This is a genomic window from Bacillus sp. SSR7 (genome assembly GCF_055902415.1).
Genome location: NZ_JBVVXV010000012.1, coordinates 115,065 through 172,735, shown reverse-complemented (window position 1 = coordinate 172,735; position 57,671 = coordinate 115,065). Strand labels below are relative to the sequence as shown.

Below are 57,671 nucleotides of genomic sequence, written 5' to 3'. Positions count from 1 at the left end.
ACTTACTAAACTTAGAGAAAAGATGAGTGCATATTATCCTAAAATGATTTTTGGTCTAGTTTCATAAATTACTTGCAAATAAAATTCCCTTATCCTTCCAAAGTAAATGAAGAGAAGGTGATCTGTTTATATGCAGTTAATGGAATAACACTTGCCACTTTAATTTTCTTTTAATATAATTAATTTAGAATTTTTAAATATTCTAAATTTTATAAAGGTGGGGTTTGTGTGAATCTCGTTCAATCTTTGGCTGAAACGGCGAAAAAGAAGGGGGATAAACCGGCTTATATATTTATGGATCAGTCGGTCTCATATGACCAATTAAACAAAATGGTCACAAGGTTTTCTAGCAATTTAGCAGCAATGGGCATTGGAAAAGGGGACAATGTCGCATTAGTTGTTGGAAATTCACCACATTTTTTGGTCGGTTTATACGGAACAATGAAAGCTGGAGCAACTGTTATTCCAGTTAATCCAATTTATACAGCAGACGAAATGCATTACATTTTACAAAATGGAGATGTAAAAACAATCATCGTACTCGACGTCCTTCTACCTGTTATACAATCTCTTACAACAAGACTTCCTTCATTAGAAAACATCATCATATGTGAAACCTCATCAGATTTTAACCATACAGAAACCGAAAAAATGAAAACGTTTACCAGAATGATAGGGGCTGGAGATTTAACTTACGAAGGTCCTGAACTAGATGAAGAAGATGTAGCGGTTATTTTATACACTTCGGGCACAACTGGAAAACCGAAAGGTGCTATGTTAACTCATAAAAATTTATATAGTAATGCGAGTGATGTGGCATCGTATTTACAATATACGGCTGATGATCGCGTCGTTGCGGCACTGCCGATGTTCCACGTATTCTGTTTAACAGTGGCGGTAAATGCACCGATTGTGAACGGAGCAACGATTTTGATGTTACCGAAATTTAGTCCGAAAGAAGTATTCCGTATTTGTCGTACGTACGAACCGACGATTTTTGCTGGTGTACCGACAATGTACAATTATTTATATTTATTTGAAGAAGCAAGCGCAGAAGATGTGAAGACGCTTCGCCTTTGTATTTCAGGTGGTGCGTCAATGCCTGTTGCTCTTCTGCAAAACTTTGAAAAACGTTTTGACGTTATTGTTTCAGAAGGATACGGTTTATCAGAAGCATCACCAGTTACTTGTTTCAATCCGCTAGATCGTCCTCGTAAACCAGGATCGATTGGCACAAATATTTGGCATGTAGAAAATAAAATTGTAAATGAGCTTGGGGAAGAAGTACCTGTTGGTGCAGTCGGTGAATTAATTGTTCGCGGGCCGAACGTTATGAAAGGATATTATAACGCACCAGAAGACACAGCTGCGACGTTGAAAGACGGCTGGCTATATACAGGTGACTTGGCGAAAATGGATGAAGAAGGTTACTTCTATATCGTTGATCGTAAAAAAGATATCGTCCTAGTAGGCGGTTATAACGTATATCCTCGTGAAGTAGAAGAAGTATTATATACGCACGAATCAGTAGCGGAAGTTGTTGTAATCGGCGTTCCTGATGAAAACTTAGGAGAAGCAGTACGAGCTTACGTCGTTCTGAAACAGGCTAACGTAACAGAAGAGGAACTCATGCATTACTGTACGTTACATTTAGCAAAATATAAAGTACCAATGAGTATCGAGTTTTTAGCAGAATTGCCGAAGAATACGACAGGCAAGTTGCTGAGAAGAGCTTTGAGAGAGAAAGCGATACAAGTTTAAAAATAGAGGCAACCATCTTTATGAAGATGGTTGCCTTTCTATTTTTTAGCATTGGTTAAGCTAGGGTGCCATATATTTAAACCGTAATATGACTAATAAGGAGGAGATATACGTGGAGCAGAAGGAATTACGTTTGCGACGAGTACAATATCTTATTTGTGACATTATGGATGAAATGAACGCGGAAAGTGAGAAGAAAAACTTAGAAATACTGCAGCAAGTCATTGATCATCTTTCAGGAGCGATAGGTGATTTAGTGGATCCATCAAGCTCGTACTCTATCGATTATTTAGAACGGAAAGTTCATACGGCGCATTATTTACTTTTTAAAAATGAGCGGAAAGCGTACTTATGTAGGAAATAATAGTATTATTTTTGTTTGACATTGATAATCATTATCAATGTGATAGTTATGTTGGGTATATTCATATAAAGGGAGATGTCATATTGATAATGATTAAGAAAAAACATGTAAATGCATTTGTTATAGCAGCAACGTTAGTAGTTCCATTTAGCGGTATTATGGCACCAATCGCGAAAGCTGAAGCAGCGGTTGAAATGAAAGCAAATAGTAAACTAGCAGATGGCACGTATGACGTTATTTTAAAGACTTATAAAGATCAAACGAATGATACATCTGTTGCGTCTACATATTTAAAAAATGCAAAAGTAACCATTCAAGGTGATAAAAAAATCGTTACGTTAACAGTTCAAGATAGTAGCTATTTCCAGTATCTTAGAGTAGAAGATAAGAATAAAGTAGGGACATTCCATGATGTAAAAGTAATTTCCGAAGATAAAGCGAATAACGGTACGAAAGTTGTTCAATTTGAAATTGATGAGTTTTCGAAAAAACATAATATGCAAATGCATATATTAATTCCAGCAATTAAATATGATCATAAATATCAAGTACAGTTTGAAATTGATGCGAGTGCAATTGAACAGAAGCCTAAATTCTCTGACGTACCAGCATGGGCACAAGAATCAGTTCAATATTTAGTAGATAAAGAAGCAGTACACGGTAAGCCAGACGGTACATTTGCACCAGCTGAAAATATCGATCGTAGTTCCGCTGCAAAAATGTTAGCAACTGTTTTACGGTTAGAAATTAAGAAAGATGCAAAGCCATCATTCCTTGATGCACAAAATCACTGGGCAACGCCGTATATCGCTGCTGTTGAAAAAGCAGGTATTGTAAAAGGTGATGAGAGGGGTAACTTTAATCCGAGCGGGTTAATTAACCGTGCATCAATGGCTTCTATGCTAGTAAATGCATATAAATTAGAAAGAAATGAAAATATAAAACTACCGAAAGAATTTGCTGACTTAAACAATCATTGGGGTGCGAAGTATGCCAATATTTTAATCCAAGAAAACATTTCAATTGGAACAGATAATGGCTGGGCTCCAGATAAAGCGGTAAGCCGTGCGGAAGCAGCACAATTTATTGCGAAGACGGATAAGTTGAAGAAATAAAGTGAACGAAAAGTCAGTGAGGATTTTCCCTCACTGACTTTTCGTTATTAAAAAAAAATTCCAAGTTGACACATGCGAATTGCGGAATTAAAATGAAAAGAAATCGAATACATTAGAAGCTAATCAGATAAACTGAAGGCGCACAATGTTCACGTTTGTGAATATATTGTGTGCCTTTTTCTATTGTATAAACTAAGGGGGATTTAACGATGAAACAGTGGGGGAAGGCAGCGTTTATGAAAAGTACAGGTGTTTTATTATCAGCAGTTGTACTTTTATCAGGGTGTGGTTCAGCAACATCCACTAATAATTCTGAAGGAAGTGGAGATAAAAATACAGTTGAGCTTTTAAATGTTTCGTATGATCCAACTAGGGAGTTATATCAAGATTTCAATAAAGATTTTGCGAAGTACTGGAAAGAGAAGCATGGGCAAACAGTAAATGTAAAACAATCACACGGAGGATCTGGAAGTCAAGCGCGTTCTGTCATTGATGGCTTAGAAGCAGACGTTGTTACACTAGCACTTGCTTATGATATTGATGCAATTAGTAAGAAGAAACAACTAGCAGAAGATTGGCAGAAGCGACTTGCGGATAATTCCACTCCGTACACATCAACAATTGTATTTCTTGTACGAAAAGGAAACCCGAAAGGAATTAAAGATTGGGATGATTTAACGAAAAAAGGTGTGTCTGTCATTACGCCTAATCCGAAAACATCAGGCGGAGCACGTTGGAACTATTTAGGGGCATGGGGATATGCGTTGAAAAAATATAACAATAGTGAAGATAAAGCGAAAGAGTTTGTCGGTCAAATTTATAAAAACGTGGAAGTACTAGATTCAGGGGCACGCGGAGCAACGACAACTTTCGTTGAAAAAGGAATTGGTGACGTATTAATCGCGTGGGAAAATGAAGCATTACTATCACAAAAAGAGCTCGGAAAAGATAAATTTGAAATTGTAACACCTCCAATTAGTATACTAGCGGAACCACCAGTAGCTGTTGTGGATAAAGTAGTTGATAAAAAAGGAACGAGAAAAGTGGCAGAAGGATATCTTGAATATTTGTATTCAGAAAAGGGGCAAGAAGTTGCAGCGAAAAACTTCTATCGCCCTCGTAACGAAAAGGTAGCAGAAAAATACGCATCTCAATTTCCGAAGATTCAATTATTTACAGTAGATGAACTATTTGGTGGTTGGAAAAAAGCGCAGGAAAAACATTTTAATGATGGCGGTATATTCGATCAAATTTATAAAAAATAAGGGGGGATGAGGTGAAAGAAGATGAGGAAAAAACGTGTTTTACCGGGGTTTGGATTATCTCTTGGATTTACAATGCTATATATGAGTTTATTCGTACTTATACCACTTTCTATCGTATTTATTCAAACTTCACAGTTAGGTTGGAAGAAATTTGCTGAGGTTGTAACGAGCGAGCGTGTACTGCATTCTTATCAAGTGAGTTTAACGACTTCACTTGCAGCAGCAGTTGTAAATGCCATTTTTGGTTTGCTAATTGCTTGGGTACTCGTTCGTTATACATTTCCAGGGAAACGATTGTTAGATGGATTAATAGATTTACCATTCGCTCTTCCGACTGCTGTAGCTGGTATTACACTGACAACGCTATATGCCGAAAATGGCTGGGTGGGGAAAATATTTAGTTTGTTTCATATAAAAGTAGCTTTTACGCCGCTCGGAATTATTGTTGCACTTACGTTTATTGGGTTACCGTTTGTCGTTCGAATGGTGCAACCGGTACTTCAAAATATTGATAAAGAAGTAGAAGAGGCGGCTTCTAGTTTAGGGGCGTCACGCCTCCAAATATTTATAAAAATCATTTTGCCAGAAATATTCCCAGCCTTACTTGCTGGCTTTTCACTCGCATTCGCAAGGGCATTAGGAGAATACGGATCTGTCGTTTTTATCGCCGGGAATATGCCGATGAAAACAGAAATCGCACCGCTTATGATTATGACGAAACTAGAACAATATGATTACGCAGGTGCAACAGCTGTGGCGACCGTGATGCTTATTATTTCTCTCCTGTTCCTTCTTTTTATTAACATGATTCAAAGCTGGAGTAGAAGGCATGAATTAAAAAGTGAATAGGAGGAGAGAAAATGGAACCAACATTATTAGAAAAGAAAATAGTAAAAAGCGTGTCATCTAAAAAAGATTCAAAGCTTGTACCGAGTATATTAATTACGATTACAGTTTTATTTTTATCTCTCTTTCTATTGCTCCCGCTCGTAACAATTTTTTTGAAAGCTTTTGAAAAAGGATTTGATGTATATCTTGCTGCTATCACAGATCAAGAAGCATTTTCAGCAATTAGGTTAACGCTTCTCGTTGCGTTAATCGTTGTGCCACTTAATACAATATTTGGGATAGCGGCCGCGTGGCTTATTACAAAGTTTCAGTTTAAGGGGAAACAGGTATTATTATCTCTTATTGAACTGCCGTTTGCCGTGTCACCAGTTATCGCAGGATTAGTGTTCGTTTTACTCTTCACACCGAGGGGGGCTCTTGGTGAATGGTTACTCGAACATGGAGTGAAACTTATCTTCTCTGTACCTGGCATTATTATCGCAACAATCTTTGTAACTTTCCCGTTCGTTGCACGTGAATTAATTCCGATTATGCAGGCGCAAGGGAAAAGTGAAGAGGAGGCAGCTTTATCACTTGGCGCAAGTGGCTGGAAAATGTTTTGGCGCGTTACGCTTCCCAATATAAAATGGGGTCTTTTATACGGCATGATTCTATGTAATGCCCGTGCTATCGGTGAGTTTGGAGCCGTTTCTGTTGTATCAGGTCACGTGCGCGGCATTACGAATACGATGCCGCTTCATATTGAAATTTTGTACAATGAATATCAATTTTCAGCAGCGTTTGCAGTAGCGACGTTAATGTCATTAATCGCGGTGTTTACGCTCGTTATAAAAAACTGGATCGAATGGCGAATGGAAAAACGACAATAAGGGGGATTACGGTGAGTATTCAAATTCAAGGTGTATCAAAACAATATGGTACATTTCAAGCGTTGACAGACATTAATTTGGATATCCCAAAGGGTGAACTTGTCGCCTTATTAGGCCCGTCAGGTTCTGGAAAAACGACGTTATTACGAATTATTGCAGGATTAGAAGAAGCGGATGAAGGCTCTATTTCATTTGAAGGGGAAGATCTAACAGACATTCACGTAAAAAATCGGCAAGTCGGTTTCGTCTTCCAACACTATGCGCTTTTTAAACATATGAATGTATTTGAAAATGTCGCTTTCGGTTTAAAAGTAAGAAAGAAAAGCTTAAGACCTTCAGCAGAAGCGATAGAAGAAAAGGTAATAGAATTATTAAAGCTTGTAAAGATGGATGGCTTTGCTAAACGTTATCCAGCTCAATTATCTGGCGGACAACGACAGCGTATCGCACTCGCGCGGGCACTTGCAGTCGAACCGAAAATTTTATTACTTGATGAACCGTTCGGTGCACTTGATGCAAAGGTGAGAAAAGAATTACGAAGATGGCTCCGAAAATTACACGACGAATTTCAAATTACGAGCGTATTCGTAACGCATGACCAAGAAGAAGCGTTAGACGTTGCAGACCGCATCGTTGTAATGAATGAAGGGCGCATTGAACAAATGGGAACACCGGAAGAAGTATATGAAAATCCAGCAAGCCCGTTCGTGTACGACTTTTTAGGAAATGTAAATTTATTTCACGGCCGCGTCCATAAAGGTAAGCTAAATGTAGGATCCGTAGAACTAGAAGCACCAGAGCATAAACACGTTTCAAACGTAGACGGAGTAGCTTACGTAAGGCCCCATCACTTATCCATCTCCCGTACGAAACAAAGTGTAGATGCAATCCCTGCGAAAGTATCATACTCTCACGCAGTTGGACCTGTCGTATATGTAGAATTAAAACGAGATGGAACAGATGAGTACTTAGAAGCAGAAATAAGTAAAGAACAGTTCAAGCAGCTCAGTATTCAAGCGGGTGATGTTGTATACGTACAGCCGAAAGAAGTGAAGGTGTTTATTCCGGAGGATTTTGTTATTTAAATAAAAACCGAACCACCATCTAAATGGCGGTTCGGTTTTCTTTATCTATTTTTTCTCTACTAATTTTTTATTCTTCCAATCTAGTGTGAACGATTTATTAAATGTTTTTTGATCAACATCTTTTACGTTGTTTCCAACCCAGTTTGCAGTTCCAAATGTGTAGCCTGGACGAAGTTGGTAGTCGTCGGCGTGTTTCGTATAAGCGACTTGTAGGTTAGATTGGTCTGTATTTTTTTCAGAGATAACAACAGCAATCATACCCGGAGAGAAACCGCTATTTGTTAGCGCTGGAAGTTGATCCATCGGTATTAAATTACCTTTTGCATCAGATTCATATAGGTATGTGCGAGAGTACATGAACAGTTGATTTCCGTATAAAGAATGGTAGGAATCCCGTGTATAAATACCCCAGTTTTGATTGTTATATCCGTTAAAGAATACGTTCCATTTTACGTTTTTATTTGTTTGGTCAATTAAATTTGTTTTATAGCTTGTTTGTTTATAGCTTACAGAGTCGGACCAAGTTACTTGACCAGTTGCGCCAGCTTCAGCGCTAGGCCCATTTGGCGTTGCAGAAGCTTTAACAGAACCGCCAAGTTGATAAGATACACTAGAGGTTACAGTCGTTTCTTCTACAGCATTTGTAGGTGCTACGTTAAAGAAACGGGCGCTATTATCTTGAAGATTAAAGGCAATATCATATTGTGAAGGATAGCGTAATGTTGCACTAGCGCCAGGGATTGGGTAGTTATCAATAGGCGCACTACTTATAGTAGGATTTGCTTTTAGAAAACTACCAGTTGTATTAATAACGGCAATCTGTTTATCAGCGCTTGGATCATCGATAAAAGTTACCTTTAAAGACATTGTCATATTATCAGTTTGATCATTATTAAATGTATTATAGCTCGTATGTGTTTTTGCATTTTGCCCGATATCTGTTACAACTTGTGACGTCGTTTGAGCGTAAGCAGCAGGTGTTGAAAGTGCCAAAGCGCTACTAGCAAAAACAGCGGATAATGCTAAACATTTTAAATATGTTTTAGAACGTTTCATACAATCACTCCCTTTTATTTTTGTCGATATATGTCGTATTTCGTTTATATCGTAACATGAAAATAAAACGGAATGGATAGTTATGCATAATTGCATAGGTGAGTTTTGGATAGTGAAATTTTATGAATCCTTCTCAAGGGAATCGCCGCTGTATTGTTTATATATTCCTCCTCATCAACTCCCCAACTTGCGTCGCAACATACTCAACATCACTATCAATTTCGTCTAACACGTAAGATTCCAAAATGCCCATGACAGCCGTTCCTAAAAATTTTAAAATGATGTGTTTATCGATGTTTTTATTTATTGATGTGTTTGTGTTTAACTTTTTCTCTATTTCGCCCATGATGAAAATTAATAATTTTTTTTGAAATGATAATGTGCTGTTACTTTTAAATAACGCCGCGAAAAATGGTTTGTGTTCTTTGAAGTATTCAAACCATATGATCGTTCCTTCTATAAATCCTTTGTTTTGTTTCTCATAGCATATTTCTTTTAATTGGTCTAAATGATCGTCCACAATTTTATCTAATAAATTGTACTTATCTAGATAGTGTAAGTAAAAAGTTTTTCGCCCGATGTTTGCTTTTTCGGTAATGTTTTTTACTGTAATTTCGTCGAAACCATCTGTAATTAACATTTCTATAAATGCCGATTGAATGGCGTTTTGTGATTTTATAATTCTTCGATCGATTTTCTCCATATGGTGTTCCTCCGTTGTTGATACACATATTTCTGTATGTGTGTATTATGACCCAAATGCGTAAATGTGGTCATTGAAACAAGTGGTTGCTCGCTTTATTATAAATATACACGTGAGTAATAACTCTCACAAGTGTAAAATTAAAAATGAGATAAAGGTGGTTTTATATATGGCAGTTACGAAGAAAAATGTACGATTTTATGCAAGAGGTTTACAAGTTGCAGGTATTTTGAACATTCCCGAAGGTGCTGAGGAAAAGAAACAAAATGCAGCGATTGTTTGTGTGCATCCAGGTAGTAGCTGTAAAGATCAAACAGCAGGGTTGTATGCGGAAAAGTTAGCAGAACAAGGGTATGTAACGCTTGCGTTTGATGCATCGTATCAAGGTGAAAGTGAAGGTGCACCGAGATATATGGAAGAGCCAGCTGCGCGAGTTGAGGATATTCGCTCAGCAGTAGATTATGTAACTACCCTACCTTATATAGATGAAGAACGTATCGGTGTGTTAGGGGTTTGTGCAGGCGGTGGTTATGCGGTAAATGCTGCGATGACAGAACGCCGTATTAAAGCGGTTGGTACAGTTGTTGGTGCAAATATCGGTCGTTTAAATCGTGAGTCTAACCCGATTGGTGTGTTAGAGGCAATTGGTAAACAACGTACTGCTGAAGCGCGCGGAGCAGAAGAAATGATTACAAATTGGATTCCTAAAAATCAGGAAGAGTTAGCGGCAGCAGGTATGACGGATATAGATATTGTAGAAGCAGTTGAGTATTACACAACGCCGCGAGGTCAAAGTGTGAACTCTCCAAACAAATTAAACTTTACAAGTATGGGATCGGTAATTGGTTTTGATGCGTTCCATTTAGCAGATACGTTATTAACGCAGCCGCTGCAAATTATTGTCGGCAGCAAGCAAGGCGCATTCGGTTCTTATAAAGATGGTCATGAGCTTTATGAGAAAGCAGCATCAGAGAAAAAAGACTTACTTGTTGTGGAAGGTGCGAGTCACTACGATTTATATGATCAAACAGAACCAGTAAAAATTGCGGTTGAAAAATTAACAAGTTTCTATAACGAAAATCTGTAAAAGGAATGTTGTTTTGAATTGCACCTCTAATTGTTAGATTTGCGTCTAGCAATTAGGGGTTTTTATTGTGAAGATTGCAGTGCTTAATATTTACGTTTAGCGTGCATAACAAGATATAATAGAAGAAATACATAAGGAGGCACGCTGTGAAGAATCTTCGCTATTTCAATATATTTACTATGTTACTTGTATACACACTACTTATGTTTTACATTGGCTGGAACGGATGGGTTTGGCTTCATGCGGTATTTGGCTGGGAGTCTTGGGGATATTACGCTTTCGTTGTTGGCTTCATTTCATATGCGTACATTCTCGTGCAAGTGTTTAAGTTTCTGCCATTTCTACGAACTATAGGTTCGATTTGGTTTGCGGTCATACAATATGCGCTTATGTTGTTGCCACTTGCTGATATTATAGTTTTCCTTCTACAGTTTTCAGTGGAGAAAGAAGCGGCAATTATTTGGACAGGGGCGGCTGTATTAGCTACATTTATCTTTATCTTTGCGTACGGAGTATTCAACGCATACAGCCCGGTAGTAAGAAAATACGAGGTGCACATATCGAAAAAAGTAGAGGGACGTAAAAGTTTACGCATTGCGATGGCTTCTGATATGCATTTCGGTAAATTGTCTGGTGTTTCGCATTTAAAAAGACTTGTCCGTCATGTAAATGAAATGGAGCCTGATATTATTTTACTGCCAGGTGATATTATCGATGATCATCCAGGTGTGTTCATTCAAAAAAATATGGGATCAATTATGAAACAAATGAAAGCTCCACTAGGTGTATATGGTGTGTTAGGAAACCACGAATATTACGGGCGAGCAGTTCCAGAATTTTTACAAGAGATGGATAAGATCGATATTCGTATTTTGTTAGATGAAGTGATCACAATTGAAGATGACTTCTATCTTGTTGGAAGAAGAGATAAAACAGAGCGAGATCGCCAAAGTTTTGAAAATCTTATGAGTGCGGTAGATATATCCATGCCAGTTATCGCAATGGATCATCAACCATTTGAGTTGAAACAGGCAGCGGATGCTGGCGTAGATTTACTATTATCCGGTCACACGCACCGCGGACAAATGGCGCCAAATCATATTGTAACGAGAAGAATGTATGAACTAGACTGGGGATACGCACAAAAAGGTGCATTCCACGCAATTGTTTCTTCTGGTTTCGGATTTTGGGGACCGCCGCTTAGACTTGGAAGTAGATCTGAGGTTGTACAGGTGGAGGTTACGTTTGAATAAGTGTATGTAATAGAGAGCTAATGGCTCTCTATTCTTACAAATAAAAAAAGGCTCCGTATAAGGAGCACTCAATAAAAACAAATGAATTAAAACAAATAACAGACATGTATAATATACAACATTTCTAATTTAATATCAATATATTAGGATTTAAAAATTTATTGTTGTTGATTTTATAAAAGAGGTACGATTATAAGAGGCGGCTAAGATAGAGGGGGGATTATAAGTGATCATATCAGATATACTATACGGAGAATTTAAAGTGGATCCAGTAGTAGAAGAATTAATCTTAAGTAAGTCTGTGCAAAGACTAAAAGGTATTCATCAAACTGGCGCAAGTTATTTAGTGAACAAGGAATGGAATGTAACGCGCTTTGATCATTCAGTTGGTGTTATGTTGTTAGTTAAAAAGCTAGGTGGTTCAGTAGAAGAGCAAATTGCAGGTTTACTGCACGACGTATCGCATACTGCTTTTTCTCATGTGATTGATTACGTTTTTGATAATAGAAGTGAAAGTTATCATGAAGAGATATTTAGTTCTGTTGTGAAAAACTCAGAAATTCCAGCGATTCTTGCGAAGTATGGCTATAACTATGAAGAAATTTTGTTAGATGATTCGAAGTGGACGTTATTGGAAAGGTCAGCGCCCGAATTATGCGCAGATCGAGTGGATTATACGTTACGAGATATGTATACATATGGGTATATTTCTTTAGAAGAAGCTCACAGTTTTTTAGAAGATGTAATTGAAGTAAACGGAAAAATGGTCCTTCAAAACATCGAAATGGCAGAGTGGTTTACAGAAACGTATTACAAAGAAGTCATCGATTTCTTTATGCAACCAATGAATAGTTACGGAAATGATATGTTAGCAAAAACGCTAAAGTTAGCTCTACACAAAAAGGTTATTCATGCAGATGATTTTCTTCTTGAAGATGATGAGCTAATTTCGAAATTGCAGCAATGTAGTGATCCAGAAGTACATGCTTTATTAAGCAAAGTCCACCCGAATGTAATAGTAAAAGAAGATAGAAACGATTACGATTTGTATCAGAAAAATAAAGTCCGTCTCATTGATCCTCCATTACTTCATGAAGGGGAAGTTGTTCCAGCGTCTGTCGTATCAGAAAAAATAAGGCAGATGAGCGAAATTGCTTATGAAAAAGCGGTGAGAGGGATGTATGTGAAAGTGATTTCGGATTAACAGAAAGAAGGTATCATCACATAAGATGATACCTTCTTTCTATTCATCTAATATTTTCCACTCGTTTCCCCAATCCTTCATCGCGTCAAAAATAGGACGGAGTGTTTCACCTTTTTTTGTTAGTGAATATTCCACGTGAGGTGGCATAGTTGAATAGATTGTTCTCTTTATAATATTTTCTTGTTCAAGTTCTTTTAAGCGAAGAGATAGGGTGCGTGGGCTAATACCGTTTAGGCATCTTTCAAGCTCAGCAAAACGTTTAGGACTATAAAACAAATCTCTTAAAATTAAGAAGGTCCACTTTCCGCCTATTACAGACATTGTTTTTTCAATAGGGCATTTTAATAAAGTTTCTTTATTTGTATTTTCCATATAAACACTCCTTACTATATAAAAGTATAGGTACTATATAAAAAATCAGTACTTTTATAAATGAAGTACTTTATTTATTATAGTCCTAAAGGAATATATAGGTAAATTACTAATTTTTGAAAGGGGAGTAAGTAAGTGAGTGGGGTGGCTAGTAGAAATTTAGATGTTCAAACTAAAGAGAAATCAGGTATTATCATTTTAATCGCTTTAGCGATGGGGTTTATTATGGCAACATTAGACGTAACAGTAGTAAATGTTGCGGTAGTGAATATTCAAGAAACATTAGGACTGACATTGTATAGTTCGACATGGATTGTCGACGGATATATTTTATCTTTTGCGGCATTATTATTAGCTGGAGGGGCGTTGGCCAATCGATTTGGAGCAAAAAAAATATATATGATTGGTTTAATTATTTTTGTGTTCGCATCTCTTTTATGTACGGTTGCTACAACGGGGAACACTCTTGTTATAGGGCGGATAATTCAAGGTGTTGGAGCGGCTTTATTTATGCCAAGTTCACTTAGTTTATTAGTAGTATCATTTCCAGATGAAAAGAAGAGAGCTAAAATGTTTGGGATATGGTCCGCAATTGTCTCTATTGCTTCTGGTACGGGCCCTTTTATTGGTGGCCTTTTAGTAAATACATTTGGTTGGCGAAGCATTTTTATTATAAATCTTCCAATCGGGATGATTGGTATTTTAATGGCTTTTGTAATTATTCCAAATGTTTTACCGAAAAAGGAGAAGATAAATGTAGCGAATCATTTAATCGGTATAATTGCAATAACATTGTTGGCGTTTACTCTAATTGAAGGGCCAAGTTACGGATGGTCTTCGCCTCAAATTTTAGGAGGAGTAGTGGGGACGGTATTAACTACTATTCTCTTTGTTTATGCAGAACGAAAATCAAAAAACTCAGTTGTACCAAGAGTGTTGTTCCAAAACGAGACATTTATTTCGGCGAATATAGTTGGATTTCTAATAAACTTTGCGTTATTTGGCGGCATATTTATGTTTGGACTCTTTTTACAAAAAGCATATGTAGCAAGCCCATTTGTAGCAGGATTACAACTATTGCCGATGATGAGCGTATTTGTTATTGGGAATGTATTATTCGCAAAAATGGTGACTAAGTTTAGCTCAAAATCGTTATTATTCATAGCGTTATTTATAGCTAGTATAGGGTCTTTATTATTAATGCTTCTAGTAAATAATGTGAGTTATATAGGAATTGCAATCATTTATAGTGTTGTTAATCTTGGAATCGGTATAGCAGTACCTGCCATGACTACAATTGTAATGAAATCTGCTGGTCGTGAAAATGGGAATATGGCTGGAGCAACTTTAAATGTAAATCGTCAAATTGGTGCATTAGTCGGTATAGCAATTATGGGAATCATTTTAAATGAATCATCGAATTGGTACAAAGGGGCAAGCAATAGTTTTTTAGTTATTGGAATCGCCTATTTATGTGCAGTATTTTTAGTTTGGAAGTTTGTGGAGAGGGAATAAAAAGTAGAGCAGCCCCCCTAGATGCTCTACTTTTCCCACATTACTGATCAAGCCAATTCCAAACCTCAATATCTCCAAGAGTCGCATAACGAACGTGAGGCGAGTTTTGTAATTTTAATAACTCTTTCGACGGGCCTGTAATGACAATTCCATATACTTTTACGCCGTTATCTTTTACATACTCATAACGCTTATCTAAGTTCAGCTCTTTTTCAGGAGTCCAAGTAGTTTTGCTTACAGTTTTTTTATGCTCAGAAAGGATGCGCATCATTTCGATTACTTCATCTTCTTTTGTCTTCGGTCGTTCAGCTTCACTATCAGGGAGGTTTATATGTTCTGGAAATCCGATAACCTCTCCGCTATGCAAGATGAAATCTTCCTCATCTATTCTCTCTTGTCCTGTGTCTAAAGCGTACCATAGAGGAGTGGGCGGCATTTCTTGTGCTCCAAATACGCTATATAAAAGGGATTCTACTTCCTGCAACTTGTAAGGTTTGTCAAAAGATATCGCTACTTCAGCAACGGTTCCGTCATGTACTTTTGCAAGTGTATCCCAAACTTTTTTAGACGATTCTTTTAAGTGATCACCTTGTTTTATTTTTGGATGAACAAAATAAAGATTAGAGTAATTCAATTTGTTTGCCCAAGATTTATTTGTAACAGTTACAGACGATAAGAAGCTTTTCGTTGTTACTGTACCGAATTGAACTTCTTTTTTGCCGACAGTTTTAACTAAATTCATTTCATTTTCTGTACGGAAAAAGGGTTTGATTTTTGTACTGCCTCCAGCGGAACGACTATTTGGAATGGTTGCTTCTAGTGCGAGTGCTGGAATCTCATTTACTTCGGCTAACTTTTTCATATTATAGAAGTAAAGAGAAGACGAAAAATGACCGAAAAAATAGATTGCTATACAAACCGCAAGGACAAAACTAACGGTTTGCCAACGTTGTTTCCATTTTATTTTCCAAAACGGGACTGTAAGATTTAGTGGTGGTAGTTTTTTCTTTATTGGTTCATTCTTCAAAAGCAACTCATCTAAGTAAGCTTCACATTCTTCACATGTTTCAATATGATTTTCTAACAGTTCCTGTTCATCATGCGTGAGCGTTCCGTTTTCGTACTTCTTCCATAGTTTTTTAAATACTGCACAACCCATCTGTATCACTCCTTAATGCCTTTCATTTCTTTCCGTCCCCCGTGTAATTCAATTTTCACTTTCGCTAGTGAGAGACCGGTCATTTCTGCTATTTCCTTATACGAGAATCCGTAGTAATCTCGTAGTAGTAGGACATTTCGTCTTTCGAGCGGAAGAGAAGATAAACCTTCTAACCAACTAGCAATCTCATGTTTTACGAAATAAGAGTGCTCTGTGCTTGGCACGTTTGGTAAATGGAATTCTTCAATTGTCGTTGTTTTATATTTTTTCTCTTTTCGGTACCAATCGATAAAGGCGTTGTAGGCAATTGTAAATAACCAAGGCCTAATTTCTTCTCCTTTATAATAGTTAATATGGACGAGCATTCGGTAAAATGTTTCTTGCATAAGATCTTCAGCAAAATGGGAATCTCCGGTTAGGGAGAGAAGATAGCGAAATAAATCATGCATATGCTCTGAGTAAATTTCTTCTAATGATTGTTTGCGTTTCACTAATTTCCCTCCCTTCATACATAACAACGAAATACATATAAAAAAGTTACATTTGTTTTTAAAATTATAGTAAAAAACGTCAAGAATTGGATAAGATTCTCTTTTATCATAATACATATAAGGCGGGTGAACAGAGATGGAAAGCTATGAAACACAAATTCAAAGGTCAATTGATTATATTGAGGAAGATGTAATGGAAAAACAGACGCTGCGTAATTTAGCACGTATTGCAGGTTTTTCTGAATCGCATTTTCATCGTGTATTCCAGGCGTTAGTAGGTGATACAGTAATGGAGTACGTTCGAAAGAGGAGGTTAGCCCGGGCAGCTTATCAACTTTCTCATACGGATGAAAAAATTATTGATATCGCATTTGAGCATGGCTTTCAATCTCATGAAACGTTCACGAGAGCCTTTAAAAAATTATTTCAAATGACACCGAGTGAATATCGAAAGCAAGAAATAGAAACACCGATGTATTACAGCGTGAATGTAAAGCAAAGAAAATTAAATCCGTATTTAGGGGGCATACAAATGGAATATCGTATTGTAAATAAACCAGAATTTTTAGTGGCGGGTTATGAACTGAAGACGACGAGTAAAGAAGGGAAAAACCATCAAGACATTCCAGCATTTTGGCAAGAATATTTACAAAAAGATCTTGGAACGACAATTCCGAATCGTAAAGATACGAGCCAATGGGTAGAGCTTGGATTATGTACTGATTTTAATTTAGAAACGGGCGACTTCACTTATATTATCGGAATGGAAGTTACAGGCTTTGAAAATGTACCAAATGAAGTTGCGAAGCGTACTTTCCCAGCAGCAACATATGCAGTATTTACAACGCCGAAAGTTCCTCATGAAGAAATGGTATCGTCTATTCACCAAACGTGGAATGCAGTATTCTCAGAATGGTTCCCGCATTCAGGCTATGAACATTGCGGCGTTACAGAGTTTGAATTATACGATGAGCGTTGCCACGAAGATAAGAGTGAGTTCGCTCAAGTAGAGCTTTGGATACCGGTGAAGAAAAAATAATAGGATAAGGGCGAATCATTGGGAGATGATTCGCTATTTTATACAAGGGAGAAATGGGAAGATGTTCAAAAAATTAGAATGTGTATCTATACATACGAAGGATATAGGAAAATCCGTTTCTTTTTATAAAGAAATGGGAATGGAGCAAAACTGGATTATAGAGAGAGAACTAGAAGAAGGGGTTATTTGGACGTTAATAGGATTGAAGTTTCCAGATGAGAAAAGTTCGGAGTTAGTAATAAGCAATCATCCGGATATTCATTTTATAGAAGTCGAAGTATTAGTAGAAGATGTGCAACAAACGTATGAAAGTTTAAAAGATAATAAAGATGTGAAATGGATTCGTGAACCATTTCCAACAGAATCAGGACACATTGCGGTAATGGAAGCACCTGATGAGAATGTGTTTGTGTTAGTAGGGAAATAGCTGAGATATGGAGTGACCTTTCATAGTGAGTTATGGAAGGTTATTTTTACTTTGTATAGTAGTAGGTTATCGTTGTCGATTTTTGTCGGTAAGTCGATATATTCAGAAAATCGCCGATATATTCGTAAAATTGCATATGTAATTTCATATACCGCTAAAATAACTCATAAAGATGGTCTATATCATTTCATTTACCGCTGAACTCTCCCAGAATAGAAAAAAGAAAAGACGCCACATAGCGCCTTTTCTATGAACGAAACGGAAAAACAAGTATAATCGTCGTTCCTTTTCCAAGTTCGCTATCAATGGAAATCGTTCCGTTATGAGCATGAACGAGCTGCTTTGTAATAGCGAGGCCAAGTCCCGTTCCGATGTTGCTTTCTTCTGTATTTGTTCCCCTATAATATCGCTCAAAGAGAAGTTCTTTCGTTTTATCATCCATTCCTTTTCCGTTATCTGAAATAGAGAGTGTAAATGAATTTCCATTTTGCGAAAGTTTTACGATGACGTTTGTCGTTTCATTATTATGTTTTATGGCGTTTGCGAGTAAGTTTTCGATAATACGCTGGAACCATTTTTCTTCAATAAAATATTGAATTTTATTTGAGCTTGGTACAAATTCAATATTTTGATTTTGAAGTGTCGGATTATTAATGAATTGTAATAATACTTTTTGAACGAATTGATTCATTTCAATATTTACGTGTTGCGCAGGAAGACTGTTATTTTTTAATTGATACGTTAAGCTTAAATCATCAATTAATGTCGTCATATATTGAGATTTCTCTTTCATAACACTACCGAATTGTTGAATGTCACGATCAGTCCAGTTGTATTGCTGTGATTCTAGTAATAAAGCATAGCCATATATAGAGCTTAGTGGTGTTTTTAAATCATGTGTGAGACCGGTAATCCATTCCTCACGTGTTTGCTGCAGTACTTGCCTCATCGCATCATTTTTTTTGAGTGTAATAGAAAGGTGCTCTAGTGAACTTGTAACATCTCGAAACAAGCGGAATGACCATTTTTCTTTACCAGATCGCCTGAATCTGATAGGTTTCCCTTTTTTACTAACAGGTTCTTCGTACTTTCCACCAGCTATGTTTTTAAGCCAGCGCATCGCATGTAATAACGGTTTTCCAAATTTATTACCGTACCAAATAGAAAGAATAACTAAATAAACAAATACGATAAGAAGGATTAATCCGCATCCGATTAGAAACTTTTTAGTAAATACATCTTCTATTTCATCATCTGGGTAGTAGTGCTCATTTTTGGCAGTTACAACAAGGAGATGATTGCTATTTGTGTCATAAAAGCTAGACGTGTTTTCTTTATGATTCCACGGTTCTTTTTCACTAAGAGCGGCTTGTATAACAGAAAATGTTTTTTTCTTTCCATTTGGATAGGAGAATACTTCTTCGCCAACGCTATTAAAGATTTGAAGTGTTGCTTTTTCTTTAGAAAGTAAATGCTGTTCTTCTTCTGTTAATGTGAACGAATCCGTAGATACAGAAGGGTGCGTTTTCTGGATTGTTTTTAGTAATTCATTGCTTTTTAACATACTGCCGTAAATAACAAGCACATTCTTTTCTTCTAATTCAATTTCCCAATACGTAAATGTATAAGGGCTTTCTATGTGATTCTGTATATATGAGAATAAAGATGCCTTCGTATAAGATGTCGGTACGTCACTAGGTGTATTAAAGTGATAGAGAACTTTTCCGTTTTCCTCTACAACTTGAATCCAATCATTTTTCTCTTTCATTAAGTCTTTTACTTCAGTTTTTAACGAAATATCGCCATCTTCTGAAGAGATATATCTTGCAATCATAAAATTATCAGCATCTGGAATATTCGGTTCATATGAAGTACTCGTAACAAGAAAAATTAAATAAGTGAAAGCAGCTACTACAGCAATTAGTAATGTAACTAAAACAAATACGTGTTGCAGAATAAACTGGATAATGAGTCGTTTATTAAAATTCATATCGTCACCCTACTTTGTAATGAACTTATAGCCAAGTCCGCGAACGGTTTTTATATATTCTGGTTTACTTGGGTCTTGTTCAATTTTTTCACGTAGTTTTCGAATGTGAACCATAACGGTATTGTCATCGCCATTATAGGCTGGTGCTCCCCAAACTTTTTCGTATATTTCTTCCTTCGAAAATACATAGTTCGGATTCTCGCAAAAGAAGAGTAGTAGCTGAAATAGCTGGGCGGAACATTCGACAACATGTCCATTCACTGTCAGTTCTGCGGAATCGCGATCAATTGCAAATCTACCAAATGAACTAGAGTGTGCTTTTTGTTCATGTGTCATTACTTGCTTCATATGTCTTCGGAGTTGTGCTTTCATACGAGCTACTACTTCAAGTGGATTAAATGGCTTCGTAATATAATCATCTGCACCGTGTGCAAATCCAGATATTTTATCTAAATCAGATGCTTTAGCTGTGAGGAAGAAGATAGGGCAATCTGTTTTCTGTCGAATGATGGGACAAATATCAAAACCAGATTGTCCAGGAAGCATGACATCTAAAATAATTAAGTCGTAATCGTTTTGCTGAGTGAGAGATAAAGCTATTTCAGCTGATGTTGCAGTTGTAATATGAGAAAAACCTTCTTTTTCAAGAATGGTAGTTAGTAATTGTAAAATTGCTGTTTCATCATCAACGAGCAAAATATTTGCTTCATACATAAAAAATCCCTCCTAATTTCCTCGAATATCATATCATCTTTCGGTAACTTATGGAATTTTTAAGGAAATTTTAAGGTTTTCTTTCTCAAAAAATTAAGAATCAAATGATATGATAAAAATAACATAGGGGAGGAGATGAGTGTGAATCCGTTTCAAACGATGCGAGCCAGATATTTTTTAATTGTATTTGCACTATTAACTGTAGTTGCAAGAGCCAGTAATGAATTGATAGAAAATACATTTCATATGCAAAATTCTACTTTTATAAATATTCTTATATTCTATATTCTGCCGATTACGTGGATTTTTTTTGAGTATAAAAAACACCGTGTTGCATTTTCATTATTTATTAATAGAAATGAAACATTTAACCTGGTGCAAGTTTTATACATTACGATCATGTTATGCGTGTTTAGTTATGGATATCTTATTTTGTACATGTATAGCTTTGCGTGGATTACACCGACATTTATTATGAACGCATTACGTGAACCGATTATGGATAGCACTGGAGGATATGTTTATCAAGTTATTATGGTCGTATTCATCGCACCAATTATTGGGGAATTTGTTTTTCGCGGATTTTTACTGCAACGCTTCGCAGCAAAATGGGGAACGAGTATAGCGATCATTGTTGTAGCAATATTGTTTGCATTGTTACACGTTGATTTCCTAGGTGCAATTGTATTTAGCGTTGTACTATCAATCGTATATATTCGTACGAATAGTTTACTCATGCCAATCGCTATTCACATGTTAAACAATGCATTTGTAATCGGTGCTTCTTTTTTAATAAATAAAGAAGAGATAATGAGTTTTGCAGATTTCTCAAATTATACGACGTTCTTTCCAGGACTTATTATTTTTATAACAGGATTAAACTTAGTACTCATCTTTTTATTTGTTAACCGCAAATATTGGAGTAAAGAAATGCCCGCTATATATGTAGAGCAGGAAAAAAGCTTTTCAGACGTCGTGGGGAATAAGTAAGGTGAAGAAAACGTTTGAAAAAATATGAAAAGACATGATAGATTCTACGTCTATTACAGATATGTGTGATAAAAGCGTTTGTCATTGGCTGCAACCTGTAGTAGATACGATTGTGTTTCCGGAGTATTACTTATTTTCTAGTACTCATTTAAAAGGAAATATTATTTCTCTTCTTATTGTGTTAGGGGTTTTACTAATATTTGGTCTAATTGTAGAAGAAATGATGAAGCGCATCTTCAGAAAGAATGAAGAGAAGTATATGTGGGTTCATAAAGTATTCGAGAAAGTAATAGTGGCTTTCCTTTTGTTTTATAGTATGAAAGCAATCATTTACTTTATAGTCTTGAAACATCATTCATTCTAAATTTGAAAGGGATGTATAAAATTATATGAATGAAACAATATCATCAAATAAGTTTTTTTATTTGATTGTGCTTAGTATAGTGCTAATAACGACAGTCAACGTTATTCTTCGCTGGGAGGAAGCTTATTTCTTTATGTATTTAGCACTTCATTTGCTAGGGATTTTATGTATTAGTGGCGGCGTAGTTGCTGAAAAAAAGAGTGAAGAAAGCGTTAATTATATGTGTGTGACCGGTCTTATTTTACTTTTAGCCGTACAAGGTATTATGAAATATAGTTCTTTTTCTTTACAAGATTTTAGCTTATTAATGGATGTACTTCCTTAAGGAGGCACGTTATGTTATCTAAGAAGCAAATAGGATATGTACTAGTTTTAATTGGATTTTTTACGCTTATTGTAACGACTTTATTTTTTCAAGACTATGAATATATACGCTATATAAAAGGCGTTGGTTTAATATGTTGGGTGGTAAGTACGTTTCTTATCCCAGAGTATGAACCGAAGAAAGCGTCTAAAGGTAGGTAAAACTCTTCTATTTGTAGAAGAGTTTTTTATGTAAATAAAAGGCTCTCGAGCAATTCGCGTAATAAGCTTGTTCTAATTTAGCGTGTACGAACTTACAATAATAATAGACAGGCAGCATAGAGGAGGGAATAGCGTGAGGAAGGTTATCGGGTGGTCGCTTTTTTTGTACGTTGGGTTTGCGTTATTTATATATTGGTATTTATTTGGATGGAATCATGAACTGATTCCTGACATGTACAAAGGAACGAGTGCAGATCCAGAAACGTTTATGAATGCAAGAGAGCTTACGCTAAGCCAAGATTATTCGCGCGTGAAAAATTTACTATACTTTTTAGCGACGCCTCTTGAATGGATTATTTTATTATTTGTACTTGTGCTTGGTATTTCAAAAAAGTTTGAGAAATGGTCGAAGGAAACGACGAAAATAAGTGTCCTGCAAGTTGCGATTTATTTCTTTTATTTATCATTACTTACAACAGTTCTTGCCTTGCCGATGCAATGGATTAGCCGAAAAGTGTCCGTTGATTACGGTATTTCAACGCAAAGTACACAAAGCTGGATAAAAGATCACGTTATCGGTTTTTGGGAAAGTTATGCGACGATGTTAATTGTAGTTGCCGTTCTGTTATGGCTTATCCGTAAATTCCCGAAGAGATGGTGGTTAGCAGGCTGGGCGCTCTCTGTTCCATTTACAATCTTTTTAACATTTATACAGCCTGTCGTGATTGATCCACTGTATAACGATTTCTCGACGCTGAAAAATAAAGAATTAGAAACGAAAATTTTAGCGATGGCAGACAAAGCTGATATTCCAGCAAAACACGTATATGAAGTAAATATGTCGGAAAAAACGAATGCATTAAATGCCTACGTAACAGGAATAGGACTTAACTCGCGTATTGTAATGTGGGATACGACGCTTAAGCAATTAAAAGATAAAGAAATTTTATTTATAATGGCCCATGAAATGGGGCATTATGTTATGAAACATATATATTGGGGCGTTGCGAGTTATGTGTTGCTATCGTTTATAGGGATGTACCTCATTAGTCGTATTATCAATATGTGTATTCGAAAATGGGGGGATACGCTGCAAATTTCAAAAGCAGCATGTTTTTCAATTTTACCTTTATTTTTCTTAATTTCTTCTGTCCTCTCTTTTGTATCACAACCAGCAACAAACTATGTTTCTCGTATAGAAGAACGAGCAGCAGATCAATACGCTTTAGACATGACAAAGGACGGGAAATCTGGTGTAAAAACGTTTCAATATTTATCAAAAACGAGTTTAAGCCAAGTAAATCCTCCTGCGTTAGTGAAGTTTTTCTTATACACACATCCACCAATTTTTGAAAGAATTCATACGTTTGAGCAATATGAAAAGGAAAAGAAGCGGTAGTGTACTGCTTCTTTTTTTATGCGTTATTCGAGTTTTGGAAAATTATAGTGTATAATATATGGAATATTCAGTGAAATGTTTAGGAGGTTAATATTTTGTTTCATTCAAAATCAATGCCGGCTATAAAAATGATCCTTTCGATGTCTATTTTCGGATCAATTGGATTTTTCTCTGTTCAAACAGGTTTACCGTCTTTTGAATTAGTATTCGTTCGTTGTATTTGTGCGACTATATTTTTAGCATTATGTTGGCTCGTAACAGGACAATATAAAAGTGAGCAATGGAATAAAAAAGAAGTTATGCAAATATTAGCATGCGGTGTATTTCTCGTTTTTAATTGGGTATTTCTATTTAAAGCGTTTGAAGTTATGTCGATTACAATTGCGATTTCAGTTTATCATCTAGCACCCATTATCGTATTGATGATTGGTAGTATCGTATTTAAAGAGAGACTTACAATGTTTGCTGTTTTGTCCATTGTCATTTGTTTTATCGGTACAGTGTTAGTGGCTGGAGTAGATGGAAGTCTATCACTTGAAAAACTTATGTCATCTGGCATGGTATGGGCACTACTTGCGGCACTATTCTATGCTTTTACTACTTTACTAGGAAAAGGAATTCGGCATACGAGTGCATATGCGATGACATTTTTACAAACGTTTTTAGGTATATTTTTATTGCTGCCATTCGTAGATTTTGGCAAGTTTCAAGGGTTAACAGAGATGAATTGGATGATGATTACAGCGACAGGTCTTATACATACGGGATTTGTATATTACTTATTTTTTGACAGTTTAAGAGATTTATCGACGAGATTAATTTCTGTATTAGTGTTCTTAGATCCAGCGGTTGCAATACTATTAGATACAGTCTTTACCGGGTTTAGACCGACTAGTATGCAAATAGTAGGAATTGTTCTTATATTTGTAGGAATGGCATTTACTTTTCGAAAAACGAAGGATGAAAAAATAGTAGTAGAAGAAAAATTCTATTCTTAATTGTAAATAATTAGGTTGAAATGAATTTATAATTTTCAGATTTATTGTATAATATAATTTACAGGAAAATAAAGGAAAAGGTAGATGAGAGAGATGAAAAAGCTAGTAAAGATAGCGACATCGTTAACACTAATGGGAGGAATATTTGTAGGTGCAAATGGTGTGTCTGCAAATACAGGTATTATCCAAAAATCTAGCCCTAATATTATGATAGAATTTGATGATGTATCAACAGGCCATTGGGCATATGATGAAATTACGAATTTAGTATATCATCGCATTATGTATGGTTATGGAAATGGTAAGTTTGGGACAGAAGATAATATAACACGTGAACAGGCAGCGGCGGTGCTACATCGCGCACTTCATTTAAAGCGTAGTGTGTTTAATGAAAACCCATATGGAGATATTAATGTAAAATCAACAATGTTCCCTTACGAGATTTTACACTTAACAAAGATTGGTATTTTTAAAGGGGACGAAAATGGAAATTTCCGTCCGAAAGATACATTGACTCGTGCAGAATTAGCACAAATTTTAACGAAAGCATATGAGTTGAAAACAAAGAGTCCACATACATTTACAGATATACGAGAAAACCATTGGGCAAGAGATGCAATTAGCGCATTGCAGTCTAATAAAGTAGCGGTAGGAACGGGAAATGGCAAGTTCGAGCCTGAAATGCTCGTTACACGCGGACAATTTGCGAAGTTTTTACAACGAGCAATTGATAATTCTCCAGGGAAAATGGAATAGATAAAGAGAAAGCTCATAATGTGTAGAAGAGGTATCTTCCGCTTATTATGAGCTTTTATTAATAGAGAGGTTAATATTGTCGTATGTTGTAGTTAAGTCGATATAATTGCATTTTTTGTCTAGAAAATGAACTTTTAAAACGTGAAGGATTTCTTTTAAAAAAAGTAGAATATTTATATTATAGAAACACCTTTACATGAAGACAGGAAAGAAAATTAGTTTGCGCACAATTCGGTATAAAAATTGAAATTGAGAGCGAATTGGCTCTCCTTTAGTAGTGATTTTCACAATAATAGATTTTTTAAATGTAATATATTACATAAATGGTGCAAAGGCAACATATGTAATATTGGAAAGGATTTCAGTCTATTATTTTCCGTTTTTTCAAATGGAGGTAAAGGGGAGAGGGCAATGAAGAAGAACATGTTACGTATAATGGCAACGGTAACTATTATGGGTGGTTTGTTTGTAAGTACGAATGTTCCAAACGTAAAAGCAGAAGAATATCCAGAAATGATTGTGTTTGATGATGTTCCAGTAAACTACTGGGCATATGACGATATAATGGATGTAGTATACAATAAAGTAATGTTAGGGTATGGAAATGGTAAGTTTGGTGTAGGTGATAATGTAACAAGAGAACAAGTAGCAGCAGTGCTGTATCGTACATTGAATTTGAAAAAGGAAGGACCTTTAAAAAATCCATACAAAGATATTTCTGAGAGAGCAACAATGTTTTTAGATGAAATTTTAGTATTAACAGAGCATGGTATTTTTAAAGGTGATGAAAAAGGAAACTTTAGACCAACTGCACCAGTAACACGCGCAGAAATGGCACAAATTCTTACGAATGCATTTACATTTGAGGTGAAGAAGAACCATACATTTAAAGATGTACCAAATAATCATTGGGCAAAAAATGCGATTAGTGCACTACAGTCTAATCATGTCATAGTAGGAACAGGAAATGGGAAATTTGAACCGAATAAAGTTGTAACACGTGAGCAATATGCAACGTTTTTAAATAGAGCTGTTTTTTATTTTCCAGTAAAAGATGAAGATTATGAATGAAAGTTAAAATATAAGGATGTTTAAGTTATATCAATATAATATATATCGAGAAAAAAGCGCGGGAATTCCACGCTTTTTTCTTATTTAAAATTATTTGTAATTATATCGATTTTCTATTCATAATTTAGTTTTTCGAATTTAGTGGATAAGAAGAGATTGAATAAAGTAACTTTTTATTGTTTAAATATACGGTTTAGTAACTTTATTGTTAATAACGTGTAAATAAAAGTATGTGAAATATAGTTCATAAATTAGACAAAAATCACATGGAAATTATATTGTTACGCTTCCATTAATTCTTTATATTAGAAAAAAATATGTTTTTAGGGAGAGAATACTTTGAAGAAAAAGTTTTTAAAAGTAGCAACAGCTTTAACAATTATGGGTGGAGTGGCATTTAGTGCTGAAGGGACAACAGCAAAAGCTGAATTAGCTGCAAAGCCACAACAAGCAAGTCAGGCGATCTTTAAAGATGTACCAGCAGGACATTGGTCTTATGAAGCAATTCAAACTTTAGCAGAACACGAGATTATGCTTGGTTATGGAAATGGTGTATTCGGTTTTGGACATAACGTAACACGTGAACAAGTAGCCGCTTTAATTTATCGCACAATGGATTTCAGTGAAGTATTCGAGGAAGGCGATATTCTTGAAAATCCATATAAAGATATTAATGAAAGATCAACAATGTTCTTAGAAGAAATTTTAGTATTAACAGAATTAGGTATCTTTAATGGTGATGGAACTGGAAACTTTAGACCGAAAGATACATTGACACGTGCAGAAATGGCACAAGTGCTTACAGTAGCATATGAGTTAGAAGTAAAAGAAACAAAAGGATTTAAAGATGTACCAAAAGGACATTGGGCAGAAAATGCGATTAATGCAGTAGGTTCAAATGGTATTTCAGTAGGAGATGGCAAGGGTAACTTTGCTCCAAACATGAAAGTAACACGTGAACAATATGCACAATTCTTATTTAAAACAATTTTTGAATAAATAATAGAACAAGAAGCTGGTGTTGTATAACACTGGCTTCTTTTTTATGTGTAATGCCGGTGAAAGGATACAGTTTCGTAAAAAAAACGATTAAATTTTCAAAAAAACTTCCTTTTCTGAAGATTTGTTATATAATATAAAACATAAAATCAAATCTGTTATAAAACAGTTTAAGAAGGGGATGCTAATATGTCGACGCAAACTTCACGGGTTACATTGCCCGGAGAAATGTTGCCAGCGTACAACGAAATATTGACACCTGAGGCGCTTAGTTTTTTGAAGGAACTACATGGAAATTTCAATGAGCGCCGCATAGAACTTTTACAAAAGCGTGCGGAGAAACAAAAGAGAATTGATGCAGGGGAGTTTCCGAAGTTTTTAGAAGAAACGAAGCACATACGTGAAGCGGATTGGACAATTGCTAAATTGCCAAAAGATTTAGAGGATCGCCGCGTAGAGATTACTGGACCAGTAGATAGAAAGATGGTTATTAACGCTTTAAATTCAGGAGCACATCTTTTTATGGCAGATTTTGAAGATTCGAATTCACCAACTTGGGAAAATGCAATTGAAGGACAAATAAACTTACGAGATGCAGTAAAGGGAACGATTTCACATAAAAATGAAAACGGAAAAGAATATCGTTTAAATAGTAAAACAGCAGTATTAATTGTGCGCCCAAGAGGATGGCATTTAGAAGAAAAACATATGCAAGTTGACGGAAAGAATATGTCTGGTAGCTTAGTAGATTTTGGACTTTATTTTTTCCATAATGCGAAAGCTCTTTTAGCAAAAGGAAGCGGTCCATACTTTTACTTACCGAAAATGGAAAGCTATTTAGAAGCAAGGTTATGGAATGATGTTTTCGTATTTGCTCAAAAATATATCGGTATTCCAAACGGAACGATTAAAGCAACAGTATTATTGGAAACGATTCACGCTTCGTTTGAAATGGATGAAATTTTGTATGAGCTTAAAGATCATTCTGCTGGATTAAATTGCGGAAGATGGGATTATATTTTTAGTTTTTTAAAGGGTTTCCGTAATCATAATGAATTTTTACTTCCAGATAGAGCGCAAGTCACGATGACGGCGCCGTTTATGCGCGCGTATTCTTTGAAAGTCATTCAAACATGTCACCGTCGTAATGCACCAGCTATTGGAGGAATGGCAGCACAAATTCCAATTAAAAACAATCCAGAAGCAAATGAAGCAGCTTTTGAAAAAGTGCGTGCGGATAAGGAGCGCGAAGCTTTAGACGGTCATGACGGGACTTGGGTTGCCCACCCGGGACTTGTACCAGTCGCGATGGAAGTATTTAATCACATTATGAAAACGCCGAATCAAATTTTTAGAAAACGTGAAGAAATACATGTTACAGAAAAGGATTTATTAGAAGTACCAGTGGGAACGATTACAGAAGAGGGTCTTCGTCTGAATATTAGCGTAGGTATTCAATATATTGCATCTTGGTTAAGCGGCCGGGGAGCAGCACCAATTTATAACTTAATGGAAGATGCAGCAACAGCGGAAATTTCTAGGGCACAAGTATGGCAATGGATTCGCCATGAAGGTGGAAAATTAAATGATGGCCGTAATATTACACTTGAATTAATGGAAGAGCTAAAAGAGGAAGAGTTAGCAAAAATAGAAAGAGAGATTGGTAAAGAAGCCTTTAAGAAAGGGAGATTCCAAGAGGCGACAACGTTATTTACAAATCTCGTTCGGAATGATGAATTTGTACCATTTTTAACATTACCGGGTTATGAAATTTTATAAAAAGTGAAAAGGGGATGGAACAAATGAAAAACGAAAGAATCGAGAAATTACAAGAGAGCTGGGAACTAGATACGCGTTGGAAAGGGATCACACGTCCATATTCGGCAGAAGATGTAATTCGCCTGCGCGGATCAATTGATATTGAACATACGTTAGCACGTCGCGGTGCTGAAAAGCTTTGGGCGTCGCTTCATACGGAAGATTATATTAACGCACTTGGTGCATTAACAGGAAACCAAGCGATGCAGCAAGTAAAAGCTGGGTTAAAAGCGATTTATTTAAGTGGTTGGCAAGTAGCAGCAGATGCAAACCTTTCTGGACATATGTATCCAGACCAAAGTTTATATCCAGCAAATAGCGTACCTGCTGTAGTAAAACGAATTAATCAAACGCTTCAACGTGCGGATCAAATTCAGCATATGGAAGGAAGCGGTGATACAGATTATTTCGTACCAATTGTAGCAGATGCAGAAGCTGGATTTGGCGGACAATTAAACGTATTTGAACTGATGAAAGGTATGATTGAAGCGGGTGCATCAGGTGTGCACTTTGAAGATCAATTATCTTCAGAGAAAAAATGCGGTCATTTGGGCGGAAAAGTATTACTACCGACGCAAACAGCGGTGCGTAATTTAATTTCGGCACGCCTTGCGGCAGACGTAATGGGAGTACCGACAATTATCGTTGCAAGAACAGATGCGGATGCAGCAGATTTAATTACGAGCGATATCGATCCTGTTGATAAAGCGTTTATTACAGGAGAAAGAACACCAGAAGGATTTTACCGTACGAAAGCAGGTCTTGACCAGGCGATTGCACGTGGTTTAGCATACGCTCCTTACGCAGACCTCGTTTGGTGTGAAACATCTGAACCAAATTTAGAAGATGCAAAACGATTTGCGGACGCAATTCATAAAGAGCATCCAGGGAAATTGCTTGCATACAACTGTTCACCTTCATTTAACTGGAAACAAAAACTAGATGAGAAAACAATTGCGAGCTTCCAAAAAGAAATCGCATCTTACGGTTATAAGTTCCAGTTCGTAACACTTGCTGGATTCCACTCATTAAACTACGGCATGTTCGAATTAGCACGCGGCTATAAAGAGCGCGGCATGGCAGCGTACTCTGAACTACAACAAGCAGAATTCGCAGCAGAAAAACACGGCTACTCTGCAACTCGCCATCAACGAGAAGTAGGAACAGGTTACTTTGATGAAGTAGCACAGGTGATTACAGGTGGTACTTCATCAACGACAGCATTAAAAGGATCTACAGAAGAAGCACAATTTACGAAATAAAAGGAAGGGGCCCCTTTTTGAAGGATGCCCCTTATTATTTTTCGCACGATTCGAGAGTAAATGAAAATATATCGACGATTCGACAAAGAATATCGACTTACTGACAAAAAAAGACAATATGATCAAATCCACTCAGCTCTATGCTCACGAATAAACTTCATATCTTTCTCATAATGCTCTAAATGACCTTCATCAATCATTCTTTGGAAATTTACGTCGCCTTCGTTTGCTTTTCTTTTCATATATGTACATAATGCTTCTAATCGCAGTAACACCATACCTAAGTAATCTTCATCCATACTTTTACCGTAGGACTGGACGAATAATTTTATTCTTTTTTTCATACGGCCAGCATGTTGTGCCGATTCATAATGAACTGCCTCGCCTGATTCTGTATAATACGTTCTACTTAAAGGTACACAAGTATAGAGCGTATAAGCGATATCCCAAATTCTTGGTCCAGGAGCAGCAACATCGAAATCAATAACCCCTACTGGCTTCTCGTTATTAAATATAATGTTATATATAGCAAAATCATTGTGGCATAAAACCTCAATATTATTTGGGGTTTGGTCCATAGGTTTCCACTCATCTAATAACGCAAAGTCACTTACCGCATCATGATAAAGGCGAAGCATCTTTGCTATTTCTTTTAACACATCATTAGATCGCATATATTCTTTTAAAGGATAATTCCCAGCCTCTCCTTCAATAAAAGATAAAATCTCTCTATTTTTCTCATCTATACCTAAAAACTTTGGTGCGTAATGAAAACCTTTGTTTTCTAGATGCTGTAATAACTTATGAATTTTTGCACTGTCTGGTCTCAATTCTCGCCGAACAGTATTTTTAGAACGATATACGTTTGAGACGTTTCCCCCTGTAAGCTTTTCTTCGTTGGCGTAGTTTGACATATAATCCCCTCCATTATCAAGACTGTGTGATTATATTGTAACACCTTAGAACAAGGATGTAATCGCATTCAAATACTGTGTTTATTTTCGTTCGAATAAGATATTTATAATTGTATACGCGACTTAATTTGTCAGTTATTTTCAAAAAAGATTGTACATTTTATTTTAATGTGCTATGATAATGTCAGTTGAATAGTTAAATTAAGCAATCCATATATTATCAAGTGCTGAAAACGAACGAGAAAAAGTATGTGAGAACTAGTTTATGTTTCGTATTTGATAATGTGTGGATTCTTTTTTTAGATAGGAAAACTAAAAATTTAAAAAATGTATTTTCTTAGGAGGAAATAATTATGGCAGTAACAGGACAAGTAAAATGGTTTAACAACGAAAAAGGCTTCGGTTTCATCGAAGTTCCAGGCGAAAACGACGTATTCGTACATTTCTCTGCAATCGAAACTGACGGTTTCAAATCTCTAGAAGAAGGTCAAAAAGTTAGCTTCGAAATCGAAGATGGTAACCGTGGACCTCAAGCTAAAAACGTAATCAAACTATAATTTTATAGTTTATTATGGAAAAAAGGATGGCTGCTGCCATCCTTTTTTTGTTGTGGAGAAAGTCTTTCCATCTTAAAATTCGGCGGGAGACCAACTGCTTGTTAACGCTCAATTATTGAGGGCTGAATAAAGTTTTACTTTCTAAACGAGAAAGTAAAACTTTATTTGTTCTTAATTTTTTTTTGTAATTCATTTTTTATTGGTTGTTCTGTCTACATCTGAAATGGGTAAATCTGCGCCATATAGGCTTTGATTCATATCTTTTTTGTTAGCATTGTTGTTAGAATTTTGTTCGTCTTGAGATGATGTTTCTAACATTTGTTCTTGCTCCTTACTAGGGGTATTCAGAGCATCTGATGGGGCGCTATTAATCTGTTGGCTTAATAGACTTTTTTTCTCCATATTATACAGCTCCTTTTTGGAATTAAATAAAAAACTAATGTAATCATAAATAATCACTTACATATTTTGTGTTTTGAAATGGAATTATATACAAAACTTATATTGCAGATTTAACGAATTAAAAAGTTACTAGTGATGTATAAAGTGGAAGTTCTTAATGGAAATTAAAAACGGGTAACACGTACAAGTACTTTTAAAGAAGTGGATAATTTTTTTATCATTTTTTTAATATGTAATAATATTAAAAATAAAGGGGATATAGAGAAACTTGGAAGAAAATATGAAGAAAAGTAAAAGGCTTTCCGAAATGGAAAGCCTTTTACTTTTCTTTTTCAACCTTTTTCTTCTCTCGTTTTTTACATTCAGAGCATTTCGATTTACGAAAAGGCTTTGCAAAAAATAATAGAATGAAAAATAAAGCGAATATAATGCTAGCTGAGTTTTTCACGATCACAATGCTGCTATTTTTCATGTGAATCGTTGGTTGCATTTCTTTTTCTTCCATAGCGGACCTCCATATATTGGATTTTTATTTTAATTATAGCAAAGTTAATTGTCTTAATGATGCGAAATGAGGAAGTAGTTGTAAATATTTATAGGTAGTATAAATAGATTTTGTATAGATTTATTTTTATAAAAACGATATATTTTTATTTTGTAATTTAAAAGGTATTTGACAAATAATAAAGTATTGTAAAAAAGCGGAATCTGTAAGCCATTTCCTTTTCATAGATGCTAAAATTATACATGCAGCTGCTAATATAAATAGAAAAAAGGAGATAGTGGAATATGGAAAGTAAAGTAGAACGCTACGTCGAAAACTATGTTGTAAATAAAAATACAATGGCCTTACTTCCTGTAATTCTCAGTGAAAAGAAAATTGTTACGCGAGTTGTTGAAGTGCAAGACTCTTTTTTCGTATTTCAAAAACCTCTAGATATTATAGAAAGAAGTTGTCGTAAGCATGGTTCTAGTTTCTTAGGCAGAAAAGAAGGAACGAAAGAGTTAACTCATATTACACATAAAGCACCAATTGCGATTAGTCCGACCGATCAACTTTATTTTTTCCCTACCTATTCGTATTCTAGAAAAGAGTGCGCGTGGTTATCTCATTTTTATATTGAAAGCAATAAAGAATTAAAAGATGGAAACCTTATTATTAGATTTATAAATGGCTTTGCGGTGAAGTTAGAGATATCGAAAACTAGTTTTGAAAATCAACAAAATCGTACTGCGAAATTGCGAACGGAGTATGAAGATCGTAGGAAAAAACAAGGGAGCCCTTGTTTTAAAGAGATTGATCAAAGGGATGAATCAACATTAAGACCAGCTTATGAGAAAGTGTATTTTGTTAGAGAAGAGGATGTATGAGAGGAAAAGGATGGGGTGACTCATCCTTTTTGATTTCATTATATATCCAGTTTACGTTGTAAGATTTATAAACAAAACGAGAGAAATGTACAAACTTTTTGTTCTCTAAGGGCTTAAGATAATATAGAATTACAATATAATGGTAATTCTCCTGTGTACTTAATATAGTGTGAACATATATCATGTTACATTTGTGAAGTACATAATATTTTTTTCATACTGTATAAAAAGGAGATGGTATGTTGAAAAGGACTATGTTATTTTGGGCGCAATATATTCTTGTTTTGCCTATATTATTGCTTACCTTTATGTTTACTGGTTTTGTTGGTAGTCAGTTAATGATAGGGGCTGACAAACAACATTTTATTTTTACGCCTCAAAATGCTACAGAATATAATCAAATTAGTGAGATTGATAAATTACTATTTTCTTTTTCAATTCAACCAGTTGTCACCATAGTATTTCTTCTATCGATTGTGTACGTACTGACACTGCTTGTTTTTCAAATTATTGAATGCAAGAAGCAAAGAAAGATATTGCATAGTTTGCAATATATGATTCTTATATCAATTTTTATTTACTTATGGTTAGGGATAACACAATTTTCCGCAGTTAGTTTAACTTGGATAGATAATTGGAAAGATTATCTTATGTTTACTCCTGCAACTATAACGAATGAGCAAGATATATATATGGTTGATAAGTTTCTATACAAATTTCGAATGTTACCTATTCGGAGTACAGTATTAATACTATCTTTTATATATTTGTTAATACTTACTGTGATTGACAGTGTACGTTTGCTAAAAAGATTGCTTGTAAGAAATAGCCAATAGAAAAGGGGAATTGTTTGAAGGTAAAATAATTATCCGCTGCTACTTATTTTCATAAGAATAACCTTACTTGCAGTAGGGTTATTCTTATGAAAAAAGACTAATTATTACTTTCTGTATCTTCTTCTTTTTTATAATAACCATTGAGTGATAATCTGGGTACGTTGTCTAAATTAACTTCATATCCTGTCGAATATTGATAGATTATCATAGCATAATAATGAAGGAATTCTAATGAAAGGTATGGAAACTTAATAATTACATCTCCATATGTCGTATCTACCATTTCCTCTTTCATATAGGCAATGATACAGTAGAGGTAGTACTTAGAGTAAAGGGGTAAAGTGTAGAATGGATTTTCAGACAATCAAAGAGTATTTTTCACCAGAAAATATGGATCATATTGTTGAAAGCTATAAAGCGTTCGGACCACTTCTTGGTATTGGGCTACCGATGATAGAGGCGCTAATTCCAGCATTGCCACTTATCGTATTTGTACTGGCGAATGCTGTTGCATTTGGATTTTGGCTTGGTTTTCTTTATTCTTGGCTTGGATCAGTAATGGGTGCCTTACTTGTCTTTTTCATAATCCGCCATTTTGGTCGAAGTCGTTTCTTTTCTTTTGTGAATAAGCATGAGAAAGTACGAAAGGCAATGGGATGGATTGAAAGGAAAGGGTTCGCGCCGATTTTCGTCATCTTTTGTTTTCCGTTTACACCGTCTGCGCTTATAAATGTTGTCGCTGGTCTATCACGCATTAGTGTAAAACAGTTTGGCCTTGCGCTTGCGTTCGGAAAGCTTGTGATGATTTTTATTTTAACGTATATCGGTCATGATTTAATGTCATTTATTCATAATCCGGTGAAATCAGTCATTGTAGCGATTGGTATTTTTATTTTATGGTATGTCGGTAAGAGAATTGAAGTAAAGTTAGAACTACATTAAGAATAGTCTTCTTTGTAAAGGAAAGCTTCATTATTAAAGGATAAGGGGAGAAGCGGATGAAGAAAACTTTGAAAAAAGAAGGCATAGAGTGGATACGAACAATTTTAATTGGTGTATTATTAGCTGTATTTTTTCGAACGTTTTTCTTTTCAACGTATGTTGTAGAGGGGAAGTCAATGATGCCGACATTGCAAGATGGCAATATGCTCGTTGTAAATAAGGTGAGTTATCAAGTGGGGGACTTGAATAGGTTTGATGTTGTTGTGTTTCATGCGAATAAAAAAGAGGACTACGTAAAACGAATTATCGGTTTACCTGGGGATCATATTGAATATAAGCATGATAAACTATATATAAACGGACAATTCGTAGATGAACCTTATCTAGAGAAATATAAGAAAGAGATAAATGGACGACAACTAACAGGTGACTTTACGCTAGAAGAGTTAACGAAGGAAAAAACGGTGCCGCCTGGATATATTTTTGTAGTAGGTGATAACCGCCTCGGGAGCTGGGATAGTAGACATTTTGGTTTTGTAAAAGCTGATACAGTTGTCGGTAAAGTTGATTTACGATATTGGCCAATTCAAGAGGTGCAAACGAATTTTTCAAAAGGTTGATATAATAGGTAGAAGTATAGAAAAAGACAAACTACTCCGTTTGTCTTTTTTCGTGTCCTATAATACAATTATAATAGCAAACTAACGTTCGTTATGTAAGTGAAAGGTGGGGTTACATGTCACTTCGATTTGTGATTGGTAGAGCGGGAAGTGGAAAAAGTACACTTTGTTTACACGAAGTGCAAGAAGAGTTAAAACAGCGCCCAAGAGGGGAAACAATATTATATCTTGTGCCAGAACAGATGACATTCCAAACGCAGCAGGCGTTAATTGGTAGTGAGGATGTTAGAGGTTCTATTCGGGCACAAGTTTTTAGTTTTTCACGATTAGCGTGGAAAGTATTGCAAGAAGTTGGCGGAGCGAGTCGTCTTCACATTGATGAAGCGGGCGTACATATGTTACTTCGTAAAATTGTAGAGTCTCGTAAAGATGGATTATCGGTATTCCAAAAAGCAGCGGAGCAAAACGGTTTCTTTGAACATCTTGGCAGTATGATTGCGGAGTTTAAACGATATAACGTGACGCCATCAAACGTATATGAAATGTGGCAACAATTAGATGCGCATAGTAGCAGTGCCGAACAAAAGCTATTAGCGAATAAAGTGTATGATTTACAACTACTATATGATGATTTCGAGCGTGCTTTAATCGGAAAATATTTAGATTCAGAAGACTACTTACAATTGCTAGTAGAAAAGCTTCCGCAGTCTGAATATGTAAATGGGGCTGAAATTTATATAGATGGATTTCATTCATTCTCACCGCAGGAGCTAGAAATTGTAAGACAGCTTATGATTTGCGGAGCGAGAGTGACAATCACGTTAACGCTAGATGAAAAAACGTTAGCACAACCAGTAAATGAACTAGATTTATTTTATGAAACGACGTTAACGTATGAAAAAATAAAACAAGTAGCACGTGAAGAGAAGATAGAAATTGAAAAAACGATTCCACTTATGGAACAGCCGCGTTTTCATTCGCAATCATTAGCGCATTTAGAAGCGCACTACGAAGCACGACCAAATGAAAAATTTCACGGAGAAGCAAGTGTAACGATTCATACAGCCGCGAATTTACGAGCTGAAGTAGAAGGTGTTGCACGTGAAATTCGTAGACTTGTGGCGGACGAAAACTACCGTTACCGAGATATTGCGGTTCTTCTTCGTAATGGGGAAAGTTATTACGATGTGATGCGAACGTTATTTACAGATTATAATATCCCGCACTTCATCGATGAAAAACGCCCGATGTCACATCATCCGCTAGTAGAATGCATTCGTTCTGCACTCGAGATTATTAGCGGGAATTGGCGTTATGATGCAGTATTTCGCTGCGTGAAAACAGAGCTTTTATATCCATTGGACGTAAGAAAAGAAACGATGCGCGAAGAGATGGATGAGTTTGAAAACTACTGTTTAGCGTACGGTGTACAAGGAAAGAGATGGACTTCTGAAGATCCATGGATGTATCGTCGCTATCGTTCTCTTGACGATACGGACGGGATGATTACAGACAGTGAACGTGAAATGGAAGAGAAAATAAATCGATTACGTGACGTTGTAAGAACGCCAGTTATTCGTATGCAAAAAAGACTGAAGCGTGCGGGAACGGTTATGCAAATGTGCGAAGCTGTTTACTTATTTTTAGAAGAGCTTGACGTTCCGAAGAAGTTAGAGGAATTACGTATTCGTGCAGAAGAGAGCGGAGATTTCTTATTTGCGACAGATCATGAACAAGTATGGGAAGAAGTTATGAGTCTTCTTGATACGTTCGTTGAGATGCTTGGCGAAGAGAAAATGTCACTTTCTATGTTCACAGACGTTATGTCGACAGGTCTTGAGGCGCTTCAATTCGCAAACATTCCGCCGTCATTAGACCAAGTGTTAATTGCGAATATTGATCGTTCTAGATTATCAAATGTGAAAGCAACATTTGTCATTGGCGTGAATGAAGGTGTGATTCCAGCAGCACCTATGGATGAAGGTATGCTTTCTGATGAGGAAAGAGATGTTCTTAGCGCTGCAGGTATTGAACTCGCACCAACGACGAGACAAACTTTATTAGAAGAACAGTTCGTTATGTACCAAATGGTAACGAGAGCAACTGAAAAATTGTATATTTCATGTCCGCTTGCAGATGAAGAAGGAAAGACTTTACTTGCATCTAGCTTTATTAAGAAAATAAAAAGAATGTTCCCTGATGTGAAAGATACATTTATTACGAATGATGTAAATGATTTATCACGTTCGGAACAAATTTCATACGTAGCAACGCCAGAAGTAACATTGTCATATGTTATGCAGCAACTTCAAACGTGGAAGCGATATGGATTTGAAGGGAATTTAGACTTTTGGTGGGATGTATATAATTTCTACGTAACTTCGGATGAATGGAAGCAAAAAAGTAGCCGCGTATTATCAAGCTTATTCTACCGAAATCGTGCGCAAAAGCTAAGTACAGCTGTAAGTAGAGATTTATACGGAGATAAAATAAAAGGGAGCGTCTCTCGTATGGAGTTATTTAACCGTTGTGCGTACGCTCATTTCGCGCAGCACGGTTTATCGTTAAGAGAGCGTGATATTTTCAAACTTGATGCGCCAGATATTGGGGAACTATTCCATGCAGCACTGAAGAGAATTGCGGACAGGCTATTACGTGAAAACCGTACTTGGGCGGATTTATCAATAAAAGAGTGTGAGCATCTTTCTGCTGTAGTAATAGAAGAAATTGCACCGTTATTACAAAGACAAATTTTATTAAGTTCAAACCGTCATTTCTATTTAAAACAAAAACTACAACAAATCATTTTCCGTACGTCAATCATTCTTCGTGAGCACGCAAAATCGAGTGGTTTCGTACCAGTTGATTTAGAAGTACCATTCGGTATGGGCGGTACAGGATCGCTTCCGCCAATGGAATTCTCATTACCAAATGGTGTGAAGATGGAAGTAGTTGGTCGTATTGACCGTGTTGATAAGGCAGAAGATGAAAACGGAACATTCCTACGTATTATTGACTATAAATCAAGCTCAAAAGCGTTAGACTTAACGGAAGTGTATTACGGATTAGCACTTCAAATGTTAACGTATTTAGATGTTGTTACTTCAAATGCGCATACGTGGATGAAAAAAGGCGGCACGGCATCACCAGCTGGTGTATTGTATTTCCACATTCATAACCCAATTGTGGAGGTAAAAGGTGACGCATCTGAAGCAGAAATTGAAAAGGAAATTTTAAAGAAATTCAAAATGAAAGGTCTCGTACTAGGAGATGCTGACGTTGTTCGTTTAATGGATAACAAACTTTCAACAGGAAGCTCTGATATTATTTCTGCTGGTCTGAAAAAAGACGGTAGTTTTAGTGCGCGTTCAAGTATTGCCAGTGAACAAGAGTTTAACGTCCTGCAAAAATACGTACACCATACGTTTGAAAATATCGGGAAAGATATTACAGAAGGCGTTATCGATATTGCTCCTTACAAAAAGGGGAATAAAGCGGCGTGTACGTTCTGTAACTTCAAATCGGTTTGCCAGTTCGATGAATCACTTGAAGATAACCAGTTCCGTACGTTAAAAGATATGAAAGATAGTGAAGCGATGGAGAAAATTAGAGAGGAGGTTGGCGGAGAATGATGGAAAATTGGCCTGAAAAACCAGAAGGTAGTCAATGGACAGATGACCAGTGGAAAGCCGTTGTAGCGAATGGGCGTGATATTTTAGTCGCAGCAGCAGCAGGATCAGGGAAAACAGCGGTATTAGTTGAACGTATTATCAAAAAGATAATAAATGAAGAAAACCCAGTCGATGTGGACCGCCTGCTCGTTGTAACATTTACGAATGCAGCGGCGCAAGAGATGAAAAACAGAATTGGGGAAGCGTTAGAAAAAGTATTAATTGATGAGCCTGGCTCTCAGCACATCCGAAAGCAGCTGAGCTTATTAAATAAAGCTTCCATTTCAACGATCCATTCATTTTGTTTACAAGTTATTAGAGGATACTATTACATGCTTGATGTTGATCCTCGTTTCCGCATTGCGAATCAAACTGAAAATGAATTGTTAAAAGAAGAAGTGCTAGATGACATATTAGAAGAAGAGTATGGAATTGAAGATAATACGATATTCTTTGAACTTGTTGATCGTTATACGAGTGACCGTAGTGACGATGATTTACAACGTATGATTTTAGCGCTTCATACAGAATCAAGAGCACATCCAAATCCGGAAAAATGGCTTGATAAATTAGTAGAAGCATACGATGTGGAAGGAAAGACAATTGAAGATTTAGTGTACGCTTCCTACTTATTAGAAGATGTGAAATTCCAGCTTGAAACAGCAGAACAGCATATTCGTAAAGCGACAGAGCTCGCAATGCTCCCTGACGGTCCAGCGCCTCGCGTTGAAACACTGCAAGCGGATTTAGCTTTACTTGGAACGTTATCATCAGCTGCTCGTGAGTCATGGACAAGCGTGTATGAAGCGATGCAAAACGTATCGTGGCAAACGTTAAAGCGTATTAAGAAAAGTGATTATAACGAAGACATTGTCAAACAAGTAGACTCTCTTCGTAATAAGGCGAAAGATGAAGTGAAGAAACTACAAGAAGAGCTATTTAGCCGCAAACCTGAAAGTTTCTTACGAGATTTTCAAGATATGCATCCTGTATTAGAAAAGCTTGTTCAGCTCGTAAAAGTATTTACAGAACGTTTCCAAGCGATGAAACGAGATAAAGGAATGGTTGATTTTACAGATTTAGAGCATTTCTGTTTACAAATTTTAAGTGAACAAAGTGAAGACGGTGAAATGAAGCCATCAGCTGTAGCGCTTCAATATCGCAATAAATTTGCTGAAGTATTAGTCGATGAATATCAAGATACGAACTTCGTACAAGAATCGATTATTAAGTTTGTAACGAAAGATTCTGAGAGTGAAGGAAACTTGTTCATGGTAGGTGACGTAAAGCAGTCGATCTATCGTTTCCGACTAGCAGAACCAGGATTATTCCTAGGAAAGTATAAACGCTTCACGCAAGAAGGATTAGGCGGCGGAATGAAGATTGATTTAGCGAAAAACTTCCGTAGTCGTCATGAAGTGTTAGCGGGTACGAACTTTATTTTTAAACAAATTATGGGTGAAGAAGTTGGGGAAATCGATTACGATGCTGACGCTGAATTAAAGTTAGGTGCTACCTATCCAGAAGGTGAAGATGTAGCAGCTGAACTAATATGCATTCAGCAAACGGAAGAAGAAGTATTAGACGGTGAAGAAGGTGCGGAAGTAGAAAAGGCGCAGCTTGAAGCTCGTCTTATGGCGCAGCGCATTAAAGCGATGGTCGATTCGGGTTATGAAGTGTATGATCGTAAAACGGATAGTATGCGCCCTGTACAATACCGCGACTTCGTTATTTTGCTTCGCTCCATGCCGTGGGCACCGCAAATTATGGAAGAGTTAAAGCTGCAAGGAATTCCAGTATACGCTGATCTTGCGACTGGTTACTTTGAAGCGACAGAAGTAAATATTATGATGAACGTCTTCCGCGTTATTGATAATCCGATGCAAGATATTCCGCTTGCAGCAGTGCTTCGTTCACCAATTGTTGGACTAAATGATGAAGAACTTGCGACGCTTCGTGCTCATGGGAAGAAAGGCTCGTTTTATGAAGTAATGAGCTCATTCTTAAAAGGGGCACCGCTTGAAGAAGAAAAAGAACTACATGATAAATTAGAATGGTTCTACAACTTACTGCAAGGATGGCGTGCATTCGCGCGCCAACAGTCTCTTTCTGACTTAATTTGGAAAGTGTACGGTGAGACAGGTTATTACGATTTCGTTGGCGGTTTACCAGCTGGAAAGCAAAGACAAGCAAACCTGCGTGTACTATATGACCGCGCAAGACAATATGAAGCAACGTCGTTTAGAGGATTATTCCGCTTCTTGCGTTTTATTGAGCGTATTTTAGAACGCGGTGATGATATGGGTACGGCGAGAGCTTTAGGTGAACAAGAAGATGTCGTTCGCATTATGACAATTCATAAAAGTAAAGGACTTGAGTTCCCAGTCGTATTTGTCGCTGGACTAGGTCGCCGCTTTAATACACAAGACTTAATGAAACGTTTCTTACTGCATAAAGACTTCGGTTTTGGTTCGCAATTTATCGATCCTCGTAAACGAATTAAATATACGACATTATCGCAACTTGCGATTAAGCGTAAAATGAAAATGGAATTAATTGCGGAAGAAATGCGCGTATTATACGTAGCATTAACACGTGCAAAAGAGAAGTTAATTTTAATCGGAACAGTTAAGGATGCAACTAAGGAAATGGAAAAATGGCTGGATGCGAGGGAGCATAGTGAATGGTTATTACCAGATCATATACGTGCCGGAGCGTCTTGCTACTTAGACTGGATTGCACCTTCATTATATAGACACCGTGATAGTGAAATACTTCTTGAATTAGGACAAGGGAGCATTCCAGATGAAATTTATGGGTATAGTGCGAGCTGGAAAGTAGAAGTTGTTGACGGAAACACGTTACTTGCGCCAGAGCCCGTTCAAGAAGAGAAACAAGAATTGTTAGAAGCACTTCGTGAGAAAAAGGCCGTTCCGTTAGAAAGTGAACGGAAAGAAGAGGTGTACGATAGATTAATGTGGAAGTACGGATATGAGGAAGCGACATCTCATCGTGCGAAGCAGTCTGTTACAGAAATAAAGAGAAATTATCAATCTGAAGAAGGTAGCGATAATGCCTTTATTAAAAAATTACGTGCACCAATTAAAACACGTCCTCGTTTTATGGAGAAAAAGGGATTAACATACGCTGAAAGAGGTACGGCAGTTCACGCTGTTATGCAGCATGTTGACTTGAAGAAGCCGATTACGGTTGAAGTTCTTCAAGAGCAAATTGCGGGAATGGTAAATAAGGAATTATTAACATTTGAACAAGCAGAAGAAATAGCAATTGAAAAAGTAATTTCATTCTTTGATAGTGACCTAGGTAAACGGGTATTAGCGGCGAAAAGTGTTGAGCGTGAAGTGCCATTTACGATGATGCTTGCAGCAGAAGAAGCATATCAAGATTGGCAAGGGAAGAGCGGGGAATCCATTCTTGTCCAAGGGGTTATTGACTGCATGATCGAAGAGGAAGACGGTATTACGTTAATCGACTTCAAAACGGATACGATTGCAGGAAAATTCCCAGGCGGATTTGATCAGGCGAAGCCAATTTTAGAAGAGCGATATAAAGTGCAGCTTTCGTTATATGCAAAAGCGCTCGAGAAAAGCTTACAACACCCTGTGAAAGAGAAATGTTTATACTTCTTTGATGGCAATCATGTTGTAAAAATCGAAGAATAGAGGAACTTAAAAATGGTAACGGAAAAAACGTTAAGAACGTGTGAAAAAGGACATGAATACTACAAAAGTAGCGATTGTCCAACTTGCCCAACCTGTGAGAACGAGAGAGCGCCGAAAGAAGGTTTTCTCGCTTTTCTTTCAGCACCAGCAAGAAGGGCACTAGAACATCATGGAATTCACACTGTAGAAAAACTCTCAAAGTATAGTGAGAAAGAAATTTTAAAGCTGCATGGTATGGGACCTGCGTCGATGCCAAAGCTTAAAAAAGCTTTGGAGGAACAAGGATTATCATTTAAATAAAAAGAGTATTATGCTCTTCTAGACGAAATAGAAAAGAGTCCATCAGTTAGATGGACTCTTTTACTATCTACCTATAAGGGGGAATCACAGGGCAGCCCTTTCATTACGCTGTTCCAATCTGATCTTGATCGGCCACATCAGAATCAAATGTATTTGTTGCACTAACACCGTTAAACGTATTCACGACAAATCCAACATTGGAAGCTCCGGAACCATTATAAGCTTTCGTATTTTCTTTCGGAGACACGTTATAAAAATCCCCTAAATTGAAAGAACCATTACTGTTTTGAACGACGAGATTTCCAACAACGGAAGGCATACCATCCACCTACTTTACTAAGCTTTTTAATTACTATATGAATTATGGAGCGGAAGGTTCATCCGTAATATATTGACGGATTTGCATAATACGAGAGTTATTAAAAACATAATCAACATTTCCAATTTGAAAGCAGCCAGAATTTAAAAGTGTTCGTAATTCAACATCATTCACTTCGATAAAAGGACATTCATTTACAATGTTTAGTTTTACATCTGTCGTTCTTTTTGGGATTGTGATGTGTTCATCTGTAAAAATTTCAAATGCATCTAAGCGACCTTCCCCTTTTATATAACAAGGGATTTCTCTGTGGACGGCAAGAGCTCTACTTTTTAATTCCATTTGATTTGCATCTCCAACTTGAAATACGGCAGCAATCCCTAAAGAAATAATAGAAACATTTTGGACAACAGACACATGATGTAACATAATTTCTCAGTCTCCTTAACCTGGAGTAGGAGGGACATCTGTGACTAATGGTACAAATGGGCCCTCTGTAACAGTTTCGAATGGTGTATCAAGAATAGAAGATAGTATGAGGAAATTTGCATCCCCAATTAAAAAGAGTGCGGACGATGATACACCGTTCATTTTAATCTGTCCGACTTTTAATTCACGATTTACAACGTTAACATTCATACATACTTACTCCTTTCGGAAATTGCCCGGTATGTGTTGAATAAAAGAGAGGAAGGCTTTGTCGATATCATGTTTCATTGCTTGAATAATGATATCTCGTAAATAATCTGGATCTGTTGAAATCCCTTCATGTGATTGCGCTTGTGATAAATAATAAGGAAGTCTATGCTCCATCTGTTTCTTTATGTCATCAACCATCATTTGTCGATACATTTCATCGAGCGGCGTTCTCTCTTCTTGTTCAAAATGGAGAATTCGATTATATGCTTCTTCATCTAAGTAACGATGCATTTCTTGAAGGATGCCTTGGTAAAAGTCTGGATTTGTGTCAGTTTCAGGGTTGACTTTCAAAGTTTCTGTATCCACTTGAAAGTCTTCAATTTGCTGTCCTTTTGCTGAAAACGGATTTAAACCAATATTTAAAGTGCCATTTAAATTTTCAACTTTTAATTGATCGAATTTGTATTCCACTTTTCCTACAGAAGAGGAGGGGCGATTTTTTAATTCGTTAAGCTCTTCTTGGAGTTGGCGCACTTGATCTTCTAAATTTAGGATGGCTGTTTGTTGTGTTTGAAGAGCTTGCTGAAGTTGGTATAAGTAAGTATATATATCTTGATTCATTTGTGAAACCTCCTTTTCAATAGGGAGGGTAAATATATTCCTGCTATATATTTATGACAAGGATGTCTTAAGAAGAACTAGTTGATGGTTTAATAGAAATAATTTGTCCTTTCGCCTGTAATGGGCGAAGGGGCTCTGTAAATCCGCCAGTATTTGAGAATTTAGATAGAGCTTTAATACTTCCAGCAGTACCAATTTGGAATACAGAAGAGGTTGTAATGCTATCAATTTTAATGCTGTTAATGATGATACTTTGGTTTACATAAAAATTCAATACAATCGCCTCCTCTAAGTTGAACCAATTATCGCTTGATCAATTACGTCTGAGTCATTAACAGTCGTTGCACTTTGATAATTGTAGACAGAAACATTATCTCCAACATTAAAAGAGCCGGCCCCGGCGAAAGCACGTGAATAACTAATAGGCCTAATCGCAAATACATCTCCAATATGAAAAATACCACTTGATCCAATATTGACGATACGAATATGTCCGACCATAGCTGGCATACAAAACACCTTTCGTTTTTAAAGTTTTCTTTTCTACTATTGTATGGGCGTTTTCAATAAAATGTGTGTTTTTTTGAAATAAAAGAAGCACACACGTTATTGCGTGTGTGTATCGAGTGTTTGATTAGGGTGAAAATCCGTATGTACATGCCAAATTACATTTAAGAGCCTGTCCAGTTCTTGGCTACAATCCACTGTTTTTTGAGAAGTCATTCCGTAGCGTTCAGCAAAATAAATCATCTTTTCACGTTTTTTTTCAATCGCTTGCTCAAACATTGAAATCGGCTCCATCTCTAAATGAAATTTTTAGTATATTATGTAGTACATATTATACAAAAAAAACATAAAAAAGAAATGCATTCGCTAAAAAAAGTAAAATTTCTACATTTTATGCCAAATGATAAAGGAGTAACAAATCGGATATAAGAAGAATATTGTAAAAATTAGCGTGTATGAGAAGGTTTTTTTCTTACGGATGCGAATACAATTAAAGTGTATGAGTTTTAGGATGGAGAGTGGAAATATTGCGTTTGGTAACGGCGAAAAAAGATGAAAAGGTATTTGTAGGTATTGTGGATGAAGAGGAAGAAAAGGTATTGCATGTAAGAGAAGCGCAAAGACAAAAAGGGGAAAAGGTTACGATTCCAATTACAATGTTAGAGTGTATTGAAAGAGGAACCGAATGTGTTGAAAAAATGTGTGATATTGTCAATTGGGCGAAGGAAAATGAAGGAACCGCGTATTACCCGTTAACTGAGGTGAAAATATTAGCACCAATTCCAAGGCCAAGGAAGAATATTTTGTGCGTTGGAAAAAATTATCGTGAGCATGCGATAGAAATGGGCGGAGTAGAGTCAATTCCAGAAAATATAATGATCTTTACAAAAGCGCCAACGACAGTTATTGGAATGGATGAAAAAATTAATAGTCATCCCCACGCAACGAATGAACTAGACTATGAAGGAGAACTAGCTGTCATCATTGGTAAGCGAGGGAAACAAATAAAAAAAGAAAAAGCACTTGAGCATGTTTTTGGTTATACCATTATAAATGATATAACTGCTCGCGACATTCAAAGGAAGCATAAACAATTTTTCCTTGGAAAAAGTTTCGATACATTTTGTCCGATGGGACCGTATTTAATTCATAAATCGATGATTAATGCGCCAAATGCGTTACACATTGAAACGGTAGTAAATGGGGAAGTAAGACAAACTTCAAATACAAATAAAATGATTTTTTCAATAGAAGAAATCATTTCAACGATAAGTAAAGGAATGACATTAGAACCAGGAGATATTATCGCAACAGGAACCCCGGCTGGTGTTGGAAAAGGTTTCACACCACCGAAGTTTTTGCATGCTGGTGATGAAGTAGTCATTACAGTAGAAGGAATTGGTACTTTGCGAAATGTAGTGAAGTGAAGAAAAGAGCTATCTTATTAATAGATAGGTCTTTTTTATGGCCATGGAATATTGAAAAAATCTAAAATAGCGAAAATATATAATCCAATGAGTATTAATGTATAAATCCCAATTAGTATAACGGCAAGAGAACTTCTTTCGCGACCAAACCCGATAGCTGTAAGGAAAACAGCAGCCCAAAATGAGATTTTAAGTAGCATGAATGTATGAGGTGTTGAATAGTGACTAAGTAACGTTGTGGATAATAAGAATCCGATGAATGTAATGGAAATGAGAATAGTAGCTAAATAGTTAATATGTTTTCCATATTTCAAAAGCATACAACTACCCCCTTCGTAAAATAAACAGAATATTAAAATTTACTTTACGATAAACTATTAAAAAAAGAAAGAGGCTGTCCTAACATGTAGGACAGTCTCTCTATTATTACGATAATACCGCTTTAATTTTTTGGAATGCCCACTCTAAATCTTCTTCAGAGATTACTAGAGGTGGTGCGATACGAATTACATTTTCGTGTGTTTCTTTACATAATAGACCCGCTGCTTTTAGTTGTTCACAGTAAGGACGAGCTGGCTCGTTTAATTCGATACCGATAAATAAACCTTTACCACGAACTTCAGTAATCATTGGGTTATCAATTTCTTTTAATTGTCCAACTAATTTTTCACCTAATTGAAGAGAACGCTCTGTTAATTTTTCTTCTTCTAACACTTCAAGAGCTGCGATAGAAACAGCACATGCAAGTGGATTACCACCGAATGTAGAACCGTGAGAACCTGGCTCAAATACCCCTAAAATGTCGCGGTTTGCTGCAACGCAAGAGATTGGGAATACGCCGCCGCCAAGTGCTTTACCAAGTATGTACATGTCAGGAGTTACACCGTCCCAGTCACAAGCAAATACTTTACCAGTACGGCCTAAGCCAGTTTGGATTTCATCTGCTACGAATAAAACGTTTTCTTTTTTACATACTTCAAGAGCTTCTTTTAAGAAACCAGCTGGTGGGATGTTAATTCCTGCTTCACCTTGGATTGGCTCTAAAATGAATGCAGCTGTGTTTGGTGTAATAGCAGCTTTTAACGCTTCTAAATCACCATAAGGAATTACAACGATACCAGGAAGCATTGGACCGAATCCACGCTTGTACTCTTCGTTTGAAGACATAGAAACAGCACCCATCGTACGTCCGTGGAAGTTATCTTCACAAACGATAATTTCAGCACGGTTTGCTTCTACTTTCTTCACATCATAAGCCCATCGGCGAGCTGTTTTAATTGCAGTTTCAACAGCTTCTGCACCTGTATTCATTGGAAGTACCATTTCTTTATTTGTTAGTTTCGCAACTTTTTCGTACCAAGGACCTAATTGATCGCTATGGAAAGCACGAGAAGTTAACGTAACACGATTAGCTTGGTCAATTAAAGCGTTAATAATTTTTGGGTGACGATGACCTTGGTTTACTGCAGAATATGCACTTAATAAGTCCATATAGCGGTTTCCTTCAGGATCTTCTACCCAAACGCCTTCTGCTTTAGAAATAACGATTGGAAGTGGGTGATAGTTATTTGCCCCGTATGTGTCTGTAAGTTCGATAATATCCTTAGTTTGAATCATGATTGTTCCCCCTTTTGTTATTACAAGAAGTTTGTAAATACTCTAAATATTATAGCATTTAAATGTAAAAAAGCGAAACATTTCCTGAAAATAAATGAACATGTTATCATATAGAGTGAAAAAGTGTGAAAAGAGGAGGCAAGGGATACGATGGTACATATGCATATTACAGCATGGGCGTTAGGTTTAATTTTATTCTTCGTTGCGTATTCACTTTATTCAGCAGGAAGAAAAGGTAAAGGTGTACATATGGGGCTTCGCCTAATGTATATCTTCATTATTGTGACAGGATTCATGTTGTACATGAGTATTGTGAAAACAGCAACAGGTAGCATGCACATGTGGTACGGTTTAAAAATGTTAGCTGGTATATTAGTAATCGGTGGAATGGAAATGGTTCTTGTAAAAATGAGCAAAAACAAACCAACAGGGGCGGTTTGGGGCTTATTTATTGTCGCGCTAGTAGCGGTAATTTATCTAGGGCTGAAATTACCGATTGGTTGGAAAGTATTCTAATAAAGAAAATAAAACCACCTTATAATCTCAAAGACTTGGGAGATAAGGTGGTTTTTTATTTTATGTCGCATCGATATGCAACTCTTCTCCGTTCGCTTTTGTAAAACGAAACATATTTTTATTTGACGTAGCGTGACGAACGAAATGGTGCTGTAGTGTACAAATCATCTCTTCGTTATCAAATAAAAGAATATTTACTCCTTCGCATGCTTCCTCTTTCGGTAAAAAGGATAAATAATTATGACAATACATGCAATCATATAAAGAGTAATGAAGTGATTGCAATGCCTCTGTTAATAAGGCAAAGACAGAGTCAGGTAATTCCTCAAGCCATTCCGTATAGCTAAGGAGTAATTTTTTACGAATGCGTATCATTTCCCCATTTTGTAAATGGTGCTGTTCGTTGGCGATTTGTAATACATCTTGTTCATAGAAACGGGCTGGTAGCCAATTGTTATTATACAAAATTTCAAACCCATCTTCGGCAATCTCTTCTAATAAAAATGCTTCCTCATTTTCATCATCAAAGAATACCCATTCATTGTTTATATATTCTACATTACCGACCGTATGAGCGCGGGGCTGATTATATAAAATATGTTTACGTTGTATCATACACGATTTCTCCTTTATGAAAAGTAGTTATTCCTGTTATAGACAGTTCGTGCATTCTTTATAACTAGACACATATAGACATAGGTGGGCATACAATAAAACACGTTTTACTGAGTGAAAATGCTATTCCATATGTGGATAGTAGGTTATCGTCAAGTTTTTCATTTTTTTGATCCGCACTCTTAGGGTGGGGATTACTGCACGTTCAAGAAAAGAAATAAGATGGAAGGATGATTTATATGTGCGGGATTACAGGATGGGTGGATTATAAACGCTCATTAGAAGGAGAAAGAGATGTCGTTACGAAGATGGCTGAGACGTTAGCCAAACGTGGGCCGGATGATAATAAAGTTTGGATTAAAGGCAATGTCGCATTTGGACATAAACGGTTAATCGTTGTTGATCCTGAAGGTGGTAAACAGCCGATGACTTGTTTAAAAGATGAAACGAATTATGCCATTTGCTATAACGGTGAACTTTATAACACAGAAGACATTCGAAAGGAATTATTAAGAAGAGGATATACGTTCAAAGGTCATTCTGATACAGAAGTATTATTAGCTTCTTATATTGAATGGAAAGAAGAATGTGTCGATCATTTAAACGGTATATATGCGTTTGCAGTATGGGACGAACAGAAAGAACAAGTATTTATCGCGAGAGATCGATTAGGTGTAAAGCCACTTTTTTATAAATATGATAGCGGGCGCTTATTATTTGGTTCGGAGTTAAAAGCGATATTGTCGCATCCAGATGTGAAGGCGGAAGTAACGTTAGAAGGATTATCAGAAATATTCGGACTCGGACCGTCAAGAACGCCTGGCCACGGTATTTATGCTGGTATAAAAGAATTACGTCCAGGTCATGCGATGACATTTTCAAAGAACGGTTTATGTATATGGAGATATTGGAATGTAGAAAGTAAAAAGCATGAAGACTCCTTTGAAGAAACAGTAGAGAAAACACGTTTTTTATTACAAGATGCCATTACAAGGCAGCTCGTTTCTGATGTACCACTGTGCACTTTTCTATCAGGTGGTGTAGATTCGAGCGCTATTACAGCTATCGCAGCGAAAGAATACGAGAGATCGGGAAAAGGGCAATTACACACGTATTCTATTGATTACGAAGATAATGACAAATACTTTAAAGCGAATGCGTTTCAGCCAAATTCAGATGCACCATTTATTCATTTGATGACTGAAACGTTTCAAACAATCCATCATCGCTGCGTCATTTCAAATGAACAATTAGCGCAGTATTTAACAGAAGCAGTGTTCGTTCGCGATTTACCTGGTATGGCAGATATTGATTCGTCATTATTATGGTTTTGTCGAGAGATTAAACAAGATTTTGTCGTCGGTCTATCTGGGGAATGTGCAGATGAAATATTTGGTGGTTATCCGTGGTTTTATAGAGAGGATGATTTACAATCGAGTGCATTTCCGTGGATGCGCTCTACAGAAGCACGTGAACAACTGCTAAAGAAAGAATGGAGAAATAAATTAAACTTACAACAATATGTACAGCGGCGCTATGAAGAGTCCATTCAAGAAGTTCCTATTTTAGAGGGAGAAAGCCCAATTGAAGCAAAGAGACGACAATTATTTTATTTAAATATGGTATGGTTTATGACAACATTATTAGACAGAAAAGACCGTATGAGTATGGGTGCAAGCTTAGAGGTACGGGTTCCGTTTGCGGATCACCGACTTGTCGAATATGCTTGGAATATTCCTTGGGAAATGAAAATGTATAAAAATCGCGAAAAAGGTCTATTACGTAAAGCGTTAGAAGGATTACTTCCAAATGAAATCTTATATAGAAAGAAGAGTCCGTATCCGAAAACACATAATCCGCACTATACGAAAGCAGTAACAGTATGGCTACAAGATTTATTAACGGATAAAGGCTCAATTTTACACGAACTATTTGATAAAGAGCAGCTGAGCGGATTAATTGAGTCAGGCGGCAGTGCATTTCAATCCCCTTGGTTCGGTCAATTAATGACTGGTCCTCAACTTTTAGCTCATTTAGCGCAAATTCATGTTTGGTTTAAAGAATATGGGGTAAATATTAAGGAATAGAAGAAAAGCGACTTACTTTTGTGTAAGTCGCTTTTTATTAAAAAAATTGTCATATAAAATTCAAAATCATATTAGAAATAATACTTATTTAGAATAATTATTTTGACGTACTTATTATTAGTTGGTATAATTGGAAACAAATGTTCTTGAAAAAGATTCTCATTTATAAAATTGAGGTGTTATATAGATGAAAAAGAAAAAAATAGGTTTACTCGTAATGGCGTATGGAACGCCGGATTCATTAGATGAAGTAGAGGCATATTATACACATATTCGTCATGGGCGTAAGCCATCCGAAGAAGCGCTCCAAGATTTAATCGGGCGCTATAAAGCAATTGGCGGAATTTCACCGCTTGCAAAAATTACGAAAGAGCAAGCGCATAAATTAACAGACTCAATGAATAATATGTTTACAGAGTATGAATTTAATTGTTACTTAGGCTTAAAACATACTGCTCCGTTTATAGAAGATGCAGTAGAAGAGATGAAACGTGATGGAATTGAACAAGCGATTAGTATCGTATTAGCGCCGCATTATTCTACCTTTAGCATTAAGGCATATAACGAGCGTGCAATTCGTCTCTCGGAGGAAATAGGTGGTCCTGTTATTGAGCCGATTGAACAATGGTACGATGAACCGAAGTTTATTTCGTATTGGGCAGATCAAATAAAAGAAACATTTACAAAAATTGAAGATAAAGAGAAAGCAATCGTAATTTTTTCGGCGCATAGTTTACCAGAAAAAATTATTGCAGCGGGTGACCCTTATGTGGAGCAATTACAGCATACAGCGGATTTAATCGCAGCAGCTGCAAACATCCAAAACTATACAATTGGTTGGCAAAGCGCCGGAAATACACCTGATCCATGGATTGGACCGGATGTGCAAGATTTAACGAGAGATTTATTTGAAGAGCATAGATATAAATCTTTCATATATTGCCCAGTTGGCTTTGTGGCAGAGCATTTAGAAGTTTTATATGACAACGATTACGAGTGTAAAGTTGTAACGGATGAAATAAATGCTACGTATTTTAGACCGAATATGCCGAATGCACAATCTATATTTATCGATTGCTTAACTGAAATTGTTTCCAAAAAAATGAAAGAAGTAGTTGACAAAGATCTAATTTTGAATAATAATTAATTTATAATAATTTCAAATAAATAATAATTACTATGAAAGAAAGAGGAGGATCCCCCTAGATGAATCCAAATAATCGCTTAACAACAAACCAAGGTGCTCCGGTTGGAGACAATCAAAATTCTCGTACAGCTGGTCGCCGTGGACCGGTATTATTAGAAGACTATCATTTAGTAGAAAAATTGGCTCACTTTGATCGTGAACGTATTCCAGAGCGTGTTGTACACGCACGTGGTGCAGGTGCTCACGGTGTATTCGTTACGAAAAATAGCATGAAGCAATATACGAAAGCAGCATTTTTACAAAATGAAGGAACTGAAACGCCTGTATTTGTTCGTTTTTCAACGGTTATTCATGGTCAAGGTTCTCCAGAAACAGCTCGTGATCCGCGTGGGTTCGCTGTTAAATTTTATACAGAAGAAGGAAACTATGATATCGTAGGTAATCATTTACCGGTCTTCTTCATTCGTGATGCAATTAAATTCCCTGATATGGTGCATTCTTTAAAACCAGCACCTGATACAAATATTCAAACACCAGATCGTTACTGGGATTTCATGACGTTAAGCCCAGAATCTACACATATGATGACATGGGTATTTTCTGATTACGGTACACCAGCGAGCTATCGTGAAATGGAAGGTTTCGGTGTACACTCATTTAAATGGATTAATGCAGAAGGTAAAATTGTCTACATTAAATATCACTGGAAACCACAGCAAGGTGTACGTAACTTAAGTGCAAAAGAAGTGCAAGAAGTACAAGGAAAAGACTTCAACCATGCAACTCGTGACTTGTTCGATGCAATCGAAAAAGGAAATTATCCGAAGTGGGATTTACACGTACAAGTAATGCAATTAGAAGAAACGGATTCTTTAGATTTCGATCCGTTAGATCCAACGAAAGTTTGGCCAGAAGATCGTTTCCCATTAATGGAAGTAGGGACAATGACGTTAAATCGTAACCCGAAAAACTTCTTTGCTGAAGTAGAACAAGTGGCGTTCTCTCCAAGTGCAACAGTAAATGGTATTGAACCATCTGAAGATAAATTATTACAAGGTCGTTTATTCTCTTATCCAGATACACAGCGTTATCGCCTTGGTGCAAACTACTTACAAATTCCTGTAAACTGCCCATATGCAGCTGTTCATAACCAACAACGTGATGGTGCGATGCAAATCAATCAAAACCCATCTACAATCAACTACGAACCGAGCCGTCATGCTGAAAATCCAGTTGAAGACCCAGCTTACCGCGATTCAACTATGAAAGTAGAAGGCTATGTATCTCGTGAGAAAATTGACAAACCAAATGATTTCAAACAAGCAGGTGAGCGTTACCGTTCATTCTCTAAAGAAGAGCAAGACAATTTAATTGCAAACTTAACAAATGACTTAAAAGACGTAAATGAACGCACGAAATTACTAGCTGTTTGTAACTTCTTCCGTGCAGATCAAGAGTACGGTATGCGCTTAGCACAATCATTAAATGTTGATATTACGCAATATGTAGGAAATGCTCCGAAATAAATTGGAAAAGACGACCGTTTAACGGTCGTCTTTTTGTGTAAAAGATATTTTACATGAGGGGTAAAAGGTGTTATACTCTTGTCAAATAAGTTTTACATATAAGAGGTGTATTTTGATGGCTGTTTTGATTTTTATTATTGCGTTAAGTGTCTTTTTATTTGTAGTGTTTGCTATTATAAAAATGTTTATAGCAATTGGGAAACAAGGTGATGAGCGTGCTGTATTTATAAAAAATAAAGCGATGGCAGAGACGTTTCAAATTGCAATGGGGCTAATGGTACTTGAGATGATCCCTTTTATTTATCATCGTTTTAATGAAACGGTAGGAACACCGTTTAATCCCGTTCGTTTTTTAGCTGTAATAGCGATTGCATTTCTTATTATATTAAGTTTGAATAAAAGTAAGTATGGTGATTCGTGAGTGACACGGGTGTATTTTACGTTTAAGTCATGTCGAAGTTTGTTGGTAAATCGATATCCTGTGTCGAAACGTCGATATATTGAAATAATCGCTCATATATTTGAAAAATCGTCGATATATCCGAATAATCGCCGATATATTCTACCCAATACTAGATGGGGTATTTCAAGATGCGAATATAAACACTATGTAACGGTTCCCCTACATTCAATAAAGCTAAGCAGCCTGAGTTCTACAATAGATAGGAACTCAGGCCTTTTTATGCGAAAAATTTATGAAATCTTTTTGGGACAAAACTGAGGACGAGGAAAAGTGCGATTTCACCTAAAATAGCGACAATGATATTAAATAAGAAGGTGCGAAAATTTGTAGTGATATGATTAAGAATTGCGTATTTCCAATAGGATAAGCTCATGAAAATCACTCCCTGAGGCATTTTTTATAGTATATAAAATTTGTTTCGTAAAAGTGCATGTCTTAGTTTGTGATTTGTAAAAAAACAAAACGAATTCTCAATATAATCTCAATAATTGAGCAAGAATAATGTGGAATATATTACCTGTATACTTGCATAAGAATAGAAAAGTTCACAAAACATTTTTCTGAATTAACATAAAATTTACAAAAAACTAATAAGTTGTTGAAATAATGCAAATGAAAATATATACTCGATATATACTTTTTACAAAAAAAGGATGTGACAAAATGGATTACACGTTTACTTAGCTTGGATAGGATTGATTCATTTTACAGACTCAAAAATAATGAAGTGAGGAGAAATGTACATGTTTCGATTTATGAAATCACCAATCGGTATAGCTGTTGGGGTAGCAGCAGTTATATTGGCGTCACCGAAAGCGAGAACGGGGTTAAGAAAATTAGCGGTAAAAACAGTATCTGCTTTTCTCGGTGCAAAAGAACAAATGAAAAGTGCTGGTTCAGAAATGGAAGAAGCTCTGCCGAAAGTGAAAGAAGCGGCACGAAAAGTGGCGGTAAAAACAGTATCACCGATTATCGGAGCAGTAGAAGCAGTGCCGATTACAATTTCTAAATTCCAGGAAAAATGGGCATCTCGTGTAAATGCATATCATTCGAATGAGAGTGTAGATTATGAAAGCCTACCTGTTACTCCTTAAATAGTAAGTGATGTTATTTCATTTACAAGAATAAGGAGGATGATGATGCAGAGTAAATCATTGAAAACGAGATTTATACGATCGTTACCTGGAAGAATTCGAATTGAAATATATAAACTGAAATACAATACAAATATGGCGAACTTGATAGTAGAACGTTTTCGTGACGTGGAAGGTATTTATCAAGTAAGTCCCTCTATTTCTACAGGAAGAGCCCTTATTACTTACGATATCAACAAGACCTCTCTACATACAATTTGTGAAATAATTAAACTCCTAGAAGAACAAATTACAAAGAATAATAACCTTAATAATATGGAAGAAACGAAGAAAGTAGAAGATTCTTCATCTAGTGTAATTTCTTACGAGAAAAAAGGTGAAGGTGTCCCGTTACCGTTAGCGCTTTCTGTCGCTGGATTAGGTGCATTTGGTATAAAACAATTATTTATGGGAAGGTCAGCTTTAGCTAGAAGTCCAGGGCTTTTTTATGTATCGGGTGCTTTATCCGTTGTAACAGGATATCCGTTTCTTAAACGAGGATTCAAAAAAATGGTTGCTAGCAAAAAAGTGAATTCTGATTTAGTGCTTGGCATAGGAACGCTAGCGCTAGCACTTGCGCGAGAAAATATTATCGTATTAGCGGGACTTAGTCTATTAAACTATTTAAATTGGAAGCGTAGTCAGGCGAATATAAATGAAGAAACAGATTCGTACAAAGAAAGGATTTTATCCCCGGAGATTAAAGCATACAGTGAAAGACAATCGAAATGGGGCATGTTTTTTGGCGGAGCAACATGGGCATTTACGAGAAATCCGTTACGCGGAATGGCGGTTTTATTAGCTGCGAATCCAAAACCTGCTGTTTCGTCTGCTGAGTATGCGTGGCGACAAGGGGATCTCGTTGCGCGAGAAAGAGGATACGTTATTCCAAATGAAGGGTCATTATCTCAATTGTCTCGAACGAGAACGGTCGTATTTGACGATGTGTCTCGTATATTCCGTAATGAAGCAGCGGAGATTAGCTGTGTTTCAGAGGATAAAGGGCAAATTTGGTGCACCGCAGCTTCGTTACTAGAGAAAAGTGAGCATGATTGGAAAGATGAGGTTGTGCAACGAGCGAAGCAAACAGGAAGAACGTTAAGGAAAGCTTTTGAAGTTGAAGTTGATGATGAAGGGATAAAAGGTGATATACAAGGAATTCCATCCTTTATCGGTAGTCAAGTATTTGCAAAACGAAATGGTGTAGATATAAGCCTGTATGTGTTAGAAGCGAAGAGGCTGAGCAAAGAAGGATTTA

61 protein-coding genes (2 of these 61 cut by a window edge) are annotated in these 57,671 nt (G+C 36.4%); 41 read left to right on the top strand and 20 right to left on the bottom strand.

Annotated elements, in window-relative coordinates; translation table 11 throughout:
• From AC0NJG_RS20140 to AC0NJG_RS20105, 8 genes are all read left to right on the top strand, one after another.
• On the top strand, positions 1 to 67 hold the 3' end of the coding sequence (locus AC0NJG_RS20140; RefSeq protein ID WP_097610105.1) for a hypothetical protein. Its footprint begins 266 nt before the window's first position; only the last 67 of its 333 coding nucleotides appear in the window; its start codon lies beyond the left edge, outside the window; its stop codon occupies positions 65 to 67.
• Positions 68 to 228: 161 nt separating this feature from the next.
• A complete protein-coding gene (locus tag AC0NJG_RS20135; RefSeq protein ID WP_087951613.1) occupies positions 229 to 1,761 on the top strand; it encodes a fatty acid--CoA ligase family protein in 1,533 nt (510 codons plus the stop codon).
• 112 nt (positions 1,762 to 1,873) lie between these two features.
• Positions 1,874 to 2,125 (top strand): hypothetical protein, encoded by a 252-nt coding sequence (locus AC0NJG_RS20130; RefSeq protein ID WP_000435468.1) that lies wholly within the window; start codon positions 1,874 to 1,876, stop codon positions 2,123 to 2,125.
• 89 nt (positions 2,126 to 2,214) lie between these two features.
• Positions 2,215 to 3,240 carry an S-layer homology domain-containing protein gene (locus AC0NJG_RS20125; protein WP_087995380.1) on the top strand — a complete coding sequence of 342 codons (1,026 nt, stop codon included), beginning with the start codon at positions 2,215 to 2,217 and terminating at the stop codon, positions 3,238 to 3,240.
• A 209-nt stretch (positions 3,241 to 3,449) separates the two neighbouring features.
• Entirely contained in the window at positions 3,450 to 4,505 is a 1,056-nt protein-coding gene (locus tag AC0NJG_RS20120) for a sulfate ABC transporter substrate-binding protein (RefSeq protein WP_474063330.1), read from the top strand.
• Between the two features lie 21 nt (positions 4,506 to 4,526).
• A complete protein-coding gene (gene cysT / locus AC0NJG_RS20115) occupies positions 4,527 to 5,354 on the top strand; it encodes a sulfate ABC transporter permease subunit CysT (protein ID WP_087951616.1) in 828 nt (275 codons plus the stop codon).
• A gap of 11 nt (positions 5,355 to 5,365) precedes the next feature.
• Positions 5,366 to 6,223: a sulfate ABC transporter permease subunit CysW gene (cysW, locus tag AC0NJG_RS20110; RefSeq protein ID WP_087951617.1), complete on the top strand. Its 858-nt coding sequence runs from the start codon at positions 5,366 to 5,368 to the stop codon at positions 6,221 to 6,223.
• 11 nt (positions 6,224 to 6,234) lie between these two features.
• Positions 6,235 to 7,308, top strand: a complete 1,074-nt coding sequence (locus AC0NJG_RS20105) for a sulfate/molybdate ABC transporter ATP-binding protein (RefSeq protein ID WP_474063329.1) — start codon at positions 6,235 to 6,237, stop codon at positions 7,306 to 7,308.
• A 45-nt stretch (positions 7,309 to 7,353) separates the two neighbouring features.
• On the opposite strand, the gene cytK2 is transcribed toward AC0NJG_RS20105, so the two are convergent.
• Positions 7,354 to 8,364 (bottom strand): beta-channel forming cytolysin CytK2, encoded by a 1,011-nt coding sequence (gene cytK2 / locus AC0NJG_RS20100; RefSeq protein ID WP_000830616.1) that lies wholly within the window; start codon positions 8,362 to 8,364, stop codon positions 7,354 to 7,356.
• Positions 8,365 to 8,521: 157 nt separating this feature from the next.
• Positions 8,522 to 9,067: a TetR/AcrR family transcriptional regulator gene (locus tag AC0NJG_RS20095; protein ID WP_087995376.1), complete on the bottom strand. Its 546-nt coding sequence runs from the start codon at positions 9,065 to 9,067 to the stop codon at positions 8,522 to 8,524.
• Positions 9,068 to 9,236: 169 nt separating this feature from the next.
• Here AC0NJG_RS20095 and AC0NJG_RS20090 point away from each other — a divergent pair, with 169 nt between their 5' ends.
• The 3 genes from AC0NJG_RS20090 (at position 9,237) to AC0NJG_RS20080 (ending at position 12,611) form a co-directional block, all read left to right on the top strand.
• Positions 9,237 to 10,154 (top strand): alpha/beta hydrolase, encoded by a 918-nt coding sequence (locus AC0NJG_RS20090; RefSeq protein WP_143880920.1) that lies wholly within the window; start codon positions 9,237 to 9,239, stop codon positions 10,152 to 10,154.
• A 146-nt stretch (positions 10,155 to 10,300) separates the two neighbouring features.
• On the top strand, positions 10,301 to 11,407 hold the full coding sequence (locus AC0NJG_RS20085; protein ID WP_474063328.1) for a metallophosphoesterase: 1,107 nt from the start codon (positions 10,301 to 10,303) through the stop codon (positions 11,405 to 11,407).
• A 226-nt stretch (positions 11,408 to 11,633) separates the two neighbouring features.
• On the top strand, positions 11,634 to 12,611 hold the full coding sequence (locus AC0NJG_RS20080) for an HD domain-containing protein (RefSeq protein ID WP_474063327.1): 978 nt from the start codon (positions 11,634 to 11,636) through the stop codon (positions 12,609 to 12,611).
• A 39-nt stretch (positions 12,612 to 12,650) separates the two neighbouring features.
• Here AC0NJG_RS20080 and AC0NJG_RS20075 read toward each other — a convergent pair whose 3' ends face one another.
• A complete protein-coding gene (locus AC0NJG_RS20075) occupies positions 12,651 to 12,983 on the bottom strand; it encodes a winged helix-turn-helix transcriptional regulator (RefSeq protein ID WP_087951621.1) in 333 nt (110 codons plus the stop codon).
• A 135-nt stretch (positions 12,984 to 13,118) separates the two neighbouring features.
• Between AC0NJG_RS20075 and AC0NJG_RS20070 the strand changes: the two genes are divergently transcribed.
• Positions 13,119 to 14,498 (top strand): MFS transporter, encoded by a 1,380-nt coding sequence (locus tag AC0NJG_RS20070; RefSeq protein WP_143880922.1) that lies wholly within the window; start codon positions 13,119 to 13,121, stop codon positions 14,496 to 14,498.
• 40 nt (positions 14,499 to 14,538) lie between these two features.
• Here the strand turns inward: AC0NJG_RS20070 and AC0NJG_RS20065 are convergent, their stop codons facing one another.
• Both AC0NJG_RS20065 and AC0NJG_RS20060 read right to left on the bottom strand, forming a co-directional pair.
• Complete coding sequence (locus AC0NJG_RS20065) at positions 14,539 to 15,657, bottom strand: anti-sigma factor (protein ID WP_474063326.1); 1,119 nt, start codon at positions 15,655 to 15,657, stop codon at positions 14,539 to 14,541.
• A gap of 5 nt (positions 15,658 to 15,662) precedes the next feature.
• A complete protein-coding gene (locus AC0NJG_RS20060; RefSeq protein WP_140168599.1) occupies positions 15,663 to 16,166 on the bottom strand; it encodes an RNA polymerase sigma factor in 504 nt (167 codons plus the stop codon).
• A gap of 118 nt (positions 16,167 to 16,284) precedes the next feature.
• Here AC0NJG_RS20060 and AC0NJG_RS20055 point away from each other — a divergent pair, with 118 nt between their 5' ends.
• The gene (locus AC0NJG_RS20055; RefSeq protein WP_087951625.1) at positions 16,285 to 17,187 is read left to right on the top strand and encodes an AraC family transcriptional regulator; all 903 of its coding nucleotides are present in this window, start codon (positions 16,285 to 16,287) and stop codon (positions 17,185 to 17,187) included.
• 61 nt (positions 17,188 to 17,248) lie between these two features.
• Entirely contained in the window at positions 17,249 to 17,614 is a 366-nt protein-coding gene (locus AC0NJG_RS20050) for a VOC family protein (RefSeq protein WP_474063325.1), read from the top strand.
• Positions 17,615 to 17,861: 247 nt separating this feature from the next.
• On the opposite strand, the gene AC0NJG_RS20045 is transcribed toward AC0NJG_RS20050, so the two are convergent.
• The gene (locus AC0NJG_RS20045; protein ID WP_087951627.1) at positions 17,862 to 19,604 is read right to left on the bottom strand and encodes a sensor histidine kinase; all 1,743 of its coding nucleotides are present in this window, start codon (positions 19,602 to 19,604) and stop codon (positions 17,862 to 17,864) included.
• A 9-nt stretch (positions 19,605 to 19,613) separates the two neighbouring features.
• A complete protein-coding gene (locus AC0NJG_RS20040) occupies positions 19,614 to 20,318 on the bottom strand; it encodes a response regulator transcription factor (protein WP_000272685.1) in 705 nt (234 codons plus the stop codon).
• 141 nt (positions 20,319 to 20,459) lie between these two features.
• Here AC0NJG_RS20040 and AC0NJG_RS20035 point away from each other — a divergent pair, with 141 nt between their 5' ends.
• From AC0NJG_RS20035 to aceA, 11 genes are all read left to right on the top strand, one after another.
• Entirely contained in the window at positions 20,460 to 21,308 is an 849-nt protein-coding gene (locus tag AC0NJG_RS20035; RefSeq protein WP_173601718.1) for a CPBP family intramembrane glutamic endopeptidase, read from the top strand.
• 34 nt (positions 21,309 to 21,342) lie between these two features.
• Positions 21,343 to 21,672, top strand: a complete 330-nt coding sequence (locus tag AC0NJG_RS20030; RefSeq protein WP_087951629.1) for a hypothetical protein — start codon at positions 21,343 to 21,345, stop codon at positions 21,670 to 21,672.
• 25 nt (positions 21,673 to 21,697) lie between these two features.
• On the top strand, positions 21,698 to 21,997 hold the full coding sequence (locus AC0NJG_RS20025) for a hypothetical protein (RefSeq protein WP_001006054.1): 300 nt from the start codon (positions 21,698 to 21,700) through the stop codon (positions 21,995 to 21,997).
• A gap of 11 nt (positions 21,998 to 22,008) precedes the next feature.
• Positions 22,009 to 22,197: a hypothetical protein gene (locus tag AC0NJG_RS20020; RefSeq protein WP_074615152.1), complete on the top strand. Its 189-nt coding sequence runs from the start codon at positions 22,009 to 22,011 to the stop codon at positions 22,195 to 22,197.
• A gap of 133 nt (positions 22,198 to 22,330) precedes the next feature.
• A complete protein-coding gene (locus AC0NJG_RS20015; RefSeq protein WP_140168598.1) occupies positions 22,331 to 23,596 on the top strand; it encodes a M48 family metallopeptidase in 1,266 nt (421 codons plus the stop codon).
• Between the two features lie 95 nt (positions 23,597 to 23,691).
• On the top strand, positions 23,692 to 24,594 hold the full coding sequence (locus AC0NJG_RS20010) for a DMT family transporter (protein WP_087951631.1): 903 nt from the start codon (positions 23,692 to 23,694) through the stop codon (positions 24,592 to 24,594).
• Between the two features lie 84 nt (positions 24,595 to 24,678).
• Entirely contained in the window at positions 24,679 to 25,350 is a 672-nt protein-coding gene (locus AC0NJG_RS20005) for an S-layer homology domain-containing protein (protein WP_087951632.1), read from the top strand.
• A 411-nt stretch (positions 25,351 to 25,761) separates the two neighbouring features.
• Positions 25,762 to 26,421: an S-layer homology domain-containing protein gene (locus tag AC0NJG_RS20000; protein WP_087951633.1), complete on the top strand. Its 660-nt coding sequence runs from the start codon at positions 25,762 to 25,764 to the stop codon at positions 26,419 to 26,421.
• Positions 26,422 to 26,760: 339 nt separating this feature from the next.
• Entirely contained in the window at positions 26,761 to 27,420 is a 660-nt protein-coding gene (locus AC0NJG_RS19995; protein ID WP_087995371.1) for an S-layer homology domain-containing protein, read from the top strand.
• Positions 27,421 to 27,609: 189 nt separating this feature from the next.
• Positions 27,610 to 29,199 carry a malate synthase A gene (aceB, locus tag AC0NJG_RS19990; protein WP_087951635.1) on the top strand — a complete coding sequence of 530 codons (1,590 nt, stop codon included), beginning with the start codon at positions 27,610 to 27,612 and terminating at the stop codon, positions 29,197 to 29,199.
• A gap of 23 nt (positions 29,200 to 29,222) precedes the next feature.
• The gene (aceA, locus tag AC0NJG_RS19985) at positions 29,223 to 30,500 is read left to right on the top strand and encodes an isocitrate lyase (protein WP_000787354.1); all 1,278 of its coding nucleotides are present in this window, start codon (positions 29,223 to 29,225) and stop codon (positions 30,498 to 30,500) included.
• 122 nt (positions 30,501 to 30,622) lie between these two features.
• Here the strand turns inward: aceA and AC0NJG_RS19980 are convergent, their stop codons facing one another.
• Positions 30,623 to 31,414: a phosphotransferase gene (locus AC0NJG_RS19980; RefSeq protein ID WP_173601720.1), complete on the bottom strand. Its 792-nt coding sequence runs from the start codon at positions 31,412 to 31,414 to the stop codon at positions 30,623 to 30,625.
• A 353-nt stretch (positions 31,415 to 31,767) separates the two neighbouring features.
• Between AC0NJG_RS19980 and cspA the strand changes: the two genes are divergently transcribed.
• Positions 31,768 to 31,971, top strand: coding sequence for an RNA chaperone/antiterminator CspA (cspA, locus tag AC0NJG_RS19975; RefSeq protein ID WP_000301518.1), 204 nt, complete (start codon positions 31,768 to 31,770; stop codon positions 31,969 to 31,971).
• 189 nt (positions 31,972 to 32,160) lie between these two features.
• Here cspA and AC0NJG_RS19970 read toward each other — a convergent pair whose 3' ends face one another.
• A complete protein-coding gene (locus AC0NJG_RS19970) occupies positions 32,161 to 32,373 on the bottom strand; it encodes a hypothetical protein (protein ID WP_000412670.1) in 213 nt (70 codons plus the stop codon).
• A gap of 319 nt (positions 32,374 to 32,692) precedes the next feature.
• Entirely contained in the window at positions 32,693 to 32,878 is a 186-nt protein-coding gene (locus tag AC0NJG_RS19965; RefSeq protein ID WP_087951638.1) for a hypothetical protein, read from the bottom strand.
• Between the two features lie 284 nt (positions 32,879 to 33,162).
• Here AC0NJG_RS19965 and AC0NJG_RS19960 point away from each other — a divergent pair, with 284 nt between their 5' ends.
• The 7 genes from AC0NJG_RS19960 to AC0NJG_RS19930 all read left to right on the top strand — a co-directional run bounded on the left by AC0NJG_RS19960 (position 33,163) and on the right by AC0NJG_RS19930 (position 43,796).
• Positions 33,163 to 33,744, top strand: a complete 582-nt coding sequence (locus tag AC0NJG_RS19960; protein WP_044792696.1) for a competence protein ComK — start codon at positions 33,163 to 33,165, stop codon at positions 33,742 to 33,744.
• A 239-nt stretch (positions 33,745 to 33,983) separates the two neighbouring features.
• The gene (locus AC0NJG_RS19955; protein ID WP_087951639.1) at positions 33,984 to 34,580 is read left to right on the top strand and encodes a DUF4306 domain-containing protein; all 597 of its coding nucleotides are present in this window, start codon (positions 33,984 to 33,986) and stop codon (positions 34,578 to 34,580) included.
• 348 nt (positions 34,581 to 34,928) lie between these two features.
• A complete protein-coding gene (locus AC0NJG_RS19950) occupies positions 34,929 to 35,522 on the top strand; it encodes a TVP38/TMEM64 family protein (RefSeq protein ID WP_048553998.1) in 594 nt (197 codons plus the stop codon).
• A gap of 56 nt (positions 35,523 to 35,578) precedes the next feature.
• The gene (lepB, locus tag AC0NJG_RS19945; RefSeq protein WP_000751900.1) at positions 35,579 to 36,142 is read left to right on the top strand and encodes a signal peptidase I; all 564 of its coding nucleotides are present in this window, start codon (positions 35,579 to 35,581) and stop codon (positions 36,140 to 36,142) included.
• A gap of 116 nt (positions 36,143 to 36,258) precedes the next feature.
• Positions 36,259 to 39,774, top strand: coding sequence for a helicase-exonuclease AddAB subunit AddB (gene addB / locus AC0NJG_RS19940; protein ID WP_087951641.1), 3,516 nt, complete (start codon positions 36,259 to 36,261; stop codon positions 39,772 to 39,774).
• On the top strand, positions 39,771 to 43,496 hold the full coding sequence (gene addA / locus AC0NJG_RS19935; RefSeq protein WP_474063324.1) for a helicase-exonuclease AddAB subunit AddA: 3,726 nt from the start codon (positions 39,771 to 39,773) through the stop codon (positions 43,494 to 43,496). Before addB ends, addA begins: the two co-directional genes overlap by 4 nt.
• Before the next feature lie 12 nt (positions 43,497 to 43,508).
• The gene (locus AC0NJG_RS19930; RefSeq protein WP_087951643.1) at positions 43,509 to 43,796 is read left to right on the top strand and encodes an RNA polymerase alpha subunit C-terminal domain-containing protein; all 288 of its coding nucleotides are present in this window, start codon (positions 43,509 to 43,511) and stop codon (positions 43,794 to 43,796) included.
• Positions 43,797 to 43,899: 103 nt separating this feature from the next.
• Here AC0NJG_RS19930 and gerPF read toward each other — a convergent pair whose 3' ends face one another.
• The 7 genes from gerPF to AC0NJG_RS19895 form a co-directional block, all read right to left on the bottom strand.
• Positions 43,900 to 44,115, bottom strand: coding sequence for a spore germination protein GerPF (gene gerPF / locus AC0NJG_RS19925; protein WP_001141566.1), 216 nt, complete (start codon positions 44,113 to 44,115; stop codon positions 43,900 to 43,902).
• Between the two features lie 42 nt (positions 44,116 to 44,157).
• The gene (locus AC0NJG_RS19920; protein ID WP_087951644.1) at positions 44,158 to 44,544 is read right to left on the bottom strand and encodes a spore germination protein GerPE; all 387 of its coding nucleotides are present in this window, start codon (positions 44,542 to 44,544) and stop codon (positions 44,158 to 44,160) included.
• A gap of 15 nt (positions 44,545 to 44,559) precedes the next feature.
• Complete coding sequence (gene gerPD, locus AC0NJG_RS19915; protein WP_001102341.1) at positions 44,560 to 44,754, bottom strand: spore germination protein GerPD; 195 nt, start codon at positions 44,752 to 44,754, stop codon at positions 44,560 to 44,562.
• A 6-nt stretch (positions 44,755 to 44,760) separates the two neighbouring features.
• Complete coding sequence (gene gerPC / locus AC0NJG_RS19910) at positions 44,761 to 45,375, bottom strand: spore germination protein GerPC (RefSeq protein ID WP_087951645.1); 615 nt, start codon at positions 45,373 to 45,375, stop codon at positions 44,761 to 44,763.
• Between the two features lie 67 nt (positions 45,376 to 45,442).
• The gene (gerPB, locus tag AC0NJG_RS19905) at positions 45,443 to 45,649 is read right to left on the bottom strand and encodes a spore germination protein GerPB (RefSeq protein WP_001012508.1); all 207 of its coding nucleotides are present in this window, start codon (positions 45,647 to 45,649) and stop codon (positions 45,443 to 45,445) included.
• 14 nt (positions 45,650 to 45,663) lie between these two features.
• Positions 45,664 to 45,885 carry a spore germination protein GerPA gene (gene gerPA, locus AC0NJG_RS19900; RefSeq protein ID WP_001111187.1) on the bottom strand — a complete coding sequence of 74 codons (222 nt, stop codon included), beginning with the start codon at positions 45,883 to 45,885 and terminating at the stop codon, positions 45,664 to 45,666.
• Between the two features lie 96 nt (positions 45,886 to 45,981).
• Positions 45,982 to 46,161, bottom strand: a complete 180-nt coding sequence (locus tag AC0NJG_RS19895) for an aspartyl-phosphate phosphatase Spo0E family protein (protein WP_000462845.1) — start codon at positions 46,159 to 46,161, stop codon at positions 45,982 to 45,984.
• A gap of 248 nt (positions 46,162 to 46,409) precedes the next feature.
• Between AC0NJG_RS19895 and AC0NJG_RS19890 the strand changes: the two genes are divergently transcribed.
• The gene (locus AC0NJG_RS19890) at positions 46,410 to 47,309 is read left to right on the top strand and encodes a fumarylacetoacetate hydrolase family protein (protein ID WP_173601724.1); all 900 of its coding nucleotides are present in this window, start codon (positions 46,410 to 46,412) and stop codon (positions 47,307 to 47,309) included.
• Positions 47,310 to 47,344: 35 nt separating this feature from the next.
• Here AC0NJG_RS19890 and AC0NJG_RS19885 read toward each other — a convergent pair whose 3' ends face one another.
• Positions 47,345 to 47,629 (bottom strand): hypothetical protein, encoded by a 285-nt coding sequence (locus tag AC0NJG_RS19885; RefSeq protein WP_087951647.1) that lies wholly within the window; start codon positions 47,627 to 47,629, stop codon positions 47,345 to 47,347.
• A 106-nt stretch (positions 47,630 to 47,735) separates the two neighbouring features.
• On the bottom strand, positions 47,736 to 48,926 hold the full coding sequence (gene rocD, locus AC0NJG_RS19880; protein WP_000616655.1) for an ornithine aminotransferase: 1,191 nt from the start codon (positions 48,924 to 48,926) through the stop codon (positions 47,736 to 47,738).
• A 150-nt stretch (positions 48,927 to 49,076) separates the two neighbouring features.
• Between rocD and AC0NJG_RS19875 the strand changes: the two genes are divergently transcribed.
• Positions 49,077 to 49,442, top strand: coding sequence for a YisL family protein (locus tag AC0NJG_RS19875; RefSeq protein ID WP_000233489.1), 366 nt, complete (start codon positions 49,077 to 49,079; stop codon positions 49,440 to 49,442).
• A gap of 60 nt (positions 49,443 to 49,502) precedes the next feature.
• Here the strand turns inward: AC0NJG_RS19875 and AC0NJG_RS19870 are convergent, their stop codons facing one another.
• A complete protein-coding gene (locus tag AC0NJG_RS19870; RefSeq protein ID WP_087951648.1) occupies positions 49,503 to 50,057 on the bottom strand; it encodes a DUF2777 domain-containing protein in 555 nt (184 codons plus the stop codon).
• A 239-nt stretch (positions 50,058 to 50,296) separates the two neighbouring features.
• Between AC0NJG_RS19870 and asnB the strand changes: the two genes are divergently transcribed.
• From asnB to AC0NJG_RS19840, 6 genes are all read left to right on the top strand, one after another.
• Complete coding sequence (asnB, locus tag AC0NJG_RS19865; protein WP_474063323.1) at positions 50,297 to 52,144, top strand: asparagine synthase (glutamine-hydrolyzing); 1,848 nt, start codon at positions 50,297 to 50,299, stop codon at positions 52,142 to 52,144.
• Between the two features lie 187 nt (positions 52,145 to 52,331).
• Positions 52,332 to 53,291 (top strand): ferrochelatase, encoded by a 960-nt coding sequence (gene hemH / locus AC0NJG_RS19860; RefSeq protein ID WP_087994584.1) that lies wholly within the window; start codon positions 52,332 to 52,334, stop codon positions 53,289 to 53,291.
• A 59-nt stretch (positions 53,292 to 53,350) separates the two neighbouring features.
• Positions 53,351 to 54,817, top strand: coding sequence for a catalase KatB (katB, locus tag AC0NJG_RS19855; RefSeq protein ID WP_001069174.1), 1,467 nt, complete (start codon positions 53,351 to 53,353; stop codon positions 54,815 to 54,817).
• Between the two features lie 115 nt (positions 54,818 to 54,932).
• Positions 54,933 to 55,238: a hypothetical protein gene (locus AC0NJG_RS19850; protein WP_173601726.1), complete on the top strand. Its 306-nt coding sequence runs from the start codon at positions 54,933 to 54,935 to the stop codon at positions 55,236 to 55,238.
• A gap of 785 nt (positions 55,239 to 56,023) precedes the next feature.
• Entirely contained in the window at positions 56,024 to 56,374 is a 351-nt protein-coding gene (locus tag AC0NJG_RS19845) for a YtxH domain-containing protein (RefSeq protein WP_016716852.1), read from the top strand.
• Between the two features lie 45 nt (positions 56,375 to 56,419).
• On the top strand, positions 56,420 to 57,671 hold the 5' end (the start) of the coding sequence (locus AC0NJG_RS19840) for a cation-translocating P-type ATPase (RefSeq protein WP_173601727.1). The gene runs 3,287 nt beyond the window's last position; 1,252 of the gene's 4,539 nt are visible here — the first part of the coding sequence; it begins with the start codon at positions 56,420 to 56,422; the stop codon falls past the right edge of the window.

Coding starts and splice junctions, on each gene's coding strand:
- AC0NJG_RS20065 (WP_474063326.1), bottom strand. CDS start 15,657: ATGGGTTGTGCAGTATTTAAAAAACTATGGAAGAAGTACGAAAACGGA.
- AC0NJG_RS20005 (WP_087951632.1), top strand. CDS start 24,679: ATGAGAGAGATGAAAAAGCTAGTAAAGATAGCGACATCGTTAACACTA.
- AC0NJG_RS19970 (WP_000412670.1), bottom strand. CDS start 32,373: ATGGAGAAAAAAAGTCTATTAAGCCAACAGATTAATAGCGCCCCATCA.
- cysW (WP_087951617.1), top strand. CDS start 5,366: ATGGAACCAACATTATTAGAAAAGAAAATAGTAAAAAGCGTGTCATCT.
- AC0NJG_RS20120 (WP_474063330.1), top strand. CDS start 3,450: ATGAAACAGTGGGGGAAGGCAGCGTTTATGAAAAGTACAGGTGTTTTA.
- addB (WP_087951641.1), top strand. CDS start 36,259: ATGTCACTTCGATTTGTGATTGGTAGAGCGGGAAGTGGAAAAAGTACA.
- hemH (WP_087994584.1), top strand. CDS start 52,332: ATGAAAAAGAAAAAAATAGGTTTACTCGTAATGGCGTATGGAACGCCG.
- addA (WP_474063324.1), top strand. CDS start 39,771: ATGATGGAAAATTGGCCTGAAAAACCAGAAGGTAGTCAATGGACAGAT.
- AC0NJG_RS19950 (WP_048553998.1), top strand. CDS start 34,929: ATGGATTTTCAGACAATCAAAGAGTATTTTTCACCAGAAAATATGGAT.
- AC0NJG_RS20045 (WP_087951627.1), bottom strand. CDS start 19,604: ATGAATTTTAATAAACGACTCATTATCCAGTTTATTCTGCAACACGTA.
- AC0NJG_RS19955 (WP_087951639.1), top strand. CDS start 33,984: ATGTTGAAAAGGACTATGTTATTTTGGGCGCAATATATTCTTGTTTTG.
- AC0NJG_RS20125 (WP_087995380.1), top strand. CDS start 2,215: ATGATTAAGAAAAAACATGTAAATGCATTTGTTATAGCAGCAACGTTA.
- gerPF (WP_001141566.1), bottom strand. CDS start 44,115: ATGCCTTCCGTTGTTGGAAATCTCGTCGTTCAAAACAGTAATGGTTCT.
- AC0NJG_RS19930 (WP_087951643.1), top strand. CDS start 43,509: ATGGTAACGGAAAAAACGTTAAGAACGTGTGAAAAAGGACATGAATAC.
- gerPA (WP_001111187.1), bottom strand. CDS start 45,885: ATGCCAGCTATGGTCGGACATATTCGTATCGTCAATATTGGATCAAGT.
- AC0NJG_RS19875 (WP_000233489.1), top strand. CDS start 49,077: ATGGTACATATGCATATTACAGCATGGGCGTTAGGTTTAATTTTATTC.
- AC0NJG_RS20020 (WP_074615152.1), top strand. CDS start 22,009: ATGTTATCTAAGAAGCAAATAGGATATGTACTAGTTTTAATTGGATTT.
- cysT (WP_087951616.1), top strand. CDS start 4,527: ATGAGGAAAAAACGTGTTTTACCGGGGTTTGGATTATCTCTTGGATTT.
- AC0NJG_RS20040 (WP_000272685.1), bottom strand. CDS start 20,318: ATGTATGAAGCAAATATTTTGCTCGTTGATGATGAAACAGCAATTTTA.
- lepB (WP_000751900.1), top strand. CDS start 35,579: ATGAAGAAAACTTTGAAAAAAGAAGGCATAGAGTGGATACGAACAATT.
- AC0NJG_RS20030 (WP_087951629.1), top strand. CDS start 21,343: ATGATAGATTCTACGTCTATTACAGATATGTGTGATAAAAGCGTTTGT.
- AC0NJG_RS20060 (WP_140168599.1), bottom strand. CDS start 16,166: ATGAAGGGAGGGAAATTAGTGAAACGCAAACAATCATTAGAAGAAATT.
- aceB (WP_087951635.1), top strand. CDS start 27,610: ATGTCGACGCAAACTTCACGGGTTACATTGCCCGGAGAAATGTTGCCA.
- asnB (WP_474063323.1), top strand. CDS start 50,297: ATGTGCGGGATTACAGGATGGGTGGATTATAAACGCTCATTAGAAGGA.
- AC0NJG_RS19845 (WP_016716852.1), top strand. CDS start 56,024: ATGTTTCGATTTATGAAATCACCAATCGGTATAGCTGTTGGGGTAGCA.
- AC0NJG_RS19895 (WP_000462845.1), bottom strand. CDS start 46,161: ATGTTTGAGCAAGCGATTGAAAAAAAACGTGAAAAGATGATTTATTTT.
- cspA (WP_000301518.1), top strand. CDS start 31,768: ATGGCAGTAACAGGACAAGTAAAATGGTTTAACAACGAAAAAGGCTTC.
- gerPD (WP_001102341.1), bottom strand. CDS start 44,754: ATGAATGTTAACGTTGTAAATCGTGAATTAAAAGTCGGACAGATTAAA.
- AC0NJG_RS19850 (WP_173601726.1), top strand. CDS start 54,933: ATGGCTGTTTTGATTTTTATTATTGCGTTAAGTGTCTTTTTATTTGTA.
- rocD (WP_000616655.1), bottom strand. CDS start 48,926: ATGATTCAAACTAAGGATATTATCGAACTTACAGACACATACGGGGCA.
- AC0NJG_RS19870 (WP_087951648.1), bottom strand. CDS start 50,057: ATGATACAACGTAAACATATTTTATATAATCAGCCCCGCGCTCATACG.
- AC0NJG_RS20050 (WP_474063325.1), top strand. CDS start 17,249: ATGTTCAAAAAATTAGAATGTGTATCTATACATACGAAGGATATAGGA.
- cytK2 (WP_000830616.1), bottom strand. CDS start 8,364: ATGAAACGTTCTAAAACATATTTAAAATGTTTAGCATTATCCGCTGTT.
- gerPC (WP_087951645.1), bottom strand. CDS start 45,375: ATGAATCAAGATATATATACTTACTTATACCAACTTCAGCAAGCTCTT.
- aceA (WP_000787354.1), top strand. CDS start 29,223: ATGAAAAACGAAAGAATCGAGAAATTACAAGAGAGCTGGGAACTAGAT.
- katB (WP_001069174.1), top strand. CDS start 53,351: ATGAATCCAAATAATCGCTTAACAACAAACCAAGGTGCTCCGGTTGGA.
- AC0NJG_RS19965 (WP_087951638.1), bottom strand. CDS start 32,878: ATGGAAGAAAAAGAAATGCAACCAACGATTCACATGAAAAATAGCAGC.
- AC0NJG_RS19920 (WP_087951644.1), bottom strand. CDS start 44,544: ATGTTACATCATGTGTCTGTTGTCCAAAATGTTTCTATTATTTCTTTA.
- AC0NJG_RS20090 (WP_143880920.1), top strand. CDS start 9,237: ATGGCAGTTACGAAGAAAAATGTACGATTTTATGCAAGAGGTTTACAA.
- AC0NJG_RS19960 (WP_044792696.1), top strand. CDS start 33,163: ATGGAAAGTAAAGTAGAACGCTACGTCGAAAACTATGTTGTAAATAAA.
- AC0NJG_RS20025 (WP_001006054.1), top strand. CDS start 21,698: ATGAATGAAACAATATCATCAAATAAGTTTTTTTATTTGATTGTGCTT.
- AC0NJG_RS19885 (WP_087951647.1), bottom strand. CDS start 47,629: ATGCTTTTGAAATATGGAAAACATATTAACTATTTAGCTACTATTCTC.
- AC0NJG_RS19980 (WP_173601720.1), bottom strand. CDS start 31,414: ATGTCAAACTACGCCAACGAAGAAAAGCTTACAGGGGGAAACGTCTCA.
- AC0NJG_RS20095 (WP_087995376.1), bottom strand. CDS start 9,067: ATGGAGAAAATCGATCGAAGAATTATAAAATCACAAAACGCCATTCAA.
- AC0NJG_RS20055 (WP_087951625.1), top strand. CDS start 16,285: ATGGAAAGCTATGAAACACAAATTCAAAGGTCAATTGATTATATTGAG.
- AC0NJG_RS20000 (WP_087951633.1), top strand. CDS start 25,762: ATGAAGAAGAACATGTTACGTATAATGGCAACGGTAACTATTATGGGT.
- AC0NJG_RS20075 (WP_087951621.1), bottom strand. CDS start 12,983: ATGGAAAATACAAATAAAGAAACTTTATTAAAATGCCCTATTGAAAAA.